This window comes from Halomicrobium katesii DSM 19301 (assembly GCF_000379085.1).
In the GTDB taxonomy this organism is placed as follows: Archaea; Halobacteriota; Halobacteria; order Halobacteriales; family Haloarculaceae; genus Halomicrobium; species Halomicrobium katesii.
In genome coordinates, this window is sequence record NZ_KB905378.1 from 733158 (window position 1) to 790161 (window position 57004).

49 protein-coding genes, 3 tRNA genes, 3 rRNA genes and 3 pseudogenes (1 of these 58 running past the window's edge) are annotated in these 57004 nt (G+C 64.0%); 23 read left to right on the forward strand and 35 right to left on the reverse strand.

What is annotated here, in order from left to right:
• The first annotated feature begins 108 nt into the window (after nt 1-108).
• Nucleotides 109-840, forward strand: coding sequence for a DUF1028 domain-containing protein (locus tag HALKA_RS0103845; protein WP_018256750.1), 732 nt, complete (start codon nt 109-111; stop codon nt 838-840).
• A 40-nt stretch (nt 841-880) separates the two neighbouring features.
• Here the strand turns inward: HALKA_RS0103845 and HALKA_RS0103850 are convergent, their stop codons facing one another.
• The 5 genes from HALKA_RS0103850 to HALKA_RS0103870 form a co-directional block, all read right to left on the reverse strand.
• Nucleotides 881-1621, reverse strand: coding sequence for an SIMPL domain-containing protein (locus HALKA_RS0103850; RefSeq protein WP_018256751.1), 741 nt, complete (start codon nt 1619-1621; stop codon nt 881-883).
• A 64-nt stretch (nt 1622-1685) separates the two neighbouring features.
• On the reverse strand, nt 1686-2969 hold the full coding sequence (locus HALKA_RS0103855) for a TIGR00341 family protein (RefSeq protein WP_018256752.1): 1284 nt from the start codon (nt 2967-2969) through the stop codon (nt 1686-1688).
• Between the two features lie 70 nt (nt 2970-3039).
• Nucleotides 3040-6213, reverse strand: coding sequence for a PKD domain-containing protein (locus HALKA_RS0103860; protein WP_018256753.1), 3174 nt, complete (start codon nt 6211-6213; stop codon nt 3040-3042).
• A 193-nt stretch (nt 6214-6406) separates the two neighbouring features.
• The gene (locus tag HALKA_RS0103865; protein WP_018256754.1) at nt 6407-7654 is read right to left on the reverse strand and encodes a Gfo/Idh/MocA family protein; all 1248 of its coding nucleotides are present in this window, start codon (nt 7652-7654) and stop codon (nt 6407-6409) included.
• A gap of 66 nt (nt 7655-7720) precedes the next feature.
• Entirely contained in the window at nt 7721-8869 is a 1149-nt protein-coding gene (locus HALKA_RS0103870) for a Gfo/Idh/MocA family protein (protein ID WP_018256755.1), read from the reverse strand.
• A 206-nt stretch (nt 8870-9075) separates the two neighbouring features.
• Here HALKA_RS0103870 and engB point away from each other — a divergent pair, with 206 nt between their 5' ends.
• Nucleotides 9076-9693 (forward strand): GTP-binding protein EngB, encoded by a 618-nt coding sequence (gene engB / locus HALKA_RS0103875; protein ID WP_018256756.1) that lies wholly within the window; start codon nt 9076-9078, stop codon nt 9691-9693.
• Between the two features lie 44 nt (nt 9694-9737).
• On the opposite strand, the gene HALKA_RS0103880 is transcribed toward engB, so the two are convergent.
• The 6 genes from HALKA_RS0103880 to HALKA_RS0103905 all read right to left on the reverse strand — a co-directional run bounded on the left by HALKA_RS0103880 (nt 9738) and on the right by HALKA_RS0103905 (nt 16964).
• On the reverse strand, nt 9738-11741 hold the full coding sequence (locus HALKA_RS0103880; RefSeq protein ID WP_018256757.1) for an ATP-binding protein: 2004 nt from the start codon (nt 11739-11741) through the stop codon (nt 9738-9740).
• Between the two features lie 283 nt (nt 11742-12024).
• Complete coding sequence (gene yciH, locus HALKA_RS0103885) at nt 12025-12318, reverse strand: stress response translation initiation inhibitor YciH (protein ID WP_015761607.1); 294 nt, start codon at nt 12316-12318, stop codon at nt 12025-12027.
• Nucleotides 12319-12362: 44 nt separating this feature from the next.
• Entirely contained in the window at nt 12363-14573 is a 2211-nt protein-coding gene (locus tag HALKA_RS0103890) for a transglutaminase TgpA family protein (RefSeq protein ID WP_018256758.1), read from the reverse strand.
• On the reverse strand, nt 14570-15547 hold the full coding sequence (locus HALKA_RS0103895) for a DUF58 domain-containing protein (protein WP_018256759.1): 978 nt from the start codon (nt 15545-15547) through the stop codon (nt 14570-14572). The genes HALKA_RS0103890 and HALKA_RS0103895 overlap by 4 nt, the downstream gene beginning before the upstream one ends.
• Nucleotides 15544-16506, reverse strand: a complete 963-nt coding sequence (locus HALKA_RS0103900; protein WP_018256760.1) for an AAA family ATPase — start codon at nt 16504-16506, stop codon at nt 15544-15546. The genes HALKA_RS0103895 and HALKA_RS0103900 overlap by 4 nt, the downstream gene beginning before the upstream one ends.
• A gap of 203 nt (nt 16507-16709) precedes the next feature.
• Nucleotides 16710-16964, reverse strand: a complete 255-nt coding sequence (locus HALKA_RS0103905) for a DUF7573 domain-containing protein (RefSeq protein ID WP_018256761.1) — start codon at nt 16962-16964, stop codon at nt 16710-16712.
• Nucleotides 16965-17066: 102 nt separating this feature from the next.
• Between HALKA_RS0103905 and HALKA_RS0103910 the strand changes: the two genes are divergently transcribed.
• The 4 genes from HALKA_RS0103910 (at nt 17067) to HALKA_RS0103930 (ending at nt 19792) form a co-directional block, all read left to right on the forward strand.
• On the forward strand, nt 17067-17423 hold the full coding sequence (locus HALKA_RS0103910) for a hypothetical protein (RefSeq protein WP_018256762.1): 357 nt from the start codon (nt 17067-17069) through the stop codon (nt 17421-17423).
• Nucleotides 17424-17634: 211 nt separating this feature from the next.
• Complete coding sequence (locus tag HALKA_RS19030; protein WP_018256763.1) at nt 17635-18123, forward strand: GNAT family N-acetyltransferase; 489 nt, start codon at nt 17635-17637, stop codon at nt 18121-18123.
• A 56-nt stretch (nt 18124-18179) separates the two neighbouring features.
• Nucleotides 18180-18253 (forward strand) — tRNA-Phe (locus tag HALKA_RS0103925).
• A 57-nt stretch (nt 18254-18310) separates the two neighbouring features.
• Nucleotides 18311-19792, forward strand: coding sequence for an ATP-binding protein (locus HALKA_RS0103930; RefSeq protein WP_020493628.1), 1482 nt, complete (start codon nt 18311-18313; stop codon nt 19790-19792).
• A gap of 70 nt (nt 19793-19862) precedes the next feature.
• On the opposite strand, the pseudogene HALKA_RS20175 reads toward HALKA_RS0103930, so the two are convergent.
• Nucleotides 19863-20416 (reverse strand): annotated as a pseudogene (locus HALKA_RS20175) (IS1595 family transposase); the annotation flags it as partial.
• 150 nt (nt 20417-20566) lie between these two features.
• Nucleotides 20567-20896 (reverse strand): annotated as a pseudogene (locus HALKA_RS20180) (transposase); the annotation flags it as partial.
• A gap of 136 nt (nt 20897-21032) precedes the next feature.
• On the opposite strand from HALKA_RS20180, the gene HALKA_RS20745 reads away from it, so the two are divergent.
• The 6 genes and pseudogenes from HALKA_RS20745 (at nt 21033) to HALKA_RS0103965 (ending at nt 26679) form a co-directional block, all read left to right on the forward strand.
• Nucleotides 21033-22028: a hypothetical protein gene (locus tag HALKA_RS20745; protein WP_169333099.1), complete on the forward strand. Its 996-nt coding sequence runs from the start codon at nt 21033-21035 to the stop codon at nt 22026-22028.
• Nucleotides 22029-22403: 375 nt separating this feature from the next.
• Nucleotides 22404-22604, forward strand: a complete 201-nt coding sequence (locus HALKA_RS0103950) for a ribbon-helix-helix domain-containing protein (RefSeq protein ID WP_018256768.1) — start codon at nt 22404-22406, stop codon at nt 22602-22604.
• Nucleotides 22605-22720: 116 nt separating this feature from the next.
• Nucleotides 22721-23290 (forward strand): hypothetical protein, encoded by a 570-nt coding sequence (locus HALKA_RS19040; protein ID WP_018256769.1) that lies wholly within the window; start codon nt 22721-22723, stop codon nt 23288-23290.
• Between the two features lie 24 nt (nt 23291-23314).
• Nucleotides 23315-24460, forward strand: coding sequence for an ISH3 family transposase (locus HALKA_RS0103960; RefSeq protein WP_018256770.1), 1146 nt, complete (start codon nt 23315-23317; stop codon nt 24458-24460).
• Between the two features lie 196 nt (nt 24461-24656).
• A pseudogene (locus tag HALKA_RS22340) lies at nt 24657-25043 on the forward strand (DUF4268 domain-containing protein); the annotation flags it as partial.
• A gap of 262 nt (nt 25044-25305) precedes the next feature.
• Nucleotides 25306-26679: a sulfatase gene (locus HALKA_RS0103965; RefSeq protein WP_018256771.1), complete on the forward strand. Its 1374-nt coding sequence runs from the start codon at nt 25306-25308 to the stop codon at nt 26677-26679.
• A 12-nt stretch (nt 26680-26691) separates the two neighbouring features.
• Here HALKA_RS0103965 and HALKA_RS0103970 read toward each other — a convergent pair whose 3' ends face one another.
• Nucleotides 26692-27204, reverse strand: a complete 513-nt coding sequence (locus HALKA_RS0103970; RefSeq protein WP_018256772.1) for a hypothetical protein — start codon at nt 27202-27204, stop codon at nt 26692-26694.
• 86 nt (nt 27205-27290) lie between these two features.
• Between HALKA_RS0103970 and HALKA_RS0103975 the strand changes: the two genes are divergently transcribed.
• The gene (locus tag HALKA_RS0103975; RefSeq protein ID WP_018256773.1) at nt 27291-28325 is read left to right on the forward strand and encodes a Gfo/Idh/MocA family protein; all 1035 of its coding nucleotides are present in this window, start codon (nt 27291-27293) and stop codon (nt 28323-28325) included.
• A gap of 58 nt (nt 28326-28383) precedes the next feature.
• Nucleotides 28384-28593, forward strand: coding sequence for a DUF7521 family protein (locus tag HALKA_RS19045; RefSeq protein WP_449404879.1), 210 nt, complete (start codon nt 28384-28386; stop codon nt 28591-28593).
• A gap of 18 nt (nt 28594-28611) precedes the next feature.
• On the opposite strand, the gene HALKA_RS0103985 is transcribed toward HALKA_RS19045, so the two are convergent.
• The 3 genes from HALKA_RS0103985 to HALKA_RS0103995 form a co-directional block, all read right to left on the reverse strand.
• Entirely contained in the window at nt 28612-29826 is a 1215-nt protein-coding gene (locus HALKA_RS0103985; protein WP_018256775.1) for a Gfo/Idh/MocA family protein, read from the reverse strand.
• Nucleotides 29827-29949: 123 nt separating this feature from the next.
• Entirely contained in the window at nt 29950-30327 is a 378-nt protein-coding gene (locus tag HALKA_RS0103990; RefSeq protein ID WP_018256776.1) for a truncated hemoglobin, read from the reverse strand.
• Nucleotides 30328-30384: 57 nt separating this feature from the next.
• Nucleotides 30385-31134, reverse strand: a complete 750-nt coding sequence (locus HALKA_RS0103995) for a DUF429 domain-containing protein (protein ID WP_018256777.1) — start codon at nt 31132-31134, stop codon at nt 30385-30387.
• Between the two features lie 207 nt (nt 31135-31341).
• Between HALKA_RS0103995 and HALKA_RS0104000 the strand changes: the two genes are divergently transcribed.
• Nucleotides 31342-31536 (forward strand): cold-shock protein, encoded by a 195-nt coding sequence (locus HALKA_RS0104000; protein ID WP_018256778.1) that lies wholly within the window; start codon nt 31342-31344, stop codon nt 31534-31536.
• Nucleotides 31537-31706: 170 nt separating this feature from the next.
• The gene (locus HALKA_RS0104005) at nt 31707-32396 is read left to right on the forward strand and encodes a carbonic anhydrase (RefSeq protein ID WP_018256779.1); all 690 of its coding nucleotides are present in this window, start codon (nt 31707-31709) and stop codon (nt 32394-32396) included.
• Here HALKA_RS0104005 and HALKA_RS0104010 read toward each other — a convergent pair.
• The 4 genes from HALKA_RS0104010 to HALKA_RS0104025 all read right to left on the reverse strand — a co-directional run bounded on the left by HALKA_RS0104010 (nt 32386) and on the right by HALKA_RS0104025 (nt 35465).
• Nucleotides 32386-33648 (reverse strand): glycosyltransferase family 87 protein, encoded by a 1263-nt coding sequence (locus HALKA_RS0104010; RefSeq protein WP_018256780.1) that lies wholly within the window; start codon nt 33646-33648, stop codon nt 32386-32388. The two genes, HALKA_RS0104005 and HALKA_RS0104010, sit on opposite strands and share 11 nt — an antisense overlap.
• The gene (locus HALKA_RS0104015) at nt 33645-33827 is read right to left on the reverse strand and encodes a hypothetical protein (protein ID WP_015761630.1); all 183 of its coding nucleotides are present in this window, start codon (nt 33825-33827) and stop codon (nt 33645-33647) included. Before HALKA_RS0104015 ends, HALKA_RS0104010 begins: the two co-directional genes overlap by 4 nt.
• A 59-nt stretch (nt 33828-33886) precedes the next feature.
• Entirely contained in the window at nt 33887-34393 is a 507-nt protein-coding gene (locus tag HALKA_RS0104020) for a type IV pilin domain-containing protein (RefSeq protein ID WP_018256781.1), read from the reverse strand.
• A 70-nt stretch (nt 34394-34463) separates the two neighbouring features.
• Nucleotides 34464-35465 (reverse strand): glutathione S-transferase family protein, encoded by a 1002-nt coding sequence (locus HALKA_RS0104025; RefSeq protein ID WP_018256782.1) that lies wholly within the window; start codon nt 35463-35465, stop codon nt 34464-34466.
• Between the two features lie 136 nt (nt 35466-35601).
• Here HALKA_RS0104025 and HALKA_RS0104030 point away from each other — a divergent pair, with 136 nt between their 5' ends.
• From HALKA_RS0104030 to HALKA_RS0104040, 4 genes are all read left to right on the forward strand, one after another.
• Nucleotides 35602-36132 (forward strand): 50S ribosomal protein L16, encoded by a 531-nt coding sequence (locus tag HALKA_RS0104030; protein ID WP_018256783.1) that lies wholly within the window; start codon nt 35602-35604, stop codon nt 36130-36132.
• A gap of 433 nt (nt 36133-36565) precedes the next feature.
• Nucleotides 36566-37642 (forward strand): hypothetical protein, encoded by a 1077-nt coding sequence (locus tag HALKA_RS20750; RefSeq protein WP_155119356.1) that lies wholly within the window; start codon nt 36566-36568, stop codon nt 37640-37642.
• A gap of 47 nt (nt 37643-37689) precedes the next feature.
• Nucleotides 37690-38088: a hypothetical protein gene (locus HALKA_RS0104035; protein ID WP_018256784.1), complete on the forward strand. Its 399-nt coding sequence runs from the start codon at nt 37690-37692 to the stop codon at nt 38086-38088.
• Between the two features lie 96 nt (nt 38089-38184).
• Nucleotides 38185-39051, forward strand: coding sequence for an ATP-grasp domain-containing protein (locus HALKA_RS0104040; RefSeq protein WP_018256785.1), 867 nt, complete (start codon nt 38185-38187; stop codon nt 39049-39051).
• 91 nt (nt 39052-39142) lie between these two features.
• Here the strand turns inward: HALKA_RS0104040 and HALKA_RS0104045 are convergent, their stop codons facing one another.
• Nucleotides 39143-39535 (reverse strand): Hsp20/alpha crystallin family protein, encoded by a 393-nt coding sequence (locus HALKA_RS0104045; protein ID WP_018256786.1) that lies wholly within the window; start codon nt 39533-39535, stop codon nt 39143-39145.
• A gap of 558 nt (nt 39536-40093) precedes the next feature.
• On the opposite strand from HALKA_RS0104045, the gene gap reads away from it, so the two are divergent.
• A complete protein-coding gene (gene gap, locus HALKA_RS0104050) occupies nt 40094-41101 on the forward strand; it encodes a type I glyceraldehyde-3-phosphate dehydrogenase (protein ID WP_015761639.1) in 1008 nt (335 codons plus the stop codon).
• A gap of 106 nt (nt 41102-41207) precedes the next feature.
• On the opposite strand, the gene HALKA_RS0104055 is transcribed toward gap, so the two are convergent.
• The 6 genes from HALKA_RS0104055 to HALKA_RS0104080 form a co-directional block, all read right to left on the reverse strand.
• Nucleotides 41208-41283: transfer RNA gene (locus HALKA_RS0104055), tRNA-Cys, on the reverse strand.
• A 230-nt stretch (nt 41284-41513) separates the two neighbouring features.
• Nucleotides 41514-41635 (reverse strand): 5S ribosomal RNA (rrf, locus tag HALKA_RS0104060).
• Between the two features lie 109 nt (nt 41636-41744).
• Nucleotides 41745-44663: ribosomal RNA gene (locus HALKA_RS0104065) — 23S ribosomal RNA — on the reverse strand.
• A gap of 207 nt (nt 44664-44870) precedes the next feature.
• Nucleotides 44871-44942, reverse strand: a tRNA-Ala gene (locus HALKA_RS0104070).
• A 109-nt stretch (nt 44943-45051) separates the two neighbouring features.
• A 16S ribosomal RNA gene (locus HALKA_RS0104075) occupies nt 45052-46524 on the reverse strand.
• Together the 16S, 23S and 5S rRNA genes with 2 tRNA genes alongside form the textbook arrangement of a ribosomal RNA operon.
• 799 nt (nt 46525-47323) lie before the next feature.
• Complete coding sequence (locus HALKA_RS0104080; protein WP_015761640.1) at nt 47324-47635, reverse strand: non-histone chromosomal MC1 family protein; 312 nt, start codon at nt 47633-47635, stop codon at nt 47324-47326.
• A 224-nt stretch (nt 47636-47859) separates the two neighbouring features.
• Between HALKA_RS0104080 and HALKA_RS0104085 the strand changes: the two genes are divergently transcribed.
• On the forward strand, nt 47860-48057 hold the full coding sequence (locus HALKA_RS0104085; protein WP_015761641.1) for a hypothetical protein: 198 nt from the start codon (nt 47860-47862) through the stop codon (nt 48055-48057).
• Between the two features lie 56 nt (nt 48058-48113).
• A complete protein-coding gene (locus tag HALKA_RS0104090; RefSeq protein WP_018256787.1) occupies nt 48114-49166 on the forward strand; it encodes a quinone-dependent dihydroorotate dehydrogenase in 1053 nt (350 codons plus the stop codon).
• A gap of 103 nt (nt 49167-49269) precedes the next feature.
• On the opposite strand, the gene pheT is transcribed toward HALKA_RS0104090, so the two are convergent.
• From pheT to HALKA_RS0104125, 7 genes are all read right to left on the reverse strand, one after another.
• Nucleotides 49270-51081: a phenylalanine--tRNA ligase subunit beta gene (pheT, locus tag HALKA_RS0104095; protein WP_018256788.1), complete on the reverse strand. Its 1812-nt coding sequence runs from the start codon at nt 51079-51081 to the stop codon at nt 49270-49272.
• Entirely contained in the window at nt 51081-52589 is a 1509-nt protein-coding gene (gene pheS, locus HALKA_RS0104100) for a phenylalanine--tRNA ligase subunit alpha (RefSeq protein ID WP_018256789.1), read from the reverse strand. The genes pheT and pheS overlap by 1 nt, the downstream gene beginning before the upstream one ends.
• 235 nt (nt 52590-52824) lie before the next feature.
• Nucleotides 52825-54447, reverse strand: coding sequence for a tryptophan--tRNA ligase (locus tag HALKA_RS0104105; RefSeq protein ID WP_018256790.1), 1623 nt, complete (start codon nt 54445-54447; stop codon nt 52825-52827).
• A gap of 79 nt (nt 54448-54526) precedes the next feature.
• A complete protein-coding gene (endA, locus tag HALKA_RS0104110; protein WP_018256791.1) occupies nt 54527-55537 on the reverse strand; it encodes a tRNA-intron lyase in 1011 nt (336 codons plus the stop codon).
• 57 nt (nt 55538-55594) lie between these two features.
• On the reverse strand, nt 55595-56362 hold the full coding sequence (locus HALKA_RS0104115) for a topoisomerase DNA-binding C4 zinc finger domain-containing protein (RefSeq protein WP_018256792.1): 768 nt from the start codon (nt 56360-56362) through the stop codon (nt 55595-55597).
• A 101-nt stretch (nt 56363-56463) separates the two neighbouring features.
• Complete coding sequence (locus HALKA_RS0104120; RefSeq protein ID WP_018256793.1) at nt 56464-56745, reverse strand: DUF8028 family protein; 282 nt, start codon at nt 56743-56745, stop codon at nt 56464-56466.
• 140 nt (nt 56746-56885) lie between these two features.
• Nucleotides 56886-57004: the final stretch of a DUF8028 family protein gene (locus HALKA_RS0104125; RefSeq protein WP_155119357.1), read on the reverse strand. 136 nt of this gene lie beyond the right edge of the window; 119 of the gene's 255 nt are visible here — the last part of the coding sequence; its start codon lies beyond the right edge, outside the window — the gene reads right to left on this strand; it ends in the stop codon at nt 56886-56888.

Here is a 57004-nt window from a genome sequence, read left to right on the forward strand (position 1 = left end):
CGCGACGAGGGCTTTCGGTGCTTCGAGATTTCTGATCCTGATCGCTTATCTGAACACCACCCCAACTGTCGCCCGACCGCTTTTGCCGTTCGCGACCAACAGAGGCCTGTGACCTTCAGCATCTGCGTCCGGGAAGAGTACACGGACGAGGAGGGCGACGAACAGACCCGCTTCGGCGTCGCGGTGACGACCCGACTGGCCGCGGTCGGGACGCTGTGTCCGTTCGTCAGCGAGAACGGTGCAGTCGCGACACAGAGCCGCGTCAACGTCGACCTCGGGCGACGCGGGATCGACTACGTCGACGACGGACTGGCCGTCGAAGATGCCTTGCAGTCGCTGCTCGACGCGGACGACGGCAAGGCGGAGCGACAGCTTCACGGCGTCGACGCCGACGGGGAGTTCGCCTTCTCCGGCGGGGAGTGTGGCGAGTGGTTCGGTCACGAGGTCGGCGACGACTACACCGTCGCGGGCAATCTGCTGACCGGTGCCGACGTGCTCACAGCCACCGCCACGGCCTACGAGGAGGGCCGCGACGGCGACGCGCCCCTGGCCGAGCGGCTGATCGACGCGCTCGAAGCGGGCCACGCGGCCGGGGGCGACAAGCGCACGGAGCTACAGGTCCAGAGCGCGGCCCTGCTGGTCGCGACGACCGAGGACCGGCCCGCGGACCCCTCCTACGACGACCTGCGAGTCGACGCGACCGAGACGCCGATCGAAGACCTGCGCGAGACGTACGAACTGGCCAGAGAGAGCTACGAGCAGGCGCTGGCGAGAGCAGCGGAGAGGGCGGACGACGAGGACGAGAGTTCCGGCGAGGAGACGGACGGCGGCGAGTCGTGATCGGTGGCGGAACGGCCGGGTCGCTGGTCGGACGGCGGCGTCAGGCCGACTCGGCGGCCTCGTAGGTGACCTGGACCTGTGCCGTCACCGTGACCGGTCCGCTGTCGATGTCGGTGCTGGCACCGTCTTCGGCCGCGGTCCGGGTCGCCTCGGCGGCGTAGGTCCGGTAGCCCCGGTCGACGGTCGTGACGGTCTCGACGCCCTCGATCGTCAGGTCCGCCCGCTCGGCGATCGTCGTCGCCTTCGTCTCGGCGCGGTCCATCGCGCCCTCCAGGGCCTGTTCTTCGAGTTCGTTACGGCGGTCGGCCGACAGCGTGAACTCGACGTTGTCGACGTCGTTGGCACCGTTCGCGACGGCCGTGTCGATCACGGAACCGGCCTTGTCGGTGTCGTTGATGGTGATCTCGAAGGACTGGCGGGCGACGTATCGGAGCTCGGGGTCCTCCACTTCGGAGGGCGGGCGGCGGTAGTCCTGCCCGATGTCGTACCCGTTGGTCCGCACCTGTGCGCCCTCGATGTCGGCGAGGGCGTCCCGAAGCTGGGTGACGTTGTCGGCGAGTTGCTGTCGAGCGGTCGCGGCGTCGCCGGCGCGCGTCTCGACGCCGACGCGCACGACGGCCTGGTCGGGCTGGGCGCTGACCGCGCCGGTCGCGCCCACGTCGACGGTTCGGTTGTCGGTGGCGGCTGTCTGTGCGCTGTCGCCGGCACCGAGCGCGCCCGTACAGCCACTGAGGAGCACGAGCGTCGCCAGCACGGCGACCGCGGGGAGTGAACGTCGCATACACGGTCACCGACGATCCCCACCTTCAAAGCCCTCGTGGACGGTCAAAACCCAGTTTGAACGATCAGCCGGCCTGATCGACGGTGACGAAACGGACCTCCGTCGTCACGTCGCGATCGGCGATCCGGTCGGCCACCGCGTCGATGTCGTCTGCGAGCGTCGGGAACGTCTCGCCGGGCGGGACGCCGACCGTGACGACGACGCGGGTCGGCTGCTGGAACACCGCGGTGTTGGTCTGCTGGACTTCGATCTCCAGCATCGTCGCGCCGGCCTCGGCGACGATCCCGCCGGCCTCGGCCCGGATCTGCTCTTCCGTGTTGGCCCGCTCGAACGTATCGAGCGTGACGCCGCCGAGAAACGCCGAGAGGACCAGGATGGCGACGACGAGAACGCCGATCCGGGAGGCCGTGGCGCTCTTTGCCTCGTCGGTCCGGAACCACTGGCTCGGCTGGTACCCCTTGTACCACAACACGACGAGCGCCGCGAGGTTGATCGAGAGGACGTTGACGGCGAGCAACACCGCGGAGCCAAGCGAGACCAGGGGTTGGCCCCACGCCATGCCGATGCCGACCGTCGCAGCCGGCGGGATCAGCGCGACGGCGATCATCACGCCCACCAGCGCGGTCGACACGCCAGACGAGAGGCTGACGACGCCCGCGACCCCCGCACCCAGCGCGACCACCAGCGAGAGGAAGTCCGGGGCGACGCGCTCGCGGATCTCCGGGATCGACGTGACGTCCGCCAGCGGCGGGATGAGGTGGACCGAACGCACGAGGAAGGCAAAGAGGCCGGCGCTGACGACGGCCAGCACGAGCCCGAGCAACTGGAGTTTGACGCCCCGTCGGAACATCTCCTGGTCGTCCATGACGGTGCCGACGCTGGTCGCCATCGCCGGGCCGATCAGCGGCGCGATCACCATCGAGCCGACGACGACGGCGGGCGAGTCGAGCAAGAGCCCGGCCGTCGCGATCAGCGCGCTGACGACCGTCATGACGACGTACGTCGAAAATGCGGGTGCCATGTCGCTGGCTCTGGCGGTCAGTTCCTCGCGAGCGATCCGGTCCTCGTCTTCCTCCTCGTCGTACCGCTCCTGCAGTTCGTCGAACTGGCGGGAGATGACGGTGTTAGCGTCGACGATCACCGTGTACCCGTCCTCGTCGATCCCGACCGCTCGGAGCTGTTCGAGCACCGGCTCGACGGCCGCACTGGGCAGCGGGAAGTACGCGATGCCGGTGTACTCCCGACCGCTCGTCTCGTCGTTGACGACGTAGTCGATCCCCTCGTCGTCCAGTGCCCCGAGGATGGCGTCGCGCTTGCCCGCCGGTATCGTGACCTGTACGAGTCGCACGTCACCTGCTGTGAGCGCGAGGAGCAAAAGACGGTGGGGTCCGAGCGTCGAGCGCGACCGCCGCGGGCGTCTAGTTCCCGTAGCGGTTCCGCATGTCGAGTGCGTCGACCAGCTCGGTGTTCTGTTCGAGGTCGTCCATCTGCGTGCGGAATTCGAGGTGCAGCGTGTCGAGCATCACGTCGACCAGATCGTCGACGGGCCAGTCGTACTGGCTGGGACCCGTGACGTTCCCGTAGGTCATCGAGAACTTCTGGTTGGGGTAGAGGACCCGGTACATGTACGGGTTGTCGTGGTGGGTGACCCGGATGCCGTACGCCGACAGCGGCGCGTCGGTCCCCTCGAAGGGCCCCGGCTTGGCCCCGTCGGGCAGTGCCACCTCGATCACGTCGCGCTGTGGGTGGCCCACCGAGAAGTTCTTGCGCTGTGCGTTGTCGTACGAGAACTGGTCCAGCCCGGTGGCCTCTTTCGACGGGGCGACGTACCACATGATCGCGCCGTCGATCAGCAGCGGCACCTCGGTGAGATTCTCGAAGATCAGCGACGTGTTGAACAGCCAGCCGTCACCGTGGAGTTCGGCAGTCGCTTCCACCGGGGCGTTGGCAGTGAAACCGTCGCCGAGGCTCTCGCCGGAGACCGGGTGGACCTTCTCCGTCGTGGCCTCGATGATCGGGTTGTCGGTGTTGTTGTACTGGCTGTCGCTGACGCCGCTGCTCCACTCGACCCGGTCGGGCTGGAGGTAGTCGTCGTCGAACTGCTCGCCGCTGGGCCAGGCGTCCTGGACCAGCACCGAGGGATCGTTGTTCGCCGCCACCGGCCCCGCGTCGGCCGTCAGGCCGCCGTCCCGTCCGCCGCCGTCGTTGAACGGGATCGGTTCGGTCTCTTCGGGCAACCCGACGACCCAGGGCATGATCCGCGCGTTGTTCTCTCGGGGCACGCCCGCCGCGTCGAACTGCTTGACCAGTTCGAGCCCGCGGTCGCCCAGCGCTCCGAGTTGCATCGAGCCGTCCCCGGCGTTGTTCTGGATCGCGTCGACGTCGGCCCCGTACTCGCTGGCGTCGCCGTTCAGCTCGTTTTTGAGCAGTCCCTGGACGCCGCCTTCGGCGTATTCGGGGTTGAAGTCCTCGTCGTACGCGGGGAAGAACTCTTCGAGCGTCGTCTCGGCGGTAACGTCGCTGCCGTCGCCGACCTGTACCGTCGTCGTCGTCGCGCCGGTCGCGCCGCCGTCGTCGGTGACCGTCAGCTCGACGGAGTAAGAGCCCGCCTCTGCGTAGGTGTGACTGGCCGTCTCGCCGGTGGCGGTCGAATCGTCGCCGAAGGCCCACTCGTAGGACGCGATCGAGCCGTCCGGATCCGAGGACTCCGAGGCGTCGAAAGAGGCCTGTTCGCCGGGTGCCGGCGAAGCGGGATCGACGGAGAACGACGCCGTCGGCTCCTCGTTGACCGAGCCGACCGTGATGTCGGTGCTGGTCACGGCCGACGCGCCGCCGTCGTCGGTGACCGTCAGCTCGACGGTGTACTCGCCCGCCTCGGCGTAGGTGTGAGAGACCGTCTCGCCGGTCGCCGTCGATCCGTCCCCGAAGTCCCACTCGTAGGACGCGATCGAGCCGTCCGCGTCCGAGGAGTCGCCCGCGTCGAAGCTGACTTCCTGGCCGGGGTCCGGATTGGCCGTATCGACCGTCAGACCCGCCATCGGCGGGGCGTTCCCGTCGATCGCGAGGTCGCCGACCATCGACTTCGGATGGACCGTACAGATGTACTCGACCATCTCCTCGGTGGCTTCGAACTCCAGGGTGCGGCTCTGGCCTTCCTGGCCGACCCGCTCGGTCGCCAGCAGCTCCTCGCCAGCGGCGTTGCGGATCACGAGGTCGTGGGGGATCCCGTCGACGTTGTTGTAGGTGAACGCGTAGGACTCGCCGGAGGTCAGCGAGATCGTCGGGTTCCGCTCGCCCTCGATGGCTGCCGGTTCGGCACCGAGCCAGCCGTCGATGCTGCTGTCGATCGTGATCTGGGTCGGGTTGTCGGCGTCGCTGATCGACACCGTCGTCGACGCGCTGTCGGTCGCGCCTGCGTCGTCGGAGACCGTCAGCGTCACGGTGTAATCGCCGGCATCGGCGTAGCCGTGGGTCGCCACCTCGCCGGTGGCCGTCGAGCCGTCGCCGAAGTCCCACTCGTAGGACGCGATCGAGCCGTCCGCGTCCGAGGAGTCGCCCGCGTCGAAGGTGATGTCCTCGCCGGGTGCGGGCGCGCTCGCGTCCGTCGTGAACGACGCCGTCGGTGCCTCGTTGGTGTCGCCACAGGCACCCTCGTTCTCCCAGGGACCGTACTCGCTGGAGCCGGGTTCGTCGCCCGAAGTCCACCAGCTGGCTTCCCACAGATCGCCGTCGTAGGTGACCTGATCGCCGCCGGTGTAGGTCGCGTCCGCGTCCCAGGCGTCGACGCCGTCACAGCTGCCGCCGCCCGAGCCGGTACCCGAGACCGTGACGGTGGTGTCGTTCGAGTCGCTGGCACCGTCGTCGTCGGTGACGGTCAGCGAGACGGTGTAGTCGTCCGCCGTCTCGTAGGTGTGGGTGACGGACTCGCCGGTGGCCGTGGCTCCGTCGCCAAAGTCCCACTCGAAGCTCGCGAGCGAGCCGTCCGAGTCAGAGGAGCCGGCCGCGTCGAAGCTGACCGTCTCCCCGGTATCGGGCTCGGTCGGATCGACCGTGAACGAGGCGTCGGGTGCCACGTTCGACCCCTCGCCGACGGCGACGGTCTTGGTCGCCGTGGCCGGTGCCTCCTCGTCGTCTCGGACGATCAGCGTGACCGTGTACTCGCCCTCGGCGTCGAAGCTGTGGGTGACGGTCTCGCCCGTCGCGGAGTCGCCGTCGTCGAAGTCCCACTCGTAGGACGCGATCGAGCCGTCCGCGTCCGAGGACGCCGACGCGTCGAAGCTGACCGTCTCGCCCGGTGCGGGCGAGCGTCCGTCCATCGTGAACGACGCCGTCGGCTCCTCGTTCTCCTCGTCACAGTCGTGCTCGCGGGTCCAGGCCCCGAGGTCGGCGTCGGGCTCTCGCTGGGTCCACCACTCGGCGGTCCACAGCGCGCCGTCGTAGACGACCTGGTCGCCGCCGCTGTAGGTCGCACTCGAATCCCAGTCGGGCGCGTCGCAGTGGCCCGAGTGTGCTGCTGCGGTCGAGCTCGCACCGAGTGCGAGCGCCGACAGTGCCGATGCTTTCCGTAACAGATCGCGTCGTGTGTGTCTCATAGTATCCCCCAAACTGCGTGCTGATTCCGCTGCGATGCCCCCCACCAACCATCAGGTTCTTTGAACCGGTACCTTTATTCTGCCAGTAGCTACGGAATATTGCCATATATAGATTTATGACTAGTATTCGTGTCTGTTTAATTAAGTCGCGTTGAGACGTGCCGGCCGATGGCAGCCGGCCCGGCCCGTCACCTCACCGCTCAACGCCGGCCGGACCGGCCGCGAACTCGCCGCGGGCCGGTTCGGGAACGTAGTCAGCGAGGTCGGCGTCGTCGAAGTCGACGCGCTCGCCGCGTTCGGCCGCCAGATACGACGCCGCGACGAGCTTTGCCACATCCAGCCCGTCGCCCAGATCCTCGCGTGCGTTCTCGCCGGCACGGAACGCCGAGACGACGTGCTCGTTCTGGTCCAGGTAGCCGTAGGTCGCGCCCTCCTGTGGCAGGACGGGCATCTTCCCGCGGTCGGCGGCCTGTTTCTCGACGACGTAGCCCGCGCCCTCGGCCGCGCGGTCGGAGAAGAACACGTCGGTGCCCGATTCCAGCGTGTTGATCGTCCCCGAGTACTCCGGGCCGAGCAGTTCGATCGTGATCCGCAGCCCCGAGCCGACGAAACACCAGGAGTTGGTCGCCTCGCCCACCACGAGGTCGCCCTCGGGCGTCTCGTAGAAGACGCTCGCGGAGGCGTAGTCCTCGCCGGGCGTCTCGTGGTAGTCCACGTCGTACTCCGCGGCCAGCTCGGCGGCGTAGTCGTCCCGGCCCCACTTCAGCGTCGAGATGTCGCAGGTGACCGCGATCGGTTCCAGGTCGTCCTCGCCGGGCCGACTGAGGAGGTGCCTGTTGACCTTGTGGGAGTGACACATCATGTCCGAGAGGACGCCGCCGCCCTGCCGTTCGGGGTCCCAGAACCACGACGAGTGGGGACCAGCGTGTTCCTCGGCCGAGCGGGCGAGATAGGGCCGCCCCGCACCCTCCGCCGAGTCCCAGAGCAGTTCCTTCATCCGGTCGACGCCGGGCATGTACACCTGGTTTTCGAGGTAGGCGTGGTTCAGATCGGTCCCCTCGACCAGGTCGACGATTCGCTGGGCCTCGCCGACGGTGCGGGCGAGCGGTTTCTCCATCGCGATGCCCGCGAGGTCGGCCCCGCCCTGCTGGATCTCCTCGACGATCGCCTCGACCGTCTCGACGCGGGTGTGGTTGGGCGAGGTGACCCACACCGCGTCCACGTCCTCGTGGGCCACCAGTTCGCGCACGTCCCCCGTCGCGATCGGGTCCCCACTGCCGGCCTCGCGGCAGGCGTCCGCGACCGCCTCGGCCTTGCTGACCGTCGGGTTCATCACGCCCGTCACGTCCGCGTCGCGGATGCGTTCGAAGGTCGCCGCGTGGAACTCCCGCGTGATGAAACCGGCACCCACGAAGCCGACGCCCAGTCTGTTCGTTGCCATGACACACGGTACGACGGGACGTGGTAAATAGATTCGTTCGATAGTCCAAACAACGGTGGCCGTATCCTACAGGTCGACAGATCGGGACACCGACGCCTCGGCGATCTCCTCGGCGCTGACCTCGCGGCCCCGTTCGGCCGAGAGGTAGATCCCCTCCATCACGAGCATGGAGTTGAGCGCGATCTCGTCGGTCCGGATCTGGTCGACCTCGCCGCGGACGGCCGCGACGAAGTGGTCGTACTGGTTCGGACGCTCGTCGACCTCGTAGCCGCTCTCGCCCCGGATCAGTCCGTGACGGGTCTCGAAGCCGTCCACGTCGATCTCGACGGTCGTCTCGTAGTCGTTCATCGTCGTCAGGAGTTCGACCGGATCGAAGGCGATCCCGCCCTGGCTGCCGACGACGACGCCGCGCTCGTCGGGCTGGTAGGCGTGCCAGGCGGCCCGCACTTCCAGGCGAGAGCCGTCGGCCAGTCGGGCCGCGCCGGTGCCGGCGTCCTCCACGTCGTGGCCGGACTCTTCGAGACGCTCCCGGTAGAGCTCGGCGTTGTCGCCGGTCAGCTCCTCGCCGAGGCTGTCGTCGGTGTAGTCGAACGTCTGGCCGTTGACGCGCTCGACGGCAGGGTTGCCCAGCAGGTAGAGGTTGCGACCGATCTCGTAGGTGCCGATGTCGAAGACCGGCCCGCCGCCGGCCGATTCCTTCGAGACGAACGCGGGCGTCCCGTAGCCGTCGACGTACGGGCGACCACGCCGCCGAGAGTACACCGACCGGGCGAACGCGACCTCGCCGAGATCGCCCGATTCGACGAAGGTCCGCGCCGCCTGCGTCTCCGGCGTCAGCAACTCGACGTTCTGGACCGCCAGGAGCTTGTCGGCCGCCTCGGCCGCGTCGACGATGTTCTTTGCGTCGGTGTAGCTGCCGGCCAGGGGCTTCTCACAGAAGACGTGCTTGTCGGCCTCGAAGGCGGCGACCGCCATCGGCTCGTGGAGGTTGTTGTGGACGCAGACGTTGACCACGTCGATCTCCGGATCGTCGAGCATCGCCTCGAACTCCTCGTAGACGTCCGGAATCCCGAACTCGTCGGCCAGCTCTCCCGCGGCGTCCGTGTCGATGTCCGCGATCGCCTTGACGGTCGCGCCGTCGACGGCCCGATACTTCCGGACGTGTTCTTCGCCTCGATTCCCCGCGCCGATGATGCCGATAGTGACTGTCTCCATGATGGTGTTCGTGTCCGGGCTCGGCCGCCACTCGTCGCGACGACGGCCCGGCGATCAACTCCGGGTGTTCGGAGTATCATCGAAGATACTGTTAAATCCACCGATAGGAACAACAGCAGGTGTTAATGTTGTCGCCGATCCGACGGGATCGGTGCGGTCTGGCTCGCGACCGGCGAGGATTTCAGGCTCCGCCGTCTACCGCGGGTATGTTCGAACAGCGACCCAACCGGGACAGCGAGATCGTCCTGGTGGGCCGGTCCAACGTCGGCAAGTCGACGCTGATGCGCGAGATCACGGGCCACAGCGTCGACACCGGCCAGAAGCCCGGCGTCACCCGCGAGCCCAACCACTTCGACTGGGCCGGTCCGGACTTCATGGTCACCGACCTCCCCGGCTTCGGGTTCATGAACGGCGTCCCCGAAGACGTGCGCGAGCAGATCAAGACCGACGTTGTCCGGTACGTCGAGGCAAACGCCGACAAGATCCTCGTCGGCATCCTCGTCCTCGACGGAAAGGCGGCCGTCGACATCATCGACCGCCACTCCGGTCCCGACGAGATCCCCCACGACGTGGAGCTGTTTCACTTCCTGCGAGACGTCGACGTCGAGCCCGTCGTCGCCGTCAACAAGATGGACAAGGTCGACGACGAGGAAGAGCGGCTAAACGACATCTGCGATCGGCTCGGCCTCTATCCGCCGTGGCAACAGTGGCAGGAGACGATCGCGCCGATCAGCGCCAAGCGGGGCACCGTCGACGCGCTCGACGAGGCCGTCCGCCACCACCTCCACGAGGCCGGGCGAGACGATCTGTTCCAGTTCTTCTAGGCCCCTCCTCTGTGTCGGGTGCGCTTCGCGCACCGCTGGCGAGATCACTCCGGGTCGAGACGCGTGACGGTGAGGTGTTCGACGGTCGACCGGGCCAGTTCCTCGGGCTGGACGCTACAGACCGTGGTGCCGACCCGGACGGGGTCGGTCAGCTCGACGCGGCGCTGGTCGAGTGGCCGCCACGACCGACCGTCCGTCGAGCAGTAGATCGTCAGCGTGTCCCCGGCCCGGTCCACCCGGTACCACGGGGCATCGAGCGACGACTCTTCGAGGTGGCGGGTCGTCCCGCCCTCCCCTCGGCTCGTCCGCCAGTCGATTTTCGTCCCGTGGCCCGCGGTGAGCCCGACGTGTCCGTACGACGCCTCGTCGTCGAGTCCGTCTCTGATCATCAGCCCGGCGGTGCTCCACTCGTTGGCACCGTCGAGGTCGGTGAACTGCCCCTCGATCCGGACCGGCCCGTCGACGCTGGCACAGCGGAAGTGAAACTCGTTCCACTCGCCGTAGATGTTCTTGCCGGAGCCGGAGACATGCCACTCGTCGCCCTCCAGCGTCGACTCGCCCGCGACGATCACGTCCCCGACATCGACCCCGTCGGTGAGGGGGACGGTCCGGTCGGTGGCCCGAGGGGCGGACGGATCGGCGACCACGAGCGTGTTCCGGAGTTCGATGCGAGCCCCGCCGGCCCAGCTCTCCGCGACGGTGAGCTCCCAGTTGCGCTGTTCGGCGATGTTCGTGACGATGCTGAGTCCCGTTCCAGTCCCGGTCTCGGTCGTCGTGTACCCGTCTTCGAGGACGCGCTCGCGTTCGGCCTCGGGGATGCCGGGGCCGTCGTCGGCGACGTACAGCCCGCCGGATGGCAGCGGCCCGACGCGGACGGTCACGCCAGAACAGCCGTGATCGACCGCGTTCTTGAGCAGATTTTCGAGGACCGGGCGGATGCTCGAGCGAGGCGCGTTGACGACGGCGTCCGCCCCGAACTCGATCTCCAGCGACGCGGCGTCGAAGCCGACCAGTCCCCACACGTCCTCGAGGAGGGCGGGCAGCGACACCGGACTCGACTGTCCGACGCCGACCCCCTCGGACGAGAGCGACGAGTTCTCCAGGACCGTCTGCGTGAGATCGTCGAGGATCTCGTCGATGCGCGTGATCGCCTCGCTGGCCTGTTCGAGCGTCGTCACGTCGCCGGTCTCGCGGGCCAGGGCGATCCGGCCGCTGGCGATCTGGATGGGGCTCTTCACGTCGTGTCGGATCGACCGGACGAACTCCTCCATCCGTTCGTCCTGGCACTTCAGGCGCTCGCGTCGCTCGACGATCTCCGTGACATCGCGAGTCCAGCCGACGAGTCCGACGACCTCGCCGTCGTGTTCCCAGGGCAGTTTCGTCGTCGACGACCAGTGGGTGCCGTCGGGCGTCGTGTAACTCGCCTCTTTGTCGTAGATCGGTTCGCCCTCCTCGATGACCCGGAGATCGTCCTCGTAGGACGCGAGGGTGTTGTCCGACTCTCCGTACACCTCCACGTCGGTTTTGCCGATGAACTCCTCGGAGCTGAAATCGCCCGGACTCGTCGACTTGCGGAGGTGGCGAGCCGCGCGGTCCTTGACGTACACCGCGCCCTCGACGCCGTCGAGGATCGTCCTGAACATGCTACTCTCAGCGGCCTGGTCGCGGCGGCGTTCGTACCGGTCGACGGCGGCGGCGAGGCGATCGGACAGGTCGTCGTCGTCGAGGACGATCTCGCTCGCACCGGCCTGCGTGGCGCGTGCTGCCGTCCGACCGTCCGAGTCATCGAGCGACAGGAGGATGGGGCGGTGCTCGTCGACCGCGTGAATCCGTTCACAGGCCTCGACGACCGACGCGTCGGCCGGGGCTGCCGTCACCAGCACGCAACCCACGTCGCGGCGGTCAGACAGCGTCGTGAGTGCGGCCTCGACGCTGTCGACGACGACCTCGCCGATCGGACCCGCCGAGCCAGACCGGACTGGAGCCACCGCCCGCTCGCGTCCGCCGACCACGAGAACCGTGGTCGGGTCACTCAGTAAGTCGTCCATCAGTCACCCGTTCCGAGTGAGAGCACCAGCCGACGCGTCTTAATTCCCAGCTTTTCTTTCGATAATCGGACGTAGTATGAACGGTTCTCGTTCTGAAACGGGTCGGAAACGAGGTGCAGCGTCCGTCGATGACGGCCCGGAACGCCGACGAATCCGTGACGGCGACAGCGACGCCACTGGGACAGGCAGTGCGAGACGGGCGAAAGACGAGGGCGACCGAGACGGTCGCCACGAACGCACCCGCTGCGCTCGCCGTGCGGGCCCGGCGAGAAGTAGCCCGGTGTCAGGCGACGTTGAATCCCTTATCGCGCAGGAAGTCCTCGACGCGACCCGTGTGGTTCCCCTGGAGTTCGATCTGACCGTCCTCGACGGTCCCGCCGCAGGCGAACTTGGACTTGAGATCCGACGACAGGCTGTCCATGTCCACGTCCGATGGATCGAACCCTTCGATGATCGTTACCTCCTTACCGTAACGGCGCTCGTCGATGCGGATGTTGATCTCCTGAGACTCCTTGGCCACGTCTTCGCAGACGCAGAGTTCCTCAGGGAGCCCGCACGTCGAGCAGACTTCCGACATTACACTGCGGGGCTACGAAATCAACGTATTAAATACTGTCGGGGTTATTTCGCCGTGCCACGCGAGCGAACGATCTCGTCGACGAGCGAGACGGCCCGATCGGCCGCCGCCTCGTCGACCGTGCCGGCGTAGCGAGCCCGTTCTCTGATCGATGCCACCTCGCGTGCGCGCTCGTCGGCGTCGACGGCGTCGAGATACGCTCGGACGGTCTCCTCGGCACGGCGCGGCCGGTCGTGTTCGCGCCCCAGATAGTACACGAGCCGCTGAAAGGCCCGCTCGGCGTCTCGCTCGGGGGTCGACCGGGGCTGGTAGTAGAGCCACACGCTCCGGTAGACGCACCGGCCCAGATCGCTCCGGCGCACGCCGATCACGGTCCCGACGATCGCGAGCAGCCCCAGTGCCGCCTCCCGACGGGACGGCAGCGAACTGGCCGGACCGGGGCGATCCGTCGTCGTACCGGCGGTATCGGTGGGGGACTCACCAACCCGCGTCGCGGTCGAGATGCGGTCTTCCGGGTTGACGCCGGGACGACTCTGGGGACCGAGCGGCGTTCCCCCGGCGTCGGTATCGTTGTCGACCGGAGTGAGCGGCTGTGGGGTCGCCGTCGGCGTCGGCGACCACTCCGGGCCGCCGCTCTCGTTGGTGTCGACGGACGGGCGGTCTCGTTCGCGGGCCGACTCGACGTTCCGGTCGCGGGCGCTCTCTCGGTCGCTGGCCGGCGTCGGGTCGAACCGGACCCAGCCGTACTCTTCGAAGTAGACCTCGACCCAGGCGTGGGCGTTCTGTCCGCGCACGACCCACCGGTCCTCGGCGACCCGTTCGCCGGACGTGTAGCCGACGACCATCCGCGCCGGGATGTCCTGTGTCCGCAGCATCGTCGCCATCGTCGTCGCGTAGTAGGTGCAGTAGCCGGCCGACATCTCGAAGAGGAAGGCGTCGGCGACGTTGCCGTCGGGACGGCGCACGTCCAGCGAGTACTCGCGGTTGTTCTCCAGCCAGCTCTCGATCGTCAGAGCCGTTTCGTAGGGCGTACGGGCGTCGCGTGTGAGCCGCTCGGTCCGCTCGCCGACGCGGTCGGGCGTGCTCGCCGGTAGCTGCGTGTACGTTTCCTCGATCCGCTGGGGGTACGCACGCGTGGTGTCGTTGAGCTGGGCGGGTGTGGCCGCGGGGACGGCGCTGGTGACGCGGTAGCTGTCGCCCTCTCGAATGGGTGCGCCGGTCGCGAGGCCCCCGTCGCCGCCGACGCGTGTGGCGGGGTTGTCACGGCTCTGGATCGGCTTCCAGGCCGCCGGCATCACCCCGGCGTCCGTTTCGGCTCGAAAGCGCTGCTCGACGATCCGGGTCGGACCGGGCGGCTCGTCGAGTCGGTCACCGCCGTACGCGCGGCTGTTGGTCTGACTGACCCACCCGTCGCCGGTGTACCGGTCGAAGCTCCCGATCCGCCAGTAGCGAGGCTCGCTGCTGGTGACGGTAAAGCGGACCTCGGGCGAGAGGCTGATCGAGCCCTGGACCGAGAGCTGGTCGCCGCTCCGGAGGAGACTCGCCTCGACCGTGTCCGAGCCGGTGCCGTCGACGTTCAGCGACAGCCCCGCAGTGGCGGGGACGACCGACACCAGCGACGGGACGAGGACCATCAGCGCGGCCGTCACGAGGATCGTCTCGGCGTCGACGATCGGTTCGCCGCGGCGGTCGAAGTCACCAAAGCCAAGCGCCGCCACCGCGGCGACGACCCCCGACAGCGTCGTCAGCAGGTCGGCGTCGCCGGTCAGGACCAGGAACCCCAGCGTCCCGCCCGCCGCGGCGACGGCCAGGGCGTAGCGGCGTCGCATCGCGAAGTACCACGTCAGGAAGGTGGGTGCGGGCGTGACACCGAGCACCCACGCCCGAATGTTGGTGATCCGCAGGAGCGTGTTGCCAGTCAGCAAGGAGAGCGTGTCGGTCAGCAACTCCCCGATCCGCGGCGAGCCGCTCAGTTGCTGGACGTACCACCAGAGCCCGACCAACAGGAGGACGCCGCCGAGCGCGACGGCGCTGCGCGGGGTCAGGAGACGGGCCAGCACCGTCGCGGCGACCAGCGAGGCGGCGACGACCGCCAGAAACCGCGACGGGAGCCCGACCACGTCGATAAAAAAGTACAGCACTTGCAGCGTCGAGAGGAGCATCGCCGCGACCGCGATCAGCGCCGCAGTCCGGGTCCGTCCGGGGACGCCGTCGACGGCGGGCCAGCCGAGCCCTAGCCGATCTGCCGTGCTCACGAGATACCCTCCGCGATCAGCGGATTGTCGCGCGTGGTCGTCAGTTCCGTCAGTTCGTGGACGGCGTCGCCGAGCGAGACGGTCACGCCCGTGGCGTCGGCGCGGACGCGTACGTCGGCCCGGTTCCAGGCGGTCTCGTCGACGTCGCCGCTGCTCGTCCGCGCGAGGAGTTCGAGCGCCCGCTGGCGGTGGCGCTGGCCGCCGCCCGCCTCGATCGAACCGGCCGGGACCGTCATCGCGGTGGTCAGCCCCGCCCGGAGCGCGCCGACGAGGACCGTCGCCGCGCCAGCGGCCATCTCGTCGGCGTGGCCCTCGGTCGACCGTGCCGCGATCGAGATCCCCTCGCCGCCGACGGGATCGGCGAACTCCGTCACCAGCAGGTCGTCGTGTTTGGCGCTCGACTTCCAGTGGACGTCTCGCAGCGAGTCGCCGGGCACGTACTCGCGGAGTCGGTCGAACTCGCTGCGCTGGCCGCTGTCCAGTCCCAGCGTCCGCTCGAAGGTCGTGCCGCCCAGTGAGTAGACCGCCGGATAGACGACGACCGCCGTGCGCTCGGTGACCTCGTGGCGCTGTTCGACCAGCCCGAGCACGTCCCGAACCGCGACGGTCGTCCGGGAGAGTTTGTAGACCCCGCGTGCGTCATACCTGAGGTCGTAGCTGACCGTCGCCGGCAGCGTCCGCTCGAACTCGGCCGCCGCCGACAGGCCGTCGGCGAGCCCCTCGGTGATCGTCGCGACGCCGCGCCCCTCGACCGTCAGCGAGACGGTCCGGGACTCGCCGGGAAAGCCACGGCGGGGCTGGCTGCGCTCGACCGTCGGTGCCCCCGCCCGTTTCACCTGGAGCGCGCCGACCGCGAGGGCGATCGACAGCGGCGCGGCGACGGCGTTCAGCGACCGCGGACCCGACAGCCACGCCATCGTCACTGCCAGTCCCACGACGGCGAGCGTCGCGACGCCGCGGCGTGTCGGTCTCATTCTTCGATCGGGACAGTGTCGAGAGCCGTCCGGACCAGCCCCGCGCCGATCTGTTCGGCGGTGTCGGTTCGGATGCGGTGGGGCAACACGACGCGTGCTTCCGCGCGCACGTCGTCGGGGACGACGTAGTCCCGGCCGTCCAGCACCGCGCGGGCCTGTGCCGCCCGCAAGAGCGCGATGCTCCCGCGCGGGCTCACGCCCAGCTGGCCGTGTTCGCGGGTGTAGCGTGCCAGCCGCGTCGCGTACTCGCGAAGCGGCGCTTCGATCGTCACGTCCGAGACCGTCCGCTGAGCCCGGCGAAACTCCTCGACGCTGGCGACCGGCGAGAGGCGCTCGATCGGGTGGTCGCTGACGACGCGAGCGAGCATGGCCGCCTCGTCGTCGGCGCTGGGGTAGCCGAGGTGGAGCTTCTTCATGAAGCGATCCAGCTCCGCCATCGGGAGCGCGTATGTCCGGTTCTGCTCGACGGTGTTCTGGGTCGCGATGACGGTGAACGGATCGGGCACGTCCCGCGTGTCCCCGTCGACCGTGACCTGCTCTTCTTCCATCGCTTCCAGCAGCGCCGACTGGGTCTTGGGCGGCGCGCGGTTGATCTCGTCGCCCAGGACGACGTTCGCGAAGATCGGTCCCTCCTGGAAGGTGAACGTCTCGGTCTGCTGATTGTACACGTTGACGCCCGTCACGTCCGACGGCAACAGATCCGGCGTGAACTGGACGCGCTTGAAGCTACCGTCGAAGGAGGCCGCGACGGCCTTCGCCAGCATCGTCTTGCCGACGCCGGGAACGTCCTCCAGTAGGATATGGCCCCGCCCCAGCATCGCGGTCAGGATGTGTTCGATTTCGTCGTGGTGGCCGACGATGACTCGCTCGACGTTCTCGATGACCTGCGTCGCGACTCGGTTCGCCTCGCCGAGGGCGGGCTCGGATTGGGGCCCTCGCGTTGTGTCCGTATCTGTCATTGTTGTCAGTGTCCACCGCAGGCGCGCTGTCACGGGGCCACACCCCGGCAGTGGCCCCGTCGGCGGACGGCCTGGCACTGCCGTCGCCGAGCGCGATGCCGGTCGTGGCCCCTCCTTAGGGATCAGCACTTGTAATACTGCTGCCTGTTACCTCGGAACACACACGACCGCAGACAGACGACGCGGTCCGCCGGACCGTCGAGCTACCACTCCTTGCAGTCGGGACAGACCAGCCCGTCCCCGCCCTGCCAGCGGTACGAAACCGAGGCCCCACACCGGCAGCAGGGCTCGCCGTCGGGCGACCAGGCCGCCGTCGTCGCTGCCGGCTCGACGCCGTCCGGTGACACCCGACCGCCGTCGTCGTCCGCCTGCTCGTTCCCACTCGTCGACGACTCGTCTCGGGGCTCGTCGTCCGTGGCGTCGCCGACGAAGTCCGTCAGCGAGGCGTCGTCACTCATACCGACCCGTTGGGACGGGCGAACATTGGACCTGTCGGTGGGGACCGAACCGCGTCCGGACCCGCCGACAGCGATTTCGGCCCCGGCGACCTCCGACGAGACGTGACCGCGACGGTACGTCGAGACGCACTGCTGGCCGCCCTCGCGTCGGCCGGACTGCTCGCGCTGTTGATCGACGAACGAGCAGTCGACACGCTCACCGGCCCGGCGGCGATCGCCAGCGGCGTCGCGGTGGCGCTACTGGTCGAAGTCGCGTTCCTGCGATCGACGGCGGTCGCGCGCCTGTGGACGCGCCCGGCGGTCCAGCTGGGCTCGACGGCCGGGCTCCTCGCCGTGGGACTGGCCGGCTACGCGCTCGCCGGACCACTCGTCGTGGCAGCGCTGTCCTGGGGACTGGTCACCTACTTCGCCCTGCTCTGTGTGCTCCTGGCGGGCGGTCGCCGTCGGGCGACCGAGTGACGGACGGCGGCGGCCGAAAGAGCTTTGTCGTGGTACCTGGTACCACGGGTGATGATCGACGGCTCTACGTGCCCGAACTGCGGCGGCCACGTCTCCACGACCAACGGCACCGACTACGAGTGTGACGACTGCGGGAGCGAGTTCGACACCGCCGACCTCTTTCTGCCCTGATCCCCGACAGTTTTGCCGACGCCCGACCAAGCGGTGAGCGATGGTCACGGTTCGCTCCGCCGAACACGACGATATCCCGGCGATACAACGCGTCGCCCGAGAAACCTGGCACGCCGCCTACGACCCCGTCCTCGGCCCCGAAGCCGTCGACGCGACGGTCGAGGAGTGGTACACCGAGTCGATCGTCGCCGACGGCGTCGCGAACGACGCGACCGCCTACCTCGTCGCGGTCGACGACGGCGTCGTCGGGTACGCCTTCGGCGGCCAGATCGAAGCCGACCTCGCCGGCCTGTCGGCGATCTACGTCCAGCCCGACCGCTGGGGCGCGGGCATCGGACACCGACTGTTCGTCGCCCTCACCGACCGGCTCCGAGAGCGCGGCCCCGAACGGCTCCAGATCCGCGTGCTCGCGGCCAACGACCGAGCACGAACGTTCTACGAGCGCCACGGCGCGACCCTCGTCGACCGCCAGCAGATCACGCTCGCCGACGTTCCCGTCGACGAAGTGACCTACGAACGACCGCTGTGAGTCGCCGCCCGCTTTCGAAATCCTTTTTGATACCCTCGGCGTCGTCCCGAATGCGCGCCGCCTTAGCTCAGACTGGGAGAGCACTCGACTGAAGATCGGGCTGTCCCCGGTTCAAATCCGGGAGGCGGCATGGCCTTCTCGGTTTACATGCCGGAACGATATTCCCCCTTAGCCAGGGGTGGTCAGCGTGACCGATTCCGACCCCGTAGAACGCGACGACGGAGTCGACCCTCCCGACGCGAACCCCGGGGAAGAGAGTCTCGAAACCACCGTGCAGGAGGTGTCTGCACGGATGGACGCGCTCTCGAAGCAGGTCTCGGGGCTCCGCGAGGAACGACACGACGAGCGAGAGCAACGAGACGAGTTAGAGGACGAGCTGGACGCGCGCGACGAGCGAGTCGACGAACTCGAAGCGGAAGTCGCGCGACTGGACGCACGAGCGGTGGTGAAAGAGGAGAGCGACTACGACGATGTCGACGGCGACGAGCACCGCAAGGAGATCGAAGCCATCGCGCTGCAGCTCTTCGGCGGCTGGGCACACGAGTATCCCGACGGAAGCCGCGACCGCGGCGACTGGCACATGCTCCTACTCGGGGACCCCGGCTGTGGGAAGTCCACCTTCCTCCGCTACGTCGACCAGATTGCGCCGCGGTCGACCTACGCCTCGGGGAAGGGTGCGACGGCGGCAGGCATGACCGCGGCGGCGGTCGCTGACGACTTCGGGGATACAGAGTGGGGGCTGGAAGCCGGCGCACTGGTGCTGGCCGACGGCGGGATCGCCTGCGTCGACGAGATCGACAAGATGCAGTCCGACGCGGTGTCCTCGATGCACGACGCCCTGGAGAGTCAGCAGGTCCACATCAACAAGGCAGGGATCAACGCCACGCTGAACGCTCGCACATCGTTGCTTGCAGCGGGGAACCCGAAGAACGGGCGCTTCGAGCGGTACCGTCCGAAGGGCGAACAGATCGACATGGGTCCGACGCTGCTCTCCCGGTTCGACCTGATGTTCATGGTGTCCGACCAGCCCGATCGAGAAGACGACGCCGAAGTCGTCGACCACATGGTCCAGAGTCGACAGGCTGCAGGTCGGCATACCCGTGGTGAAGAACTGAGTGACGAGGAACAGCAACGGGTCGAGCCGGCGATCGAGCGGTCGGTGATGCGGGCCTACGTCGCTCACGCCAAACAGACCTGTCGTCCGATCATCGAGGACGACGAAGTCGCAGAGCGACTCAAGCAGTTCTTTGTCGAGTTCCGAGCTAGTGCTGGTGAGCAAGATGACGATTCTCCGATTCCACTGACGTTCCGGAAGGTTGAGGCAATCCAGCGGCTTGCGGAATCGAGTGCCCGGATTCGACTTTCGGACACTGTGGAGATCGAAGACGTAGAGCGAGCAATCAAGCTGGTGACTAAGTCGATGAAACAAGTCGGATACGATCCCGAAGAGGGCGAGTTTGATGCAGATATTATTGAAACCGGGCAGTCGAAGAGTCAACGAGAGCGCCGCAAGAAAATATTAGCCGATATTAAGCAACAAGATGGTATGACTGCAGAGGAAATTACCAATATTGTCGATTGGAGTGTTGAACTACTAAACCATGATTTGAAAGCGCTGAAAGAGAAGGGAATGATTTATGATATGAATGACGAGTATAGGATAGTATAAAGTGAATATTCGAGTTGTATCCGCTCATAAACGGATATTTCACAGATGTGGATTACATATGATAAAACGCTCATCCCGATACATTGTAACACAGCAGTTTCTTGAACCAGTCGTCCGGTGAGTTGAGTTTCAGTGCGAGAAATCCGAGGTATTTTTGGAGATGATGCTTCGAGATGCCTCTGAACTTCGCCAGCCACTGGCGAAGGAAGCTGTGGCGGTTCTCGCAGGTGTTTGTGTGGGCGTCACCGATGACGTAGGTGTCGGAGTGGGTGACGGCCAGATGGCCGTCCACCCCCTCCGTCTCCTCGATGTCCTCATAGATCGTGTAGCCGTCGGTACAGAGGATGACGCTTCCGTCGCCGTACTCAGAGATGTCCTCGTCGGCCTCTTGCAGATCCTTACAGACGAGAAATCGCACTCGTCCGTCGGAGCGACGGACGAGTGTCAACACTGGCGGTTTGTCTGATTCGAAGGTTCCGCGCCCCTTTTTGAGAGTCCGCGCTCGCGCGGACTCCCATCCTCATCTTCGAGTCCCCTCTCACCAGCCGTGACGTAGACCTCGTCAGCTTCGCACACGTCGTAGAGGTCGAATTCGTCGATATTATCACTCACTTCCTGCACTTTGGGCCTTGTTTAGACGCAGTACAAATCGGCTCTTGCGGCGTATGCTCCGCGAACAGATCGACACGATGAGGCACTCAGGACAGGTTTTAGATCAACCGCAACGGCCCGTGACTCGCCGGTTGAGGAGCGTCTAAACACGGCCTGCACTTTGTGAACGTAGTTGAGAACAGCCTCGTAGTCTCGATCNAGGTCACGAGCGATCTGAGCGGTCGGCTCAGATCGCATCTCCTTGACGATATAGAACATCTCTTCGAGATCGAAGCGATGCTGGCCGAAGATCGTCTTTGTGAGGTCGTTGAAGTAGGTTTCGCAGGATTTGCACCAGTACTGCTGAGCGTCCTTACCGGTCGTTCCTCGGTCGACAACCGCGTCACTCTCGCAGTGAATACACGTCACCGTCTCGCCGAACCGGGCGAGACGGAGACGCTCGAAGCATCGCTCACGCGGTGGAAGGAACACTTGAGCTGACTGCTCGTCCATCGTTGGCTGCTACTGAGTCGCCAGCAGAATTGATGTTACGATCTATCGAGATGAGCGATGATAAAATACCTCGCTCGAAATCTATTGATCTTCGTTAATACTCCCGTCAAGTTTGGTTCCAGATCAAGGTGTAGAAATGTCTGAAGCCGACTATTTTTTCTCTGCACTGGCACAATCAACTGCAGCCATTGCTGGCCTTGTAATCACATTAAGTGCAGTCCGATACCAGTTAGAGCGGCAGCGGAGGGAACGCCGAACCGAAGATCTCCGTGAGGCAATGATTGAACTTGAAGAAAAATATACACCGATCCTCAATGTGATTGCTGGTGAGTTTGCAGATGATGCTGAATTGTATTTCTTCACACTATTGGAAGAGTCAAAGGTATCTTCAGAGATTGTAGAGGGATTGATTGGATTACATGCAGATAATCCAAATGTGACACTGCTTTGGTATCATCTGTCGAACATCAGTCTAATTCTGACTATGGCAATCAACCCGTCGGAAGACCCATCAGAACATTATATTTTGCCACCAGAGCAGTATGAGCAGATCCAAGATTCAGTTACTTGGCTTGATGAGAATTTTAAAGAAAATACAGAATTCATCCAATCTTTATATTCAGAATTAGAGATTGATAGTTCTTCTGGATACACAGAGGATCACTTCTCCCCAGAAATGCCGGGAGATTCAGTGCAAGATTGGTTACAACGACATCAAGAATATACAAGTAAATATGAATCATTATTCAGCGGGAATAACCTACAATCATTTAGGAGAGTGATTGAAGAGTTTGATAAGGACTATACAAAAGTCGACTCTTTGTTAAAGAACACTATCGTAGACTTCACGCCGAATATTACAAAAACGCTCAAATATTCTTCTCTTTTGATTGCTGTGGGCGTGTTTTTACCTTTATTAGCACTGACAACCAAACCGCCAGAGGTGTTCTCTTTTCTTATCCTCACTGATCAGATCCTGTATTTATACGAACTGTTATTGCTTGTACTAAGTGTAATTTTCACCTACATGATTGCTGAGTCAGTGACAAAAGATATTACTGGAGAATATATAATTAAGAGCCAGATTCTCACCCTATTCAAAAACACGATTTCAAGAATGACCGATGAATAAATTGCTATAGAGGTCAGAACTCTGGGCCGTGTTTAGACGCTCCTCGATCGGCGAGTCACGGACCGTAGCGGTTGTCTAAAATCTGTCCTGAGTGCCTCATTGTGTCGATCTGTTCGCGGAGCATACGCCGCAAGAGCCGATTTGTACTGCGTCTAAACAAGGCCGAACTCTGTAAATCTTCAAGGTAGCCTCGAGGTTTGATACATTACATAGTGTATGGAGAGGTGAAGTTAGCCTAGCTTGCCAAAACGCACAAAGTGATTTAATAACCACTTGAGTTGTGTTAGAGGGTGTCATAGAACGGTTCTCATGGTTTCGTTGACTTCCTCAAAACGCTGTACACTTGGTGCACGCCATTTTTAGTGGGTTATAGATATGGGCAAAGAGAAATTCGGCGTTGCTGTTGACGAAGAGATCGTACAAGAAGTGGACGAATTAGTTGCTGAGTGTGACGATCTCGGAGCCAGCCGCTCCGAGATCGTCGAGGCCATCCTCACAGCGTTCGTTCAATCCGAGTCAAATCACGCTGAACGAGTGAGAGAAATCATAATTCGGAAACGAAAAGGGATACTCTAAACATTTCAATGCACCGTGCACCAAGTGCACGGCTTTCTAAGCTAGTAACGCTCTATAATAATCACAATCTCGACCATAGTGTGTGAAGACTTCTATGACACCCTCTTGTGTTAGACATGGATGCAGAAGAACTGAGGCTAGTTGAGGACTTATCTCTGAATGATGTGTGGAACCACGAGGAACATGGGTTCACACCCTGGTTAGTCGACCATATTGATCGTCTTGAGGAAGCCATCGGTATTGAGATTGACTCGGTAGAGCGGGAAGATTCTGTGGGAGGATACACTGCAGATATTACTGGTAAAGAGTTGAACACGGACGGAAACGTCGTAATAGAGAACCAGTTTGGAGATACTGATCACAATCACCTCGGCCAGTTACTCACATATGCAGCTGGCATCGATGCTGAGTTTGTAATCTGGCTTTCTGAGTCATTCCGTGACGAGCATCGCTCCGTGCTGGAATGGATGAACAATAGCAACTCTGGAGGGATAATGTTCTTCGGAGTGAGGCCACGGGTGATCAAGCTACAAGATGCCGATGAGCTGGGATTCGAGTTTGATATTGTAGTCGAGCCCAACGATTGGGAAAGAGAACTGAGAGACTCGGTAAGTACCCGTGAGAAGGCCTACAAAGAATTTTTCGCAGAACTCACGAACGAGTCTCAGTCGATCACATCGGGTTAGAGGAAGTGTCTGCTTGGATGCGGTGTGAAGCCTACCCAAGCAGACAGCGAGATAGAGGAAGAGCACCTGCTTAATTTTGTCGTCAACAGCCTCGACGAGGAGCTTGCGTTAGATCTCGGTGAGAACATCGAGGTCACGACAGAGACATTGTACGAGGTCCTCGCCGGCGCCAGCGCCGGCGGGACCTCGATCAACCACGTCTGCGAAACGACTGACGACTCGCCGCACGCCAATACCGTCCGTGGATATCTCACCGATCAGTTCGACCTTGACTCTGTTGAGGCGGTCGGAGACACGCTCCTGCAACGGGATGCTCTTGAAACACTGCCGGATCGATCGGTGGAGGTCGTCGCCGACCTCCACCTCGATCCCTACTACGGCGACGAAGATGAGACAGAGGCGTTGTACTCGTCTCAAGCGAAACGCGGAACAACGACGTTTCACGCCTATGCAACGCTCTATGCGCGGGTACGCAACAAACGGTACACGCTGGCGGTTCGCCAGCTGGTCGCTGGCGACACCACCAGCGATGTCCTCGCCGAGTTTCTCGAACTCCTCGACGGCCTTGACCTCGGCGTCAAGGCCGTCTACCTGGATCGCGGATTCTACAATAGCACCTGTCTCAGCCTGCTGTACGCGCACAACTACGCTTTCGCCATGCCGATTGTCAAGTGGGGTGAGACGATTCAGAACGAACTTAGCAGCGGCTGGAGCCGCGAGATCGAACACGATCTCGCCGGCAAGGTGACGTTCCCTGTGTTCATCGACTGCGTCTACCAGCAAGGACGATACGACGAACACGGGGTGGCGCGTCACGGCTACGCCGCTGACGCGCCGTTTATCGACACACCACGAGATGCACGAGAGCACTACAGCAAGCGCTTCGGCATCGAATCGAGCTACCGATTAGCCAAGCAGAGCCTCGCGTTCACCAGTTCTGAGGATGCTGGTCTGCGACTGGTGATGTTTGTGGTGAGCCTGCTGCTCCAGAACAGCTGGCGGTATCTCCACTGGAGGTACGTGGCGGCGCCCCGCCGCGGGGGGCGCCGCCTCTGGCAGTGGTCATTCACGGAATTCTGTGAGATGGTGCTGCGAGCAGCCTGGACAGCGCTCGGTGTGCGCAGGACAGTTCCAGCAAACCAACCACTCGACGACCGGTTCTTCCGGTAGCTGTCCGCCGATCAGGACAGTGGTCGTGAGTGGCAACACCGTCGCGTCGGCGGCGATTTGCCGCCGACAGCGACTCCGAATTACCGAGACTCTCCGTCTGTGTCATTTTGAGAACTAACTACGCATCGAAAACGCAGATTCACGCTCTAATGGAGCGATTAGAGAGTTCTTGATGTGATCGACTGAGTATGCAGAGAGGAATACGAATTGGACTCGGTTGAAGGCACAACCTCAAAGTTGGTTAGCGTTTGGAGCAGGTATCAGTGGAGTGCGTTTCTCGTGGTCATTCCATCAAGGTCCCGAACTTTCGACTGAGCTCTACATCGACACGGGTGATGGGGAACGGAATGAAGAGATATACAGTTCCCTGAAATCCGATCAACCAGAGATCGATGAGAACTTGGAAGAAGTCACTTGGCAGCGACTGCGAGAAAAGCGAGCCTGTCGAATCAAGGTCGCTCGATCCATTGATGACGATATAGAGGGACTGAGTGCAATGGAGAAACAGGAACTCATCGAGTGGGCTGTTGAAACGATGGATGATGTACGAGAAGAATTCGAGCCACGTCTTGCTACAGTTTGAACCGCTTCGGTAATCGTGATCATATTAGTGATTGTCTAAGTTGACCAAAAAGTCTGTCCCAGTTCATCAAGAACCACGACACAAGCACCGTCACATCGCGATAGAGCCCCTCCCTCGAACCCAGACGGTGATTGCTGCTGTCGCAGTGCGTACTGCGAGCGATCCATCCGGTCAAACGCATCGGTTCCGCGCACGTCGGCGGTCCTACGACCGCCGGCCACGAGCGAAGTTTGTATGACGGACGGCCGAAAAGGGACGCGTAATGGGATCGCCGAACGTCTTGCTCGTCGTGCTCGATGCGACCAGGAAGGACCACCTCTCGTGTTACGGTTACGACCGGCCGACGACGCCGGAGCTGGACGCGGTGGCCCAGGCCGGGACCCGCTACGAGCAGGCGATCGCGCCGGCACCGTGGACGCCGCCCTCCCACGCGTCGATGTTCACGGGTCGATATCCGTCCGGGCACGGGAGTTTCGGCACGCAGCCGCTGGGAGAGTACGACGGGGCGACCGTCGCCGAGTTGCTCTCGGCGGCGGGGTACGCGACGTTCGGGTTCAGCAACTCCCACCACACCAGCATCGAGCAGGAGTTCGACCGCGGATTCGACTACTACCACGACATCCTCGCGTTGCCGCGGTTCATGGACACGATGTACGAGCCCAGCCTGGATTTCCTCCGGTTTCTCCCGCGGTACTTCCGGGACGGCTACGACATCTCGGACTTCCAGCGGCGCAAGCTCGAAACGCAGGTTCGGCGGGCCGACGGCCCCTTCTTCGGGTTCATCAACTTCAACGCGGCACACGCGCCCTACAGGCCACCTGAGGAGTGCAGAGCGCCGTTCGAGGAGCGCTTCGACGACTGGGACGCGGTCGACGAGACGGCGGCCCGGAAGGTCGGCGACGACGAGGGATACGAGTACATCCTGGGCGACGTGACGATGTCGCCGACCGAGTGGGAGCTCGTGGAGTGCTGGTACGACGCCGAGATCAGGTACGTGGACGCGCTGCTGGGCGAGCTGTTCGACTGTCTGCGACGGCAGGGAGTCTACGACGACACGCTCGTCGTCGTCACCGCGGACCACGGCGAGCACTTCGGCGAGCACGGGCTGGCCTACCACCAGTTTTCGCTGTTCGAGGAGCTGCTCAACGTTCCGCTGCTGGTCAAGTGGCCCGAGGGCGACCGGCCGTCGCCGGCTCCCGGGACGGTGTCGGACCGGCTCGTGTCGCTGGTCGATCTCGTCCCGACGATCTGTGAGTGGGCCGGCGTCGCGGTGCCAGACGAGGTCGACGGCCGCGCACTGACCGGCGACGACGACCGCGACGCGGTCTTCGCGGAGTACGACCGGCCGTATCCGCCGCTGCGCGAGCGGCTCCAGCAGTACGACAGCTTCGAAGCCTACGACAGGGGGTTGCAGGCGGTCCGGACCGAGACGCACAAGCTGATCCGACCGACAGCCGGCGAAGCGACGCTGTATCGCCTGACCGGCGACGGCGAGGTCGAGGTCTCCGACGACGAGCGCGAGGCGGCACTGGCCCAGCGTTTGGACGAGACGCTCGAACCGCTCCCCGATACGAGTCGAATTACGGAGCTGGACGATCACGTCAGCGATCACCTGGAGAAGATGGGGTACCTGTGAGGGCGGGCGGTGTCAGTAGTCCCGGACCGCGGCGACGATCCCCGCGGTCTGGCCGACGCCAGCGACTGCGAGGCCGGCGACCAGCACCAGAGGGTCACCGCTCACGACGGTCCCCGCGACGTAGACGATCGCGCCGAGAGCGCTCAGGACCGCACCGCCCGTGTACGCCAGCGGCGAGCGGTCGACGTGGCGGCCCGTGTAGGCCAGTCCGGCGGCGGGGACGAGCAGCCAGCCGACGACGGTGAGCCACAGCAGTGACGACGCGGGCGGCGTCTGCAAGAGGCCGGTCGTCCCGAGCAGAGTGAGCGCGAGTCCGACGAGCAAGACGAGTCGCCACGCGCGCAAGACGCCGCGGCGCATCGCCGACCACGAGAGCACGGTGAAGGCGACGAGGACGGCGTCCATCACTAGATGAGCGATCAGGACCGTCCGGAGCGCCAGCACGTCCAGATGTGCGGCGATCGCGAACGTCCAGGCCAGCGGCACGAGGACGACGGGACCGTTCTCGCGGAGGCGACGAAGCATACAGATCGTATTGTGACCGTCCCACAAGAACGTGGTGTGACACCGGCGCGCACAATCCTTTTGCCGTCCCGCACTGATGATCGAGTATGACATACCGGGTCGTCGGCGCGAACTTCGACCAGATGCACATGAACACGAATCTCGGCTGGGCCCACGACCACCCCGAGATGGAGGTCGTCGCCGTCTGCGACGAGGAGCCGGAGAGCTCGACCGGCTCCGTTGAGACGGCCGTCGAAGAGTGCGGGCTTACCGAGGACGACGTCTACGACGATCTGGAGCGGTGTCTCGAAGCGACGGCACCGGACGTGGTGTTTGGCTGCCCGCGCAACTCGAAACACGCCGCGTTCGTCGAGCGGGTCGCGGCCTACGACGTACACCTCGCCATCGAGAAGCCCATGGCCGTCACGCTCGCCGACGCCGACCGGATGCTCGACGCGATGGCCGACACGGACCGGCGCTTCGTCGTCAACTGGCCGGTGATGTGGGACCCCGTGAAACACACCGTCGAGGAGCTCGTCGCCAGTGGCACCGTCGGCGACGTGATCGAGGTCCAGTACTACGGGGGCAACGCTGGCGCGCCCCCGGACGACAGCTGGTTCTACGATCCCGAGGACGGCGGCGGATCGATGCTCGACTACCTCGGCTACGGTGCGACGTTCTCGACGTGGTTTCGCGGCGGAGAGCTCCCCGAGTCGGTGACCGCCGAGCGGTACGTCCCGGAGGGAATGGACGTCGACGTACAGAGCTCGACGGTCTGTCGATACGAGGAGGGGCTGTCGACGCTCCAGACCTCCTGGCGGCTGCTCACCAACCCCTGGGAGATCCAGCCCCAGCCGGTGAAGGGGTACGAGATCGTCGGGACCGAGGGGACCGTCAGCACGCGCACCCCCGACGCGGCGATCCGCGTGACGACCGCAGATCGGCCGAAAGGGTACACCGTCGAACCGGATCCGCTGCCCGACCGCTTCGAGAACCTGGCGACCTACCTCGTGGACCTGATCGAGACCGACCGGGAGCCGGAGGGGCCGGCCGATCCCGCCTTCTGCCGGGCGGCCCATCGGATCATCGAGACGGCACGGCGGAGCGCAGAGCGGGGCGAGCGACTCGACCTGGTGGAGTAGCGCGGCGGTACAGGGCTACGAACTGGTCGGTGCGGCGCTTGGCCTGTTCATCGCCTACCTGGCGTTCAGGGGGTATCGGCGCAACGACAGCCGACCGATGCTGTTCTTCGCGATCGGGTTCGGGATCATTCTGGGGTTGCCTCTCCCCGTCGTCGCGCTGTCACTGGTGGTCCCGTGGCTGTCCGGTCCGGGAGGACAGGCGATCATCCAGACGTTCGAACTGGTCGGTCTCGTCTGTATCATCTACGCGCTCCGGATGGACCCCTGACGGTCACACTGTCAGCTGTCACTCCCGCGCGGGCGGTGGAGTGTACCCCTCCAGATCGGCGTCCCGAAGATCCACGTCGGCCCCGTCTTCGGCGGCCTTGTACGCGGCCATACAGAGCCGGAGGATCCGGACGCCGTCGGACAGGTCGAGCGTGCCGTTCTCGCCGGCTCGGAACGCCGCCACCGCGTCCCGGTTCTCGGCGACGAAACCCGCGGTGACCACGTCGGCGGCGGCGATGGGCATTCGCCCGCTGGTGGCGGTCTGTTTCTCCGCCCACCCCTCGCCCTCGCCCAGCTCGTCCGAGAAGAAGACGCTGGAAGACTCGTCGTCGGACAGCACCTGCCCGGAGTACTCCGGCCCGAGCAGCTCGATCGTCCGACGGACGCCGGAGCCGACGTAACACCACGAGCCCGTCGCCTCAGAGACGACGGTCCGGCCGTCCTCGTCCTCGTAACGCACCGTCGTCCGGGCGTAGTCGTCGACCGGGTTCGACTGGAAGTCGATGCCGAAGTCGGCTTCGAGCTGGTCGGCGTAGTCGTCCTGTTGCCACTTGATCGTCTCCGTGTCGGCGGAGACGCTGACCGGTTCGAGGTCGTCCCCGCCGTCCGGGTCCGACAGCAGGAAGTCGTTGCCCGCGAGCGCGTGACACAGCATGTCCGTCAGCGCGCCCCCGCCCTGCTTGCGGCCGTCCCAGAACCACCCGGAGTGGGGACCGCCGTGTTCGGCCTGCGATCGGGCGATGTAGGGACGGCCGGCCCCGCGGCCCTGCTCCCACAGCAGCGTCCGGAGCTTGTCGATGTCGGGCTCGTGGGGCCAGTTCTCCAGATAGGCGTGGGGGAGGTCCGCTCCCTCGACGAGGTCGACGATCCGGTTGGCCTCCCGGAGGTTCCGGGCGACCGGCTTCTCCAGGGCGATGCCCTGTAGCTCGGCCCCGTCTTCGAGTGCCTCGACGGCCGCCTCGACCACGTCGACGCGCGTGAAGTTCGGGCTGGTCACCCACAGCCCGTCTACGTCGGGGTCCGCGACGAGGTCGGCGACGGCGTCCTCGCCGTAGACGCTCGGATCGCCCCACCCCTCCTCGCGGCAGGTGTCGGCGAGCGATTCCGCGTTCTCCCGCGTGCGGTTCTGGATCCCCGCGACGTGAACGTCCGGGAGATACCCCACGCTGGGCGCGTGCGATTCGCGCGTGATGAATCCCGCGCTGACGAAGCCAATGCCGAAGGAGTCGGTCATACAGGAAGGCAGTGAGCCAACGACTAAAACGCTCAGGGTCGGTCGGCCGTTACCAGTTCCAGGGCCCGTGGTCGGCGTCGATGACGCGCTCGCGGCGGTCGATCGAGTCGATCGGGCCAGCGGTCACACCTCCTCGTCGGGCGAGGCCAGCAGCTCCGTCTCGTAGGCGGCGACGGCGTCGACGACCGCCGCGGCGTCGTCGGCCGGCACGTCGAAGGCGTCGAGGCTCGCTTCCAGCAGTTCGATGGCGCGTTCGATGTGGGTCGGTTCGAAGGGAACGTCGATGTGAGCCTCGCGGACGGGCGCGGCGTCGTAGGTCTCCGGCCCGCCGGCCGCTTCACAGAGGAAGTCGGTCTGTGTCCGACGCAACAGTTCCATGTCCGCGTCAGCGAAGAACGGCCCCAGCTGCTCGTCGGCGACCAGTCGATCGTAGAAGTCGTCGACGACGGCCCGGATGCCCTCCCGCTCGCCGAGTCGCTCGTACAGTGTTCCCTCTGGCATACCGACCGGTCAGTAAGCGACAGTGAAAACGGTGTCTGTCCGCGCGATTCTCGCCGGTCATTCGGGTTCGATCAGCGCCGCCTCGGCCCGGTAGACGATCTGCATCGGCAGGCCGTTGTCGTCGAGCGGTGGTCGGGGCGGGAGCGAACGCAGCCGTCCCTCGTGGGGGAGTGCTGTGTAGGCAAGCGCCACCGCGTCGAGCACGTCGGCGACGGTGACCGGTGTGTCGTCCATCGCCTCGGCGGCAGACTGGACCGCGGGCGGAGCGTCCCGATCGATCGACGCCAGCGTGCGCAGGCGCTCGGCGTAGCCGCCGGCAGTCCGGCGGTCGTGCTCCATGCGCTCGCCCGCGAACGCGAGGAAGGCGACCTCCGGGTGGGCGGCGGCGAGGAGATCGCGGGCATCGGAGAACTCCCGCAGCAGCTGGTCGACCGTCGCGATCGTCTCGCTGAGTTCGAAGGCCTGCTCGGAGAGCGACGTCCCGGTCGCGCGCTCGTGCGTGCGGTTCGCGACGGGGTAGCGCCGCTTGCGCAGCGCCTCGCGTGCCGGCGGAGCGACGATCTCGTCGGCCCGTGGCCCCAGGAGGGTGCGGGCCAGCTCGTCACACTCGCGCTCGCCCTCGGCTTCCTCGACCAGTCCGATCGGCACGTCGACGAGGACCGCGGCCGCGTCGTCCTCGTAGCGAAACCAGAGGTCGCCGATCCCGTCGAAGGTCGCCGCGTGATCGAACCCCTCCCGGTCGAACGCCACCGCGATCCAGGTCCCGTCGGCGACGTGTGCCCCGACCCAGACGCCGTCGTCTGCCATACCGGTCCCTGGCGGTGAGAACACAAAAACGTACGCCGGGCGAGACAGCAGAGACGACAGCGCTCAGACAGGTGCCGACGGATCGAGCCTCGAACCACCGGCGAGCGCGGTGACAGCCCGGTCGAATCTGGGCGCGAGGGGGCCGTGGTCCGTGGTACACCGACCCTCGGAAGTATTATCCGTTCCCCTCTCATGCGTACAGTCGCAATGGCAACCGGTACTGTTGATTTCTTCAACGACACGGGCGGTTACGGCTTTATCGAAACTGAGGACGCTGACGACGACGTGTTCTTCCACATGGAAGACGTGGGCGGCCCGGACCTCGAAGAAGGCCAGGAGATCGAATTCGACATCGAACAGGCCGACAAAGGCCCCCGCGCGACGAACGTCACCCGACTGTAAGTCGGTCGCTTTCGTCAGCGGTCTCGGAGTGCGCGCTCGGCCGTAATCGCCGTTCTGCGTCTCTCCGGCAATTTTCGTTTCTATGAACCGGCCAGCGACGCCGAAACCGTTCGGTGTCTCACGGCCGGTTCGCCAGTGGACTTAACAGCGCGTCGTGAGATCGTTCGAACATGTCCGAACACGTCCGCGCGAGACTGCTGGCGGGAAACCGGGCCCACGTCGAGAGCCGGCCGGCGGGCTACTTCGACGAGGTCCAGGAGGAGCAACACCCGGCGGCCGTCTCGATCTGCTGTGCCGACTCGCGGGTCTCACAGGAGGGGATGTTCGACATCGACGGCCCCGGCTGGCTCTTTACGCCGAGCAATATCGGCAACCAGGCGTGGGACATCGTCGACGGCCAGAAGGTCGTCAACGGCAACCTCCTGTACCCGATCGAGTACACCGGCACGAAGACGATCGCGGTCGTCGGCCACACGGGCTGTGGAGCGGTGACGGCGGCCTACCACGCCGGAACGGGGTCGGGCCACAGCCACCCAAGCGGGATCGCGAAGTGGATCGACACGCTGGGCTCGGTCGTCGCGGACGGTCTGGCGGCCGTCGACACGGACGCCGACGAGGAGACCGTCGTCAACCGACTCGTCGAGTACAACGTCGACCGACAGGTCGCCTTCCTCCAGGACGCCGAGGAGATCCCCGACGACGTGTCGGTGTACGGGTTCGTCTACGACCTCCACGGCGCGTACGACGGCCCCCGCGGGCGGACGTACCTCGTCAACGACGACGGCGAGACCGATCCGGAGGCGGTGCGGGCAGCGCTTGACGGGGGCGACGAGGAGTACGCACAGCGGCTCACTTCGTAGTCGGACGCTCCGTCGGTTCAGTCGCTTCGGACCCGCGAGCGGCGTGTTCGTGGTGCCAGTACACGCAGCCGGCAAAGAGGAGGACGACGCCGACGAGGGGCGGCTGGGCGATCGAGAACAGCGCGCGCGCCGTCACCGCTAGCGCCGCGGCGGTCTCGGGCGAGAGCGGTGCGACGACCAGCAGCTGCTCGACCGCCGGATAAGAGACGATCGCGGAGAGTCCGAGCGTCCCGGCGAGAAAGAGCCCGCGGACGCGCCCCGGCGGCAGGCGATAGAGGACGACCAGCAGCGGGTAGTACAGCAGCGAGTAGTAGAACGGCTCCAGTGGCAGGTACGCGAGCGCGGCCAGCAGCGTCGCGAGGAGCCCGATCAGGCGGCCGACCTCGCTTCGCAGGTCCCGGAGCGACGCCAGCACGACCGGGACCAACAGCGCCAGCGCGACGGCGGCGAGCGCGTCGGGAGACAGCTCCGTGGCGAGTGCGGCCAAGGGCCGCCGAATCGTCACGAACATCGCCGACGGATCGAGGCCGCCGGAGAAGGCCTCGGCCTGCCGCTCGCCGGGGACGACTTCGGTGAAGAAGGTTCGTGTCGGCCCGACACCGAACACGACCAGACCGGCCGCGATCGTCCCGAGTCCGGTCGCGATCGCAGCGCCGACGGCACGCCAGGACCGCTGGGCCAGGAGCCAGAGCCCGGCCACGGCCGGGAACAGCTTCACCGCCCCGGCCAGCGCGAAGGCCGCGCCGGCACGCAGTTCACGGCCACCGGCCAGCAGTCGCGCGCCGACGGCGATCGCCAGGGCCAACTGGAGGTTCACCTGTCCCATCACCAGCACCGGCACCGAGTGGACCGAGGCGAGGACGACCCCGCCCACGAGCAGGCGGTCCCGCCGGGCCAGCGCGACACCGGCGTCCTCGATGGCACGGACGATCACCGCCGCGAGGACGGCAGCCGTCGCGAGGGTGAGCGCGGTCTGGAACAGGTACGCACCCAGCGGACTCCCGGTCAGGACGTGCGGGACGAACGCCAGCAACACCAGCGGCGGATAGATGTAGTGAAAGGTCGGATGGGACGGAGGCGTCACGGCGTAGGGGTCCCCGCCGGCCAACAGCGTCGTGCCGGCGTGGTAGTACACGTCGGTGGCGACCGCCACCTGTGCGGGGCGAAGCAGCGGCACGGCGAGCAGGTAGACCAGTCCCGCGACGATCGTGGTCGCGAGCGTCGCCCGCACCGCTGTGCGCTCGTCGGTCACTGTGAGTTCTTCGTGAGTTCCGTCAGCGGGACGAGACGGTGCTCGACTGTCGGCTTCGTGTACCCCGCCGACTCCTCGGTAACGCCCGCGGTGTACACCTCGACTTTCTGCTGGAGCACGTGGGGCTCGCCCTGCTTGTTCTTGATGATGTCGACCGACTGCCACGCCTCGGATTCCATGCCCGTTCTGAGAGTGGCGATCTACCTCATACTTGCGGTGGTCACCACCGCCCAGCCGGTCAACGAGTCGGTTCCCAGCGCCAGACGATCGCCGACTCCTCGCGGTCGGGCTCCTGTGGGTCCCAGACCAGACGGATTTCGGCGTCGCTGAGATCGAGGTACGCACCCGACGACGGAGTCGGCGTCACCTGTTTCGCACCGATCGAGACCGTGTCGCCCGCATCGAGGACCGTGCCGGCCTGTGTCCCCAACGGATCGGCACTCTCGTCGACCGCGACGGACGTGCCCGTCGAGTCGACGGCACCACGGAGCTGCAGCGACAGCTGGCGAGTCTCGATCCGGTCGCCACTCCGGACGGTGAGACGGAAGTACTGACCGTTCGGCGTCGTCTGTTCGTCGTACTGGGCCGTCATCGCGACCGACGGAGCGGGCTCCTGGCCACGATCACCGAACTGGAGCGCGAAGACGCTGATCGTCGCCGCGAGGATCACCGCGATCGCGACCAGTACCACCACGCCGACGACGGGACTGACGCCTCTGTCACCTCGACCACCCACGGTCGTCATCGTTCCGTCTGTCGGACCCGAACGGCTTAAATCATCGTTCGAGATCGAACGGTGAGACGGTCAGCCGAGATTAGTCCGCCGTTTCCAGCAGCGCCTCGGGCGGCTCGCCCGGTAGTTCGTCGCGGTCGTGGGGCGCGTCGAAGTCGGGCTCGGGGCCGGCCGGGACGATCCGCTTGGGACTCACGTCCGGGTGGGTCGTGTAGTAGTGCTCTTTGATGTGGTCGACGTTCACCGTCTCGCTCACGCCCGGGGTCTGGTACAGGTCACGCAGATACGGCCAGAGGTTGTCGTACTGCTCGATGAGACGGCGGTTACACATGAAGTGGGTGTGGTACACCTCGTCGAAGCGCACCAGCGTCGTGAACATGCAGATGTCGGCCTCCGTGAGCCGATCGCCAGCGAGGTAGCGCTGGTCGGCGAGCACCGCGTCCCAGTGGTCCAGCGCGTCGAACAGTTCGTCGACGGCGTCGTCGTAGGCCGCCTGGCTGTCGGCGAAGCCGGTGCGGTAGACGCCGTTGTTGATCGGCTCGTAGATCTCGTCGATGATGCGGTCGATCTCCTCGCGGTAGCCCTCCGGGTAGAGGTCCACGTCTCGGGTCGCGACCGCGTCGAACTCGGTGTCGAGCATCCGCAGGATCTCTTCGGACTCGTTGTTGACGATCGTCTCCGCTCGTTTGTCCCACAGCACGGGAACGGTCACGCGACCCGTCATCCCCGGGTCGGCGGCCTGGTACACCTCGCGCAGGTAGTCGCTGCCGTTGACGCTGTCCTCGGTACAGCCGGCCTTTTTTGACGTGAACTGCCAGCCGTCGTCGCCGCGGAACGGATCGACGTAATCGACGGAGATCGCGTCTTCGAGCCCCTTCAGCGACCGGACCAACAGCGTTCGGTGAGCCCACGGGCAGGCCAGACAGACGTAGAGGTGATACCGGCCGGCCTCGGGCTGGAAGCGTGCGTCGGGATCGTCCTCGATACGGTCTCGGAACGACGTGGCCCCCCGCTCGAACTCCCCGTCCTCGTTCGTCGTCTGATAGGCGTCAGTGCGCCACTCCCCGTCTACGAGCATGTTCATCGTACTCTCTCTTGGGGCTACACGTTCAAAAACAGCCCAGTGACACGGGGGTAACCGTGCAACAGCGACACACGGAGCCGCCGGGAGTTCGAAGGCTTAATACGCTCGCTCGGCCACGTATCCGCCAAGAGTATCTATGTCGGACAAGCCAGCCTCGATGTACCGGGAAATCAACAAGCCCTCGTACACGCGCCGCGAGTACATCACGGGCATTCCCGGTTCGAAGATCGCACAGCACCAGATGGGTAACAAGGACGCCGACCCCGAGGACTACCCGGTCCAGATCTCCCTGATCGTCGAGGAAGAGTGCCAGCTGCGCCACGGTTCCATGGAGGCCTCGCGCCTCTCGGCGAACCGCCACCTCATCAAGGAGTTCGGCGAAGGCAACTACAAGATGACGCTGCGGAAGTTCCCCCACCAGGTCATCAGGGAGAACAAACAGGCGACCGGTGCCGGGGCCGACCGTGTCTCCGACGGCATGCGCCAGGCCTTCGGGAAGATCGTCGGCACCGCCGCCCGCGTCCAGGCCGGCGAGCATCTGTTCACGGCCTACTGCGAGGTCGACCAGGCCGAGGAAGTCAAGGAAGCGTTCCGCCGCGCGTACAACAAGATCACGCCCCCGTGCCGAATCAAGGTCGAACGCGGCGAAGAGCAGCTGATCGCGTAAGCTAAAGCGGCGCTAGTGCGACTGCTCGCGGGTCTTTCTTCCCCGTTCGCATATTCCGAGGTCCCTTCGATCGCTACACTCCATCACCGCCTCGCGGTCCTCGTCCGTAGTTATCCACCGGGAGAGCAAACTCTCCCGAGACGCACTGGGCAAGGCCACTGTTTTTCCGTAGTGACGGCGGATATACGCATCAGAATTGACTTGCCCAACCGAGTGCTCGCGTAATGACACGCTTGTGACCACTAATTTATTATCGACAATACACTCCAGTCGAGTATCAGAATCAAAGTACAGACAGCGAACCATAGTGTTTGCTCTGTCTGCCGACCCATCCTATCAAATTAATTGAGTGGAAGTAGCAAAGTAAAGCACTGGTTTATAATATACTATAATAGTTAGATGTGTTATATTTTATCACACCGTAAAATATAATATGATACTCGGCCAACATAATATTGGAATATCAAGAAAAGAAGCCCTCGATAGACGGTCCCTGCTAGAAGTGATTGGCTCTGGATTTGCTGTCGCATCGCCACCGACTGCAGCTGCCAGACAAGATCAACAGTCTGGATCGGATAGATCCCGGCGGGACCACCGCAGTGGAGAAACAGGCGATTTTCAAGACTTCCTTGACCGACTCGAGTCCGTGAGGGAACCACACGATGGTACCGTGGACACTTCAACGACGGAGATTAGTACCGATCCCAAAGTATTCGAACGGTCACTGGAGTTTGCCGATGGATCTCGAACGACAATCATCTTCAAGGTGAAGTCCGCTCGTGTTATCAGAGCGGTGTGGGATAACCAAGAGTATATTTTGGACAAGCGGGAGAGTCCACTGACCGGTGACCGCATTAGTGCGCAATCACTCAATTCAAAGATTCGAAACAACGCCGGCTCCCTCACCCCCGGTAATGAATGGACTCAGGTCCAAATTGGTAACGACAGGACATTCACGTCAGCGACACATGATCGAGCGAAAACAATCAATGATTGGATGGGTGACGCTAATTCCGACACCGATGGTAATGAGTGTCAGGCGTCAACTCAAGCGACCGCTCTCGGTATTCCCGGAGCCTTCGCACAAACCTGGGTCAGTCTCGAGATAGAGAATTCCGCGTCCGAACCAGATGACAAACATGCTGATTTCGAGATATCTACGGAACGGGCTGTCGCTTGGACGGCACAGGTCACGCCAACGTTCCCAGGTGGCGCCAGTGGTAAATGGGGGATCGCGGGATACGTCTGGGATTACGAGGCAGAAGAGTTTATTGATATCGAGAGAATTGCCGACGGTATGGTCGCCCCAGTTGATTTCCGGACTAGTACCGGTGAGAGCACGACAGATATCGGAGTGAATCTCGAAGCCGGAAAACATTATGCAGTCGACATTTACGCAGGCTGTCACTCAACTGCTATTTTTGTAGGCAATTCCACAGTTGATATGGATCCCAGCGGAGACTTTGACGGCGGGGTGACCTGGGATGCTATTGAGCTGAACTGGAGTTAGAGATCATTTAGTTTTTTCATCTGTAGAATGTATTTACCAACGTAGCTATGAAGAGTTTTTCAATAGACAAGGTTCGAACCATCTGGGTCGGTATTATTTCTATTGGATGTGCGTTTTCGGTGGCTGCGTGGGTTCTTCCCCAATTATCGGACCTGTACGTCAAAGTGTTCGTCGGCCTCCAGATCGCAATCGCGACACCGCTTGCCGTCAGACACATCGCCAAACGTGTCGAACTTTCTGGTCGCCTCTACAGATTGTATAAAGTTTGGTTCGTTCTCTTACTCCCGCTCTACGTCGCTCTCGGAACAGTCGTTCCGATGGACGCTGTCACGAGTGCCCGCGTCTTCGTCGGTGGATTCGTGATCTCGCTCCTCTTTGCAACCCTCATAGTTGTGCGTGACATCGACGAAGCACTGTGGCGACTCATCGACGAACATACCCCCTAACTGAGTCAATCACACACTTCAGAAAGCGAAGTTCGTACTCCTCACTCAGGCGGCTCGAATAGGTAGCCTTTGTATCATTCCGCTCAAAATAGAGGTATGCTCAAGCTGGCGGTCCCGACGAGAGCCGAGACGTTCGAGCGCATGCGCGAGCCACTGGCCCAGCGTGGAATCGAGGTCTCGCACGTCCGGACCGACGAGCGAACGATCGCCATCGCCGACTCGCCGTTCGACGAGTACGACGCCGGCTTCGTCTTCCCACCGCGGCTCGCGGAAGGCGGCGTCGCCGACGCGCTACTGGGCGTCCCGTGGGTCAACGGCCGCGAGGCGATCTTGCGTTCCCGACACAAGGGCGAGGCACTCGCCCACCTCTCGCAGGCCGGCGTCCCGACACCCGAGACTGTCGTCGTCTCCGATCCCGTCGACGAAGCCGATCTCAGAGCAGCCTTCGAGCAGTTCGACCCGCCGGTGGTCGTCAAGCCCAACGCGACGACCCGCGGCGTCGGCGTCGCGAAGGCCCACGACCTCGACTCCTTTCTGGGCGTCTGCGATTACCTGGATCTGGTCCACGACTATCGGGCGACCGGCGACCAGTCGTTTCTCGTCCAGGAGTATCTCCCCGACGCACGGGACTACCGGGCGATGGTCGTCGACGGCGAGTACGTCGGCGCGGTCGAGCGCCGCCTCCCCGAGGACGCACTGGCCAGCGGCCAGTGGAAGCACAACGTCCACCGCGGGGCCGAGGCCACCGGCGTGACGCTCGCACCCGACGAACGGGAACTGGTACGCCGAGCAGCAGCGGCGCTGGAGATCGACTATCTCGGCGTCGATCTGCTCGTGACCGACGACCGCACGGTCGTCAACGAGACCAACGCGCGCCCGACGATCGACAGCGCCACGAAATACGAAGACGGGTTCTGGGACGACGTAGCAGCGCTGATCGAAGCGACGGCAGCGAGTCAGTAGCCCAGCGATTCATACGGTTTATTGTAGTTGCTTGCCGGTGATCGTCGCCACGGAGTAGACGATCACCGGTAAATCGCTACAATAATCCGTATCAGTTCAGACTGATGTCGCTGGGATCTTCTGCACGGTCGAACGTAACTTCGAGAATACCGTTGTTGTACGTCGCGTTCGCGGAGTGCTCGTCGACGCGGGCCGGCAGCGTGATCTGGTCGTCGTAGTCGCGGTGGGTCCCGGCCGCCTCAATCGTCAAGACCGTTCCGTCACACTTCAGATCGATATCGTCCTTGTCGACGCCCGGCACGTCGGCGACGACCCGGAGCTGATCGTCCGTCTCGTGTACGTCGAGGTGCATATCTGTGCCTCTCGAACCGCCGCCACCCTGTTCGATGTGGACGTCGCCCTCCGGTCCCATCACGTCGTTCATCATCCGCTCTAGCTCGCGGAAGAACTCGTCGAAGGGGTCGTCGCGGTCGTCGCGTCTCATCCTACCTACCCTAGACGGACGTTGGGGAATAAACCTTCGGCCCACCTGTCGGGAAGCCGAACGCCGGTCTGTAATGAGCACGATCGAGAGCCACGGTGAGCGCCCGTGTACGCGGAGACGCTGATGGGCACCACGTCGATAGCCGTACTGTCGGGACGGTGTCCGGACACACTATCCAGCCATCGACACCGAAACGCACACCGTAGACATCGACGCGACGAGTGTGAACGAAACGGTCCGGTTGCGATTGTTTGAGATCGATTTTGATTGGGATATATCGGCCAGACAACGTTCAGAGACGCAGCCACGAACTCACACCGTGAATAGCAGTATAACGTCGACACGCCTCGCAGATACAACCACATTGCCGGCAGAGAACAGAATTACAATACTAAATAAACTATCCTGCACCCATATATTGACAATCCGAATAGAATGCCGGCTGTTTCAGTGAGAACAGCGACCAGTTGCGGTGCCAGACGTTGACAACAAGAGGTAACAGTACCGAACCACGTCCACTTCGAAAACCATTTACTGACGGTGGACGGGCTATGTACCATGAGCGAAGAAACTGTTCGCGTCGGAGTCAACGGCTTCGGTCGCATCGGTCGCAACGTGTTCCGCGCATCGCTGGACAACGACGCCATCGAGATCGTCGGCATCAACGACGTGATGGAAGACGAGGAGATGGAGTATCTCGCCAAGTACGACTCCGTCATGGGACGACTCGACGGTGCCAGCCTCGACGACGGAACTCTGACCGTCGAGGGGACCGACTTCGAGGCGGGCGTCTTCCACGAGACCGATCCGACCCAGCTCCCCTGGGAGGAGCTGGACGTCGACATCACCTTCGAGTCGACCGGCATCTTCCGCAGCCACGAAGACGCGAGCCAACATCTCGACGCCGGTGCCGACAAAGTCGTCATCTCCGCACCGCCGAAGGGCGACACGCCGGTCAAACAACTCGTCTACGGCGTCAACCACGACGAGTACGACGGCGAAGACGTCGTCTCGAACGCGTCCTGTACGACAAACTCCATCACTCCGGTTGCGAAGGTACTACAAGACGAATTCGGGATCGAGTCGGGCCAGTTGACGACGGTCCACGCCTACACTGGCACCCAAAACCTCGTCGATGGGCCCAACAGCAAGCCCCGCCGTCGCCGCGCTGCGGCCGAGAACATCATCCCGACGACGACGGGCGCTGCTCAGGCCGCGACCGAAGTCCTCCCCGAACTCGAAGGGAAACTCGACGGGATGGCCATGCGCGTCCCGGTTCCCGACGGTTCGATCACCGAGTTCGTCTGTACACTCGAAACGGACGCCACCGAGAGCGACATCAACGCCGCCTTCGAGGCCGCCGCCGACGGAGAACTCGAAGGCGTACTGGGCGTCAGTGACGACCCGATCGTCTCTCGGGACGTGCTGGGCCAGCCCTACTCGACGATGGTCGACCTCGAGAACACGAACGTCGTCGGCGACCTCGTCAAAGTGCTGACCTGGTACGACAACGAGTTCGGCTTCGCTAACCGCATGCTCGACCTCGCAGCGTTCGTCGCCGAGTAACTCCTCTTTCCAGCGGATTCTACCGTCTTCTCGATCGAACACACTGATTCGTCACCGAGTCGATGGTCGAGGGTCGAACCACTCTTTCAGCCCATGTATCGTAGAAAGCCAAGGGCCGGATTTGAACCGGCGATGGGCGGCTCTGCAGGCCGCTGCGTTAGGCCGAACTCTGCCACCTTGGCGCAATTTCAGGTAATGGGGTGGTTCGCTTAAGCGTAGCGGTCTCGGTTCGACTCTCGTTTGATCGACGAAACCGCGACCGCTGCCGTGGCGTGTCTACGATCACAAGGCCGCGCCAGAGCTGCCGATCGACACAGTGTCACCACTTCTCGGCTCGGAGAGAGCACTGCCGCTGTCGATCGACATGAAAAAAGCCCACAGCCGTAATGGCTGCGGGCTCTAAAGTATGAGTAGCAGGCGGCGAACCGGCTTTCCCAGGGGTTCGCACACCCCAGTACTCACTGGAACGCTGGCAGGCTTAACGTCCGTGTTCGGGATGGGTACGGGTGTTTCCCTGCCGCTATGGCCGCCTTTACGCCGAGTCGTGGAGTCGAACCACGAGGATACCAGTCTCGGTCTCCGCGTCTACGTGCGATCCAGTGAACGCCTGGACTCGTGCAACGCAACGAGTCACAGTGCAATGAGTGTGTGGCTTCGGTCGATTAGTGCTCGCGGGCTCAACGTCTCGTTGCCTCGACGCGTACACCCCGAGTCTATCTATCTCGTCTTCTACGAGTGATCTCTGCGGTATCTCTTTTCCAGGTGGGTTTCGAGCTTAGATGCATTCAGCTCTTACCCCGTGTGGCGTGGCTGCCCGGCACGTGCCCTCTCGGACAATCGGTACACCAGTGGCCACCAATCGGAGTTCCTCTCGTACTATACGATCGTTCCTGTCAGATACCTTTACACCCCCAATAGATAGCAGCCGACCTGTCTCACGACGGTCTAAACCCAGCTCACGACCTCCTTTAATAGGCGAACAACCTCACCCTTGCCCGCTGCTGCACGGGCAGGATGGAGGGAACCGACATCGAGGTAGCAAGCCACCGGGTCGATATGTGCTCTTGCCGGTGACGACTCTGTTATCCCTAGGGTAGCTTTTCTGTCGTAGATCGGCCCGCATCAAGCAGGCGCATCCGTTCGCTAGACCACGCTTTCGCGTCAGCGTCACCGTGTTGGTAGTGACACTGTCAAGCCATCTTTTGCTCTTGCGCTCTTCGCCGCGTCTCTGTCACGGCTGAGATGGCCTTAGGGCGCGCTCGATATTCTTTCGAGCGCGTACCGCCCCAGTCAAACTGCCCGGCTATTGGTGTCCTCCGCCAGGAGTGAGGGTCACAGTCACTACCGGGTAGTGTTTCATGTCTGACTCGGTGGTCCGCTAGCGCGGATACCTGTGTAATGTCTCCTACCTACCCTGCACAGTAGCGACCATGTCCCAGCAACAGCCTGCAGTAAAGCTCCATAGGGTCTTCGCTTCCCCTTGGGGGTCTCCAGACTCCGCACTGGAACGTACAGTTCACCGGGCCCAACGTTGGGACAGTGACGCTCTCGTTAATCCATTCATGCAAGCCGCTACTGAAGCGGCAAGGTACTACGCTACCTTAAGAGGGTCATAGTTACCCCCGCCGTTGACGGGTCCTTCGTCCTATTGTACTAGGTGTTCAGATACCCGCACTGGGCAGGATTCAGTGACCGTACGAGTCCTTGCGGATTTGCGGTCACCTATGTTGTTACTAGACAGTCGGAGCGTCCGAGTCACTGCGACCTGCTCCTGTCAGGAGCAGGCATCCCTTATTCCGAAGGTACGGGACTAACTTGCCGAATTCCCTAACGTCGGTTGTTCCCGACAGGCCTTGGCTTTCGCCGCCACGAGCACCTGTGTCGGATCTCGGTACGGATCGTATGCTCCCTTTTCACGGGCCCCAGGTTGAACCAAGTTACCCTTTCTCGCCGTTCGTCCGCTTCCTGCCGTTACGGCTTCCACGAATTTGGACGGTTCGACCGGGCGAAGGCCCGGCTTGGTCGACCCCGAGGCGTCGGTTTCACTGCATACGAGCGCTGGAATATTAACCAGCTTCCCATGTCGTCCCCTTCGAATTACGGGGGGACTTAGGACCGGCTAACCCTCAGTTGACGAACAGTGCTGAGGAACCCTTGCTCGTTCGGCCGTCGGAATTCTCACCCGACTATCGCTGCTACTATGGCCAGAATTGTCGTCACCGATCGGTCCACAGGAGTTCTCACCCCTGCTTCCATCCAATCGGAGCGCCAACCTACTCGATCTCCCTTTCACGGGAGCGGCCAGGTCTCGGTGGTGGATTTGAGTCCCGATCATTTTCAGCGCCTCAAACCTCGGCCGGTAAGCTGTTACGCTATTCTTAGAGGGTAGCTGCTTCTAAGCTCACCTCCCGGCTGTCTAGGGCTTGAGACCACTTTCGATCACACTTAATCCACACTTTGGGACCTTAACCCGGCGCTGGGTTGTCTCCCTTACGGTACACAGGCTTACCCCGCATACCGGACTGCCCGCGTCGACAGCGTTCGTAGGTTCGGAGTTTGACAGAAGTGTTCACTTCTCTCGAAATGAAGCACCTCAATCGGTCGCTCTACCCCACGAACTACCTCGGCGGACGTCATGCTTCGACATGTTTTGGTTGGAACCAGCTGTTTCCGGGTTCGATGGGCCTTTCACCCCTACACGTAGGTCACGGGAGGGTATTGTAGGACACCATCCCTAACGGGCCTCCACGTGCCTTTCGGCACGCTTCACCCTGCCCACGCGTAGATCACCCGGTTTCGGGTCGTGCTCGTTTGACTCCCCGCCCTTGAAGACGGCGGCCCTCGCAATGCTGCGGCCATGTCGGTTTCCCTATGCCTTCCCCGATTATCGGGTTAGACTCGCCAAACAGGCACACTCTCTGGCTCGTTTTTCAAAACGCACGACGGAACTTCGGCTTCCTGTAAGTCCTACTGACGGCTCGCGCCGCTCTCGTTTGTTACAGGACCTTGTAAGCCCCGTCGCTCGATCGCCACCTGATTTCAAGCCCTATTGCAACCCCCGTCTGAGGGTGCTTTTCAGCGTTCGCTCACGCTACTTGTTCACTATCGGTCTCGGAGAGTATTTAGCCTTGGCAGTCGATGCCTGCCGTCTTGACGAGGGATTTCCAACCCCCGCTACTCTGGAGCTACCACACGACGTACTGACCTTCACTACGGGGTTGTCACCCTGTATCACGCTTCGTTCCAGAAGACTTCGTGAAGACGGTCGGCCGATGAAAGGTAGTCCGTGCACCACATTGCCCGTGAGGGCTTCGGTTTGGGCTGTGTCGCGTTCACTCGCGGTTAGTAACGACATCGCATTGCGCTTTCTGTTCCTCTCGATACTAAGATGTTTCAATTCTCGAGGTTCCCCATTGCGCGAAGCAATTGTAAGAGGGATTCCCATTCGGAGATCCATGGTTCTTCGCCTCCGTGCGGCTCCCCATGGCTTTTCGCAGCTTGGCACGTCCGTCATCGGCTTCCGAGCCGAGCTATCCACCAGGCGGCACAGTAGCCAACGTCAAATTTGGTTGTGACTCGATGAAATTGCACGAGTCCAGTGGACGCCTGGATCGCACGTACACGCGGTGTCATCAGTACAGCCGGTGCGACCCGGTCTGTACATCAACCCTTCCTACCCACGCTTGCACGGAGTAGTGCACTGGTCTGCCGTACATCGTTCGAGCGCCGTCCCACACTTAAGGGGCTCGGTTCGAACACGTACGGGGTATGGACCCACTGGGATTTGAACCCAGGGCTTCCTCCTTGCAAAGGAGGTGCTCTGCCGCTGAGCTATGGGCCCGACGCCTCGTCCGCAACGTTAGCCCTAGTAGTTCATAGGTGCCCGGTCGACGGGTGTCGGTGGACGCTGCCAAAGGTGGGCCAGGCGCGTCGGCCTGGTCCCGATCGTTAGGAGGTGATCCAGCCGCAGATTCCCCTACGGCTACCTTGTTACGACTTAAGCCCCCTTGCGAAGCCCAGATTCGACCATCGCATGATGGCCTCATCCGGACCTCACTCGGGTGCTTTGACGGGCGGTGTGTGCAAGGAGCAGGGACGTATTCACCGCGCGCTTCTGACACGCGATTACTACCGAATCCAGCTTCATGTGGGCGAGTTTCAGCCCACAATCCGAACTACGACCGAGTTTAGGGGATTAGCTCCACCTCTCGGTGCCGCATCCCACTGTCTCGACCATTGTAGCCCGCGTGTTGCCCAGTCCATTCGGGGCATACTGACCTACCGTTGCCCGTTCCTTCCTCCAACTTAGCGTTGGCAGTCCTCCTAGTGTACCCAACTACCACAAGGGTATTGCTGGCAACTAGGAGTGCGGGTCTCGCTCGTTGCCTGACTTAACAGGACGCCTCACGGTACGAGCTGACGGCGGCCATGCACCTCCTCTCAGCAGCGTCGGGTAAAGTCGTCAACTTGACCGTCATTACTGCTGTCGGGACTGGTGAGATGTCCGGCGTTGAGTCCAATTAAACCGCAGGCTCCTCCGGTTGTAGTGCTCCCCCGCCAATTCCTTTAAGTTTCATCCTTGCAGACGTACTTCCCAGGCGGCTCGCTTCTCGGCTTCCCTACGGCACAGCGCAGGCTCGTAGCCTGCGGCACACCTAGCGAGCATCGTTTACAGCTAGGACTACCCGGGTATCTAATCCGGTTCGAGACCCTAGCTTTCGTTCCTCACCGTCGGGTCCGTCTTTCTGAGGCGCTTTCGCCACCGGTGGTCCGTCTAGGATTACGGGATTTCACTCCTACCCCAGACGTACCCCTCAGATCTTCCGGCCCCAAGCCAGTCAGTTTCCGCTGGACGCCGACGCGTTGAGCGCGTCGATTTCCCAACAGACTTGACCGGCCGGCTACGAACGCTTTAGGCCCAATAATAGCGGCCATCACTCGTGCTGCCGGTATTACCGCGGCGGCTGGCACCGGTCTTGCCCAGCACTTGTTCCTGTACCACCTTACGGTACAGAAAAGCGAGGGCTATATGCCCTCGCACTCGGAGTCCCCCTATCGCACTGTCGTGCAGTGTAAAGGTTTCGCGCCTGCTGCGCCCCGTAGGGCCCGGTATCTTGTCTCAGATACCGTCTCCGGGTTCTTGCTCTCACAACCCGTACCGATTATAGGCACGGTGGGCCGTTACCCCACCGTCTACCTAATCGGCCGCAGCCACATCCTATGGCGCCGGAGCGTTTCCAGCTCTCGACACTCCAGCCTGAGAGCTGTATCGGGTATTAGCCTCAGTTTCCCGAGGTTATTCCCGTCCATAGGGTAGTTTGGCCACGTGTTACTGAGCTATCTGCCGCGGGTCTAAGCCCGCGCGACTAGCATGGCTAAATCGGACTCCGATAGCAATGGCCTCCGGCAGGATCAACCGGAATGTCCCCTGCAGAGCAGGGGGGTTAGGCGGGATCACACCCATAAGGGTGTGGTCGCTATCGAAGAGCGTCCGACGACACCCGTCGACCGAGTGTCACCGAACTACTAGAGCTAACATCAGATTCCATCTTGACGGCGGACCGCAGGGGTGGAATCCTCATTTTTTCGGACCTGAACATACTCCCGAAGACATCATAAAGCCTTCGAGTTGTGTTCGGCGAGAGGGACTCGCCGTGTGGTCCGTGTGGCCAGGGGTTCGTCCCCAGCCAGGCATCGGTTGCGTCCAAGCCGAACACCCTGTTACAGTTAAGGGCGTCGGATGGACACGAGGCCCGGCAAGGGCGGTCTGCCCTGCGCCGCTTCGTATTACGTTTGAGGAGCAGGGAGAACTTAAGGGCGTCGAACGAACCCCGCTACGGCATGCGGTTACATGGGTATGTTGGGGGTCGTACGGTAGTACACCGATACTGCCGGCTGTAACTGTCTCAGGATATTCGCGACCACGAGGTCGCAAAATTCTGTACAGACGTACAGTCACCGGTATGAAAGCGGCCAGCAGGTCGATAAACAAAGAGACCGCCGACTGCACTGTGTCGGGATAGTCCCTCATCACGGACGACGGAACGCACCAGAGACGGACGGCAAACTGTGTGAGTATCGCGCGGCTGGAGGTCAGCCGGTCATTCCGTGCAGCGTGCGTCGGTCGGGCCGAGTGTGGCCGCGCACGTGTACGTGAGCGCCCGGGTTGTAAATGTCTCTCGACATGGAACGATCGGCGCAAAAATAGCGGGGCTCGAACGGCTAGATCTCGTCGAGGTGCTCTACGCCCTCTTTGGAGACGTTCCCCTTCGTGATGTCACCCGGCATCCAGCCGGGCTTGTCGTCGGGAGCCTCCTCTTCCCAGGCCCATCCCTCGTAGATGTGGACCTTGTGGGTTCCCTTCTCGCGGAGCCGAATCTCTTCGGGATCTGCGTCGTCTTCGCTGTCGGCGGGATCGAGACGCCGGGCGGCCTTCAGTGCCGCCTGACGTGGTGTTCCACCCGAAAAGACGCTCGTTTCGTCACCGTCCTGTGTTCGGAGCGCAAAATTGCGCTTGTCCTTGTCGCGTGCCATGGTTCTCACCGTTCCATGTCAATTGAACACATGGCTCAACATAAATATACCCCCAAATCGACCGCTCCCGCCACGGTACATTTATATGTGATAACGAACAGAGCCCCGAAGCCGGGTACAGAAGCGGCCGTGTCCCGTGCTCGCGCGCGGTGACGCGTGAACGATACGCCTCGCACGGTAGACTTAAGTATATCCTACGGCGATGCACGGAGTAGGATAGCGCGATGGTGCGAAAAAAGAAGCTCAGCCCAAGTGGCGCCAAAGACGACGATGGCGAGTACCACAACGTTCACATCAACATCCACGAGGACGAACTCGCAGTCGCTGGGATGGAGATCGGTGACGAAGTGTTCGTCCGCGTCCGAGACAACAAGATCATCATTCAGAAAGCAGACCCAGAGGACGTCGAACACGAGTTTTAGCAGCACCATCACGGCGGATCGCGGTCCACCTGAATCGCGACTGCCAGACGAGACACATGAACCCCTACGACATCGCACGACCGCTGTTGTTTCAGTTGCCGGCAGAGACCGCCCACCGAACGGTACACCGACTGCTCGAAGTGGCCGACGAGACGCCTGTGACGGAGTTGCTCGAACGACGGTACCGGGTCGACGACGACAGACTCGCCATCGAGGCGTTCGGCCAGCGGTTCGACAGTCCGGTGGGTGTCGCGGCGGGATTCGACAAGAACGCCGAGGTCCCCGGTGCGCTCGGTGCGCTGGGCTTTGGCTTCGTCGAGGTCGGGGGCGTCACGGCCGAGCCACAGACCGGGAACCCCCGCCCGCGGATGTTCCGTCTGCGCGAAGACGAGGCGATCATCAACAGGATGGGGTTGAACAACCACGGCGCAGACGCCGTCGGCGAGCGGCTGGCGGCGACAGACGCCGCGGTGCCCGTCGGCGTCAACATCGCCAAGAGCGAGCACGTCGGCACCGACGACGCACCGGACGACTACCGCTACACCTACGAGCGGGTGGCCGACGGCGGCGATTTCTTCGTCGTCAACGTCTCCTGTCCGAACTCACAGGGGTTCGAAGAGCTCCAGAACAGGGAGTCGATGGCGGCGATTCTCGGGGAGCTGAAAGACGCCGGCGCGGCTCCGATACTGGTCAAACTCGCGCCCGACCTTCCGGAGCCGGCGATCGAGGACGCGCTGGCGATCGTTCGCGAACTGGATCTCGACGGCGTCGTGGCGACCAACACCGCCACCGAGCGGCCCGCGTCTCTACAGAGCAGGCACCGCGTCGAGACCGGTGGCCTCTCGGGCAAGCCCATCGAGGACCGGGCGACGCGAATGGTCAGGTTCGTCGCCGAGCGCGTCGACGTACCGGTCGTCGGCGTCGGCGGCGTCTCCAGCGCGGAGGGTGCCTATCGGAAGATACGGGCCGGCGCGACGCTGGTCGAGCTGTACACGGCGCTGGTCTACGAGGGACCGACGCTGGCCCGAGAGATCAACGAGGGGCTGGTGGCGCTGCTCGAAGCGGACGGGTTCGAGACGATCGAGGACGCCGTCGGCGCTGATCTGTAGAGTATAGTCGGAGCGGGCAGCCAAGTTTTGCCGTCGGCTCACTCTGCTGCTCACGGCTCGTTCCTCACCGTTCGACTTCGAGGCCCGCCGAGAGCGCGCCTCGCTACTCCAGAGCGTCCAGACGGAACTCGAAGCCGGCCACCGGTACTTCGAGGTCGTGTTCGACGAGCACGGCCGGGTCGATCTCACCGACGACGCCAACGGCCTCGCCGTCGAGTTCGACCGCCGCGGTCCGGCCGTCGATGAACGTCGGGTGGTCGATCGGCGGCGTCGCGAGTTCTGTGTCGAAGTTGGCGGCGATGGCCTGCAGGCGCGTCTTGGCGTCCTCGTAGGAGGCGTCGTGACGCGCGACCGCGGCCGCGACCGTGCGGTGCTCGGCGACGTTGGTGTTGGTCGACTCGTCGACCTCGGCAGCGAGACCGATCTCTGCGAGGTCCTGTGGGTACGAACGGTGCGTGTTGTTTTCGAGGACGAGCATGACGGAGGGCAGCGCCCACGACCGCAACATGGTGTAGTCCTCGCTGTAGGGCTCCTGGATCGTCACGGGATCGCCGCCGCCGACGACGTCGCTCCCGGGCGTCACCTGCAGGCGCTCGTAGTTCGCTTCCTCGCTGATCATGTAGAAGTTCAGCAGGTCCTCGAAGCCCAGACCGACCAGCACGTCTCGGGTCGCCCGTTCGAGCTTCGAGCGGTCGTGACGGCCCCCGACTGTCGACACGTCGGGGTACCGCGGCTCCAGCGTGTTGAAGCCGTAGGCTCGACCGAGGTCGTCGATCACGTCGATCGGGTGGAGCACGTCGACGCGGTAGGGCGGGATCTCGAACTCGTAGACGCCGTCGGTGTCGGTCTCGCTGGCGTCGAGACCGGCCCGGTCGGCGAGATCGCCGATCTCGCGCTTGTCGAGGTCGACGCCCAGAATCGCCTCGATGCGGTCGTGGGCCACGGTCTTGGTCTTGGTCCCGAGATCCGGGCGGAGGAACGACTGACCCGCGTACTCGCCGGGCGCGCCGTCCGCGTACTCGACGGCGACCTCCTCGACGGTGCCGCCGCGAGCGTCGAGCGCGTAACAGACGATCGACAGCATGTGGTCGATCGTCCACTGGTCGGTGCCGGTCATCTCGATGAAGAGGTCCCGCGAGCCGGTGTCGACTTCGGTCCGCTTGCCGTTGATGACCGGCGGGAACGAGAACAGCCCGATCGAGTCGTAGATCGCCGGGACGCGATCCATCTCGGCGACGAGATCGGCGTACTCGACGCCGATGTGGTGGGCGTCGGTCACCTCGGCGGGGGTCATCGCACGGTCGCCTTCGAGGGGGACGAACTCCTCGCTGTCGGGGTCGATGCCCGTGTAAGTGATCGTCTTCGTGGCCGAGTCGGCGTCAGCACCCTCGCCGGTCGCGTCGGCGTCCGGGCGGGCGAGATCGTCGACCGCCTCGTCCTGGGGCGGTGCAGCGGTGACGTTCGCCGCGCCGCCCTTCAGCATCGTCAGGTCGTGGACGCCGATCGCGCCCTTGGCGCGCTTGCGTCCCATCGTGGCGTGGAGCTTCTCCTGAAGCTGGATCAGCGAGTCCAGCGACGACTCGTCGAGGTCCAGCCCGCGGACGATCGCGCCGGTGACATAGGGACGTTCCGGCGGCGTGTCTTCGACCTCGATCGTCCACTCGGCGTCGTTGGTGCTCGGGACGTACACGCCGCGGTCGTCGCCGTAGTCGTAGCGCAGCGAGCGGGCGATCCCCTCGACGGAGAGTCTGTCCAGCCGGTCGGGGGCGAACTCCAGTTCGAAGTGGCCCTCGTCGGTCTCGCCCTCGTACTCCAGGCCCAGCGAGAACAGGTCGTCTCGGAGTTCGGCGTCGCTCTTGTCGCCGTGGCCGGTCAGTTCGCGCAGTTCGTCGGGGTCGATGTCGACAGTTGGCATCAGTAGAGCACCTCCTCGGATCGCAGGAAGTCGAGATCGACGAGCGTCCCGTGGACGTCTCGGATGTCCTCGGCACCGGTCACGAGCATCAGCAGCCGTTCCAGGGCCAGCCCCCAGGCCATCACGTCACAGTCGACGCCGAGCGGTTCGAGCATCTCCGGGCGGAAGATGCCGGAGTTGCCGATCTCGATCAGTTCGCCGGTCTCGGGGTGGCGACCGAACAGCTCGAAGCTCGGTTCGGTGTAGGGGTTGTAGTGGGGCTTGAACTGGATGTCGCTGATCCCGAACTGCTCGTAGAACTCGGTGAACGTCCCCATCAGGTCCCGGACCGACAGCTCCTCGGCCATCACCCACCCCTCGATCTGGAAGAACTCCAGCAGGTGGGTCGCGTCCAGCGTGTCGTTGCGGTAGACCTTCTCGATGGAGAAGAACCGCTGGGGCGGCTCCAGCTCGCCGAGCGCTTCGCCAGAGAGGTGACGTGCAGTCAGAGACGTGGTGTGACCCCGCAGGGCCAGGGCCTTGGCGAAGTCCAGATCCCACGGCGAGTGGTACCCCTCGCCGTCGGGACCGACGCCCTCGCGGTGGGCCGACTCGACGCGCTCGACGAGGGCCGCCGGCAGCTCGTCGATCTGTGCCGGCTGCTCCAGCGCGAAGCGGTCCCAGTGGTTGCGCGCGGGGTGGTCCTGTGGCATGAACAGGCAGTCGTTGATCCAGAAGTCCGCGTCGACCGTCGGGCCCTGCATCTCCTGAAAGCCCATGCCGACGAGCGTGTCTGTGACGTTCTCGGCCTGCCGGCGGAGGACGTGGGTCTTGCCGGTCCGGACCTCGTCGGCGTCGGCCTCGACGTTGTACTCGGCGAACTCCACGTCACGCCACTCCCCGGAAGTCAGCAGCTCCGGGGTGACCTGTCCGACCGTTTCCGCGACTTCGACGCCGGCCATCAGCGTCGTCACGCCGTCGTCGGTGAGCCGCGCGGAGCGGACCGTGGTCTCGGAGATCTCGACCAGTCCGCGGCGGTCGAGCTGTGCGAGCACGTCCTCGTCGGCGACCGACTCGCCGTCCGCCAGCGCGGCCAGCGCCGCGGCCTCCGGATCGCTGTCGGGATCGGCCTCGGGGTCGGCCGACACGGCACCGCTGTCGATCTGGCCGTACCCCTTGCGCGCGAAGTTCGACAGCGCGATGTCGACGGCCGCGCCGTCGAGGCCGGCCGCGCCGATGACCGGTCCCATCTCCGCGGGCTCGTCGTCCGCACCGGCGTCGATCGCACCGCGGTAGAAGCGGACTTCCGGGAGCCCCTCGTCGAGGTACGCACGGCCTTCGTCGGTCAGTGTGGCGGACTCGACGGTCTCCTCGGTGAGTGCGAGCAGTCCCTCGTCTTCGAGTGCGAAGGCGGCACCGGTCGCCGTCTCCGGTTTCAGGCCGGCCTCGTCGGCCAGCGCGTCGATACGTCTGGCGTCGTCTGCGTCGGCGGCCTCCAGCAGGGCCACCTGCGCGTGTGGTAGTCGCATGTTCGTTGTCGGATACACGGCGGGTTCGTCAGTTAACGGTTCTCACTTGCCGCGAACGGTTTCGTCGAGGCTCGCCGCTCGATGTGCCCCGAATCCGCCGCTCAAGGCGGCAAAGAGAAAGCCGAGTCCCGAACGCGTCACTGGCTGGTGATCGGAACGTCGGAACCGAGATCCGGGCAGCGTATGCGGGGTGTTACCGTGGCTGGCGAAAAGCGTTGTGGAGCGTGACGGGCGGTCAGCGCTTGCGATCGCTGTCGAGGTCGATGTCGAGCTCGTCGAGTTTCGCTTCCCACTCGGCGCGTTTCTCCTGGTGGTCTTCGAGGAACGACTCCATCAGTTCGGCGGCCTGCTCTTTGCAGCCCCCACAGAGCCGTTCGCCCCCGACACACTCGTCGTAGACCTCCTTGGCGAACTCGTCGTCGTCACCGGCGAGCAGGTAGGCGTACAGCTCGTAGACCGGACATTCGTCGGCCTTGCCGCCCTTCTCGCGCTGTTCCTCGGCGGTCGATCGGCCGCCGGTCGTCGCCGACTTCACCTTGTCGTAGCCGTCTTCGGGGTCGTCCAGCAGCGAGATGTGTGAGGCGGGAATCGAGGAGGACATCTTGCCGCCGGTCAGCCCCGTCATGAAGCGGTGGTAGATCGAGGACGGTGCGCGAAAGCCGTAGCCGCCGTGGTCGATCGCGATCTCGCGGGCCAGTTCCGTGGCGGCCTCGCGGTCCATGTCGAAGGCGTCGACGTGCTCGTCGTAGACGCGCTTCTCGCCCTCGACCGCCTCGATCAGCGCCTCGAAGGCCTCGTCGGTGGCGTTGCGATCGAGGAAGCGAGTCCGGGGGCGGAGCGGTTCCTTGCCCGCTGCCCGGAGCTTCTCGACGGTGCGCTGGCGCACGTCGTCGGGCGCGATCTCGGCCTCGATCCAGTCGGCGGCCGCTTCACAGCGGACGCGCTCGTCGGCCGAACGGTCGGCCTGCAGGGCCTCGTGGGCGGCACCGAGCAGCTCCCGCTCGGCGTCGTCGACCTCGAAGCTCGCGTACGCGCGAGTGACGCCGAAATAGCCCATCCGGGCCGCGAGGTCGCGGGCGAGTCGCATGTGTGGGTCCTGGTCGGGACCGACCGGGATCACCGTCGGCTTCGGCCCGTCGAGTTGCGGGTAGAGGATGTCGGCCATCTGGGTGACGACCGACTGCATGTGACTCACGTCGGTCTCGCCGTCGAAGTCGTAGATCGCCTGGAGCTCCGAGAAGTTCGCCTCGGCACCGAGTTCGAAGGCGAGATCCTGTACGTCGCGGTTCTCGGACTGGCGGTACAGCTCTCCGTCCTCGGGATCGAAGCCCAGCGCCAGCAGCGAGAGAACGTAGTTCGTCGCGTGCTCGTCGATCTCCGCCCAGGTCAGGCCGCGGGCGCTGTGGGCCTCCAGGTCGGCGATCAGGCCGTAGGCGTCGCCGCCCCGCTCCTGGTGCCAGATGATCTCGTCGAAGACGAGTTTGTGACCGATGTGAGGGTCGCCCGTCGGCATGAACCCCGACAGCGCGGCGAACGGTTCGCCCTCGCGCATCGCGCGAGCCACGGGGCGGTAGTCGCGGTGACCGAAGATGACGCCCCGTCGCATCAGGTAGTGGGGCTCCGGGACCTCGGGCAGGACCTCGTCGAAGGACTCGATGCCGAACTGGTCGAACAGCTTCCGGTAGTCCGAGACCGTCGAGGAGCCCCACGGATCGAGAGCGACAGCGTCGGGGCCGTCCGCCTCCGTTCCACCGTCCGTTCGGACGGGGGTCCCCGAGCGCTCGCGCCAGTCCGAACCCGACGCGGCGCTGTGGTCGTCGGGCGATCCCTCGTCGCGGGTGCGATCTGGGTCACTCATGGTGGAACTGACTGGCGCGAGCCAATCTATTCATGCGTAGGCAGTCGTCGGCGCAAAAAGGGTTCGTTTCGGGCCGCAGTCAGGGCGTCAGCCGCTCGACGGCCAGCCAGTCGATCCCCTCGCCGCCGACGAACGCGTAGGCCATCGTCTTGCGCACGCCGTGGGCCAGGCGCACGTCCAGTGCGAGGTCTCGGGGCTCGAAGACGTGGCCGGCGTCGAACGCCCGCACGAGCAGTTCGGAGTGGCCCAGGTCCGCGACGCTCTCGACGGCGGCGTAGGTCCGGAAGTCAGCGCCGAACTTGAAGCCGGTTTTAAGGGCGATCCCCTGCTCTCGAAGCCGTTCGTACACCGCGAGCCGGCGGTCGAACCGATCGCCCTCGACGGCGCGACCGCGTTCGATCACCGCGTCGGCATCGCCCTCGACGTGGAGGGTGCCCGCCCCGGCGAGGTACGCGGCCTCGACCAGCGAGAGCTGGATCGCCTGCGCGTCCTGCTCGTCGAGCGGTTGCCCGTAGAAGGCCGCTTCGTACAGCTCTTCGGGCGGGTCCCAGCAGACGACCCGGTCTGCGAGCAGGTCGCCGTCGGTGTCGGGGACGGACGATCGGCTCGTTCCGGTCACGTCCGGACGGTGGGTCTCGAAGTAGCTGATCTCGCTCTCCTCGTCGACGACGGCCAGCGCACACGCCCCCAGATCGGCTGCCGGGACCGTCTCGCGCTCGCTGACGACCCGGATCCGGTGGGCGACCGCGTCGTCCCATGGCCCCTTGCCCCGCGGATAGACGACGAAGTCACAGCCGTCGGGGTCCGTGACGCGCTCCGAGCGGGCCGGCGAGCAGTAGAACCCCCGGTCGCGCAGGTCCTTGTAGACGAAGAAGTCGACCTCCGACAGCAACGCGGAGTTCAGTAGCTCCCGAAGTCCCATCCCGTCGACACCGTCGAGGTCACCGCGATACAGCAGGTGTGCCGCCTCGACGGGTGCCAGTTCGAGCTTCCCGGCGTCGACCGGCCGACCGTACCCGCTGGAGTCGTAGAACTGCTCGCGGGCCCGCTTGCCGGCCCGGACGACCCCATCGGAGAGCGTCGCGTCCATACTCCTGCCTGCGCGTGGGCGAGTAAAGCCCCTGCGGGTCGTATCGGAGACGGAGCGTCAGGGCCCGGAGTACGTCGCCGCCTCGCTCACCTGCGCCTGCGAGCACGTCGCGTCGAGACAGCGACGGCCCCCGGCGGTCTCGAACAGCGGGAGCCCGCAGGCACAGGTGTCGACGACCACACCGGTGGGGATGGCGAAAGCGGCCTCGCAGTCGGGGTGGTGCTCGCAGCCGGCGAACAGCCCGCCCTTCCGGACGATGCGGAGGTCGCCGTCACACTCCGGACACGCCCACTCGCGGTCGAAGGCGTCGGTGACGCGGTCGTCCAGCGATTCACACTCTCGGTCCAGACACAGTTCGAACGCTCGGCCCCGTTCGGTGCGGATGGTGGGGAGGCGACAGTCCCGGCAGCGGCCGCCGGTGATCGTCGCGTCCGCGGGGAGGCCGTAGCGCTCCGCACAGTCCGAGCACCGGACCGCGCCGTTCGACCGGACCAGCGTGCCCGCACACCCCGGGCAGTCGCCGACGGGGATGCCGGCCTCCGAGACCGGGTAGCTGGCGCTGCCGTGCTCGTCGTGGGTGACGACGCGCAGGAGGTCGTCGCCGTCGCGGGCGACCACGGTCCCGCCATCGATGGTGACGCTGTCGGGCCGCGTGAGCCACGCGACCGGCTGGTAGCCGTCGGCGTCGTGGACGAGAACGGTGTTGTCGGGTTTGACCACCACGAGGACCTCGCCGCGTTGCTCGCGGGTCCGCTGGGTCTGTGCGCCGGTCGTCTCGAACAGCGTGGTACAGTCGCCGGCCAGCACGCGAGTGTCGTCGTGCATGGGCGGGGCTGGTCGCGTCTCGGTACTTGAACGCTCGGACGGGCAGCAGGGACCACGAGGGGAGGAAAGCGGGACCGCGGGGAGTCGGGCGGCCGGCGGGATCAGTCGTCCTGGCCGTGTCCCCGGCCGAGACGGAGAGCGGCGACGTGGAGCGCGAGCGCCGCCGCGAGGAGGAACAGCTCCTGTCCGCCGAGTCCACCGAACATGAGGGCGGGGTAGACCAGCGGGAGCGCCACAGCGGTCCAGAACGCCGTCGCTTCGACGGGACGGAAGGCGAGCGTTCGGATGGACTGTGCGTCGAGGGCGACCGTGTCGGAGTCGAAGGGCGGTGCGATGGACATTGGAGCGTTCTCCTCGCTCGTCGCTATGTCCGACACCGGCATATAACGGGCCGACGGTTGGGTAGAGTTTAGCTCGTTTCAGCGGAGGTAGTCGGTATTTTACACCGCCGCGGCGGTGTTTCACGCGTTTCGAGACCGATCGAGAGCGACGGAGAAAATTTATCGGCGCTGTTAACACTGTATCAGCCGTTCGGATCGTAGCCACTGCCGGCGAGGACCGCGAGCACGTGCGCGACGAGCAGCGCCGACACGGCGAGAGTGGCCCAGTGACCGTCGACGAACAGGAGCGGAACGTAGACCA

Coding starts and splice junctions, on each gene's coding strand:
- HALKA_RS0103850 (WP_018256751.1), bottom strand. CDS start 1,621: ATGCGACGTTCACTCCCCGCGGTCGCCGTGCTGGCGACGCTCGTGCTC.
- HALKA_RS0103860 (WP_018256753.1), bottom strand. CDS start 6,213: ATGAGACACACACGACGCGATCTGTTACGGAAAGCATCGGCACTGTCG.
- HALKA_RS0103865 (WP_018256754.1), bottom strand. CDS start 7,654: ATGGCAACGAACAGACTGGGCGTCGGCTTCGTGGGTGCCGGTTTCATC.
- HALKA_RS0103870 (WP_018256755.1), bottom strand. CDS start 8,869: ATGGAGACAGTCACTATCGGCATCATCGGCGCGGGGAATCGAGGCGAA.
- engB (WP_018256756.1), top strand. CDS start 9,076: ATGTTCGAACAGCGACCCAACCGGGACAGCGAGATCGTCCTGGTGGGC.
- HALKA_RS0103880 (WP_018256757.1), bottom strand. CDS start 11,741: ATGGACGACTTACTGAGTGACCCGACCACGGTTCTCGTGGTCGGCGGA.
- yciH (WP_015761607.1), bottom strand. CDS start 12,318: ATGTCGGAAGTCTGCTCGACGTGCGGGCTCCCTGAGGAACTCTGCGTC.
- HALKA_RS0103895 (WP_018256759.1), bottom strand. CDS start 15,547: ATGAGACCGACACGCCGCGGCGTCGCGACGCTCGCCGTCGTGGGACTG.
- HALKA_RS0103900 (WP_018256760.1), bottom strand. CDS start 16,506: ATGACAGATACGGACACAACGCGAGGGCCCCAATCCGAGCCCGCCCTC.
- HALKA_RS0103905 (WP_018256761.1), bottom strand. CDS start 16,964: ATGAGTGACGACGCCTCGCTGACGGACTTCGTCGGCGACGCCACGGAC.
- HALKA_RS19030 (WP_018256763.1), top strand. CDS start 17,635: ATGGTCACGGTTCGCTCCGCCGAACACGACGATATCCCGGCGATACAA.
- HALKA_RS20745 (WP_169333099.1), top strand. CDS start 21,033: ATGTCTGAAGCCGACTATTTTTTCTCTGCACTGGCACAATCAACTGCA.
- HALKA_RS0103950 (WP_018256768.1), top strand. CDS start 22,404: ATGGGCAAAGAGAAATTCGGCGTTGCTGTTGACGAAGAGATCGTACAA.
- HALKA_RS19040 (WP_018256769.1), top strand. CDS start 22,721: ATGGATGCAGAAGAACTGAGGCTAGTTGAGGACTTATCTCTGAATGAT.
- HALKA_RS0103965 (WP_018256771.1), top strand. CDS start 25,306: ATGGGATCGCCGAACGTCTTGCTCGTCGTGCTCGATGCGACCAGGAAG.
- HALKA_RS0103970 (WP_018256772.1), bottom strand. CDS start 27,204: ATGCTTCGTCGCCTCCGCGAGAACGGTCCCGTCGTCCTCGTGCCGCTG.
- HALKA_RS0103975 (WP_018256773.1), top strand. CDS start 27,291: ATGACATACCGGGTCGTCGGCGCGAACTTCGACCAGATGCACATGAAC.
- HALKA_RS0103985 (WP_018256775.1), bottom strand. CDS start 29,826: ATGACCGACTCCTTCGGCATTGGCTTCGTCAGCGCGGGATTCATCACG.
- HALKA_RS0103990 (WP_018256776.1), bottom strand. CDS start 30,327: ATGCCAGAGGGAACACTGTACGAGCGACTCGGCGAGCGGGAGGGCATC.
- HALKA_RS0103995 (WP_018256777.1), bottom strand. CDS start 31,134: ATGGCAGACGACGGCGTCTGGGTCGGGGCACACGTCGCCGACGGGACC.
- HALKA_RS0104000 (WP_018256778.1), top strand. CDS start 31,342: ATGGCAACCGGTACTGTTGATTTCTTCAACGACACGGGCGGTTACGGC.
- HALKA_RS0104005 (WP_018256779.1), top strand. CDS start 31,707: ATGTCCGAACACGTCCGCGCGAGACTGCTGGCGGGAAACCGGGCCCAC.
- HALKA_RS0104015 (WP_015761630.1), bottom strand. CDS start 33,827: ATGGAATCCGAGGCGTGGCAGTCGGTCGACATCATCAAGAACAAGCAG.
- HALKA_RS0104020 (WP_018256781.1), bottom strand. CDS start 34,393: ATGACGACCGTGGGTGGTCGAGGTGACAGAGGCGTCAGTCCCGTCGTC.
- HALKA_RS0104025 (WP_018256782.1), bottom strand. CDS start 35,465: ATGAACATGCTCGTAGACGGGGAGTGGCGCACTGACGCCTATCAGACG.
- HALKA_RS0104030 (WP_018256783.1), top strand. CDS start 35,602: ATGTCGGACAAGCCAGCCTCGATGTACCGGGAAATCAACAAGCCCTCG.
- HALKA_RS20750 (WP_155119356.1), top strand. CDS start 36,566: ATGATACTCGGCCAACATAATATTGGAATATCAAGAAAAGAAGCCCTC.
- HALKA_RS0104035 (WP_018256784.1), top strand. CDS start 37,690: ATGAAGAGTTTTTCAATAGACAAGGTTCGAACCATCTGGGTCGGTATT.
- HALKA_RS0104040 (WP_018256785.1), top strand. CDS start 38,185: ATGCTCAAGCTGGCGGTCCCGACGAGAGCCGAGACGTTCGAGCGCATG.
- HALKA_RS0104045 (WP_018256786.1), bottom strand. CDS start 39,535: ATGAGACGCGACGACCGCGACGACCCCTTCGACGAGTTCTTCCGCGAG.
- gap (WP_015761639.1), top strand. CDS start 40,094: ATGAGCGAAGAAACTGTTCGCGTCGGAGTCAACGGCTTCGGTCGCATC.
- HALKA_RS0104080 (WP_015761640.1), bottom strand. CDS start 47,635: ATGGCACGCGACAAGGACAAGCGCAATTTTGCGCTCCGAACACAGGAC.
- HALKA_RS0104085 (WP_015761641.1), top strand. CDS start 47,860: ATGGTGCGAAAAAAGAAGCTCAGCCCAAGTGGCGCCAAAGACGACGAT.
- HALKA_RS0104090 (WP_018256787.1), top strand. CDS start 48,114: ATGAACCCCTACGACATCGCACGACCGCTGTTGTTTCAGTTGCCGGCA.
- pheT (WP_018256788.1), bottom strand. CDS start 51,081: ATGCCAACTGTCGACATCGACCCCGACGAACTGCGCGAACTGACCGGC.
- pheS (WP_018256789.1), bottom strand. CDS start 52,589: ATGCGACTACCACACGCGCAGGTGGCCCTGCTGGAGGCCGCCGACGCA.
- HALKA_RS0104105 (WP_018256790.1), bottom strand. CDS start 54,447: ATGAGTGACCCAGATCGCACCCGCGACGAGGGATCGCCCGACGACCAC.
- endA (WP_018256791.1), bottom strand. CDS start 55,537: ATGGACGCGACGCTCTCCGATGGGGTCGTCCGGGCCGGCAAGCGGGCC.
- HALKA_RS0104115 (WP_018256792.1), bottom strand. CDS start 56,362: ATGCACGACGACACTCGCGTGCTGGCCGGCGACTGTACCACGCTGTTC.
- HALKA_RS0104120 (WP_018256793.1), bottom strand. CDS start 56,745: ATGCCGGTGTCGGACATAGCGACGAGCGAGGAGAACGCTCCAATGTCC.